This is a genomic window from Balneolaceae bacterium, assembly GCA_034521495.1.
Taxonomy (GTDB): domain Bacteria; phylum Bacteroidota; class Rhodothermia; order Balneolales; family Balneolaceae; genus Rhodohalobacter.
Genome location: JAXHMK010000010.1, coordinates 115,343 through 173,013 on the forward strand (window position 1 = coordinate 115,343; position 57,671 = coordinate 173,013).

Annotated in this window: 48 protein-coding genes (2 of these 48 running past the window's edge); 15 read left to right on the forward strand and 33 right to left on the reverse strand. The window is 40.6% G+C overall.

Going from position 1 to position 57,671, the window contains the following annotated elements:
* The 4 genes from typA to U5K72_09355 form a co-directional block, all read left to right on the forward strand.
* Positions 1 to 1,061, forward strand: the 3' portion of a protein-coding gene (gene typA / locus U5K72_09340; GenBank protein ID MDZ7719005.1) for a translational GTPase TypA. The gene continues 772 nt to the left of window position 1, outside the view; 1,061 of the gene's 1,833 nt are visible here — the last part of the coding sequence; the start codon falls outside the window, past its left edge; it ends in the stop codon at positions 1,059 to 1,061.
* Between the two features lie 140 nt (positions 1,062 to 1,201).
* Entirely contained in the window at positions 1,202 to 2,680 is a 1,479-nt protein-coding gene (locus tag U5K72_09345; protein ID MDZ7719006.1) for a hypothetical protein, read from the forward strand.
* 85 nt (positions 2,681 to 2,765) lie between these two features.
* Positions 2,766 to 3,395, forward strand: a complete 630-nt coding sequence (locus U5K72_09350) for a SatD family protein (protein MDZ7719007.1) — start codon at positions 2,766 to 2,768, stop codon at positions 3,393 to 3,395.
* Positions 3,396 to 4,097 (forward strand): DUF3307 domain-containing protein, encoded by a 702-nt coding sequence (locus tag U5K72_09355; GenBank protein ID MDZ7719008.1) that lies wholly within the window; start codon positions 3,396 to 3,398, stop codon positions 4,095 to 4,097. It abuts the gene before it with no gap.
* A gap of 3 nt (positions 4,098 to 4,100) precedes the next feature.
* Here U5K72_09355 and U5K72_09360 read toward each other — a convergent pair whose 3' ends face one another.
* The 13 genes from U5K72_09360 to U5K72_09420 all read right to left on the reverse strand — a co-directional run bounded on the left by U5K72_09360 (position 4,101) and on the right by U5K72_09420 (position 22,166).
* Positions 4,101 to 4,892: a purine-nucleoside phosphorylase gene (locus U5K72_09360; protein ID MDZ7719009.1), complete on the reverse strand. Its 792-nt coding sequence runs from the start codon at positions 4,890 to 4,892 to the stop codon at positions 4,101 to 4,103.
* Complete coding sequence (locus U5K72_09365; GenBank protein ID MDZ7719010.1) at positions 4,889 to 5,686, reverse strand: MBL fold metallo-hydrolase; 798 nt, start codon at positions 5,684 to 5,686, stop codon at positions 4,889 to 4,891. Before U5K72_09365 ends, U5K72_09360 begins: the two co-directional genes overlap by 4 nt.
* Before the next feature lie 23 nt (positions 5,687 to 5,709).
* Complete coding sequence (locus U5K72_09370) at positions 5,710 to 6,558, reverse strand: PhoH family protein (GenBank protein ID MDZ7719011.1); 849 nt, start codon at positions 6,556 to 6,558, stop codon at positions 5,710 to 5,712.
* Between the two features lie 204 nt (positions 6,559 to 6,762).
* A complete protein-coding gene (gene rpe, locus U5K72_09375) occupies positions 6,763 to 7,452 on the reverse strand; it encodes a ribulose-phosphate 3-epimerase (protein MDZ7719012.1) in 690 nt (229 codons plus the stop codon).
* 11 nt (positions 7,453 to 7,463) lie between these two features.
* Positions 7,464 to 8,294, reverse strand: coding sequence for a PASTA domain-containing protein (locus tag U5K72_09380; GenBank protein MDZ7719013.1), 831 nt, complete (start codon positions 8,292 to 8,294; stop codon positions 7,464 to 7,466).
* A gap of 9 nt (positions 8,295 to 8,303) precedes the next feature.
* A complete protein-coding gene (locus U5K72_09385; GenBank protein ID MDZ7719014.1) occupies positions 8,304 to 9,278 on the reverse strand; it encodes a DUF5683 domain-containing protein in 975 nt (324 codons plus the stop codon).
* Positions 9,275 to 12,622 carry a hypothetical protein gene (locus U5K72_09390; protein ID MDZ7719015.1) on the reverse strand — a complete coding sequence of 1,116 codons (3,348 nt, stop codon included), beginning with the start codon at positions 12,620 to 12,622 and terminating at the stop codon, positions 9,275 to 9,277. Before U5K72_09390 ends, U5K72_09385 begins: the two co-directional genes overlap by 4 nt.
* A gap of 9 nt (positions 12,623 to 12,631) precedes the next feature.
* Positions 12,632 to 15,808 (reverse strand): T9SS type A sorting domain-containing protein, encoded by a 3,177-nt coding sequence (locus U5K72_09395; protein MDZ7719016.1) that lies wholly within the window; start codon positions 15,806 to 15,808, stop codon positions 12,632 to 12,634.
* 15 nt (positions 15,809 to 15,823) lie between these two features.
* Complete coding sequence (gene porV / locus U5K72_09400; GenBank protein MDZ7719017.1) at positions 15,824 to 16,951, reverse strand: type IX secretion system outer membrane channel protein PorV; 1,128 nt, start codon at positions 16,949 to 16,951, stop codon at positions 15,824 to 15,826.
* Between the two features lie 340 nt (positions 16,952 to 17,291).
* Positions 17,292 to 18,470: an acetyl-CoA C-acyltransferase gene (locus tag U5K72_09405; GenBank protein MDZ7719018.1), complete on the reverse strand. Its 1,179-nt coding sequence runs from the start codon at positions 18,468 to 18,470 to the stop codon at positions 17,292 to 17,294.
* A gap of 13 nt (positions 18,471 to 18,483) precedes the next feature.
* A complete protein-coding gene (locus tag U5K72_09410; GenBank protein MDZ7719019.1) occupies positions 18,484 to 19,626 on the reverse strand; it encodes a cystathionine gamma-synthase in 1,143 nt (380 codons plus the stop codon).
* Positions 19,627 to 19,634: 8 nt separating this feature from the next.
* The gene (locus tag U5K72_09415; GenBank protein ID MDZ7719020.1) at positions 19,635 to 20,834 is read right to left on the reverse strand and encodes a tetratricopeptide repeat protein; all 1,200 of its coding nucleotides are present in this window, start codon (positions 20,832 to 20,834) and stop codon (positions 19,635 to 19,637) included.
* Positions 20,835 to 20,840: 6 nt separating this feature from the next.
* Positions 20,841 to 22,166 carry a tetratricopeptide repeat protein gene (locus tag U5K72_09420; protein MDZ7719021.1) on the reverse strand — a complete coding sequence of 442 codons (1,326 nt, stop codon included), beginning with the start codon at positions 22,164 to 22,166 and terminating at the stop codon, positions 20,841 to 20,843.
* A gap of 177 nt (positions 22,167 to 22,343) precedes the next feature.
* Between U5K72_09420 and U5K72_09425 the strand changes: the two genes are divergently transcribed.
* Positions 22,344 to 22,724, forward strand: coding sequence for a RidA family protein (locus U5K72_09425; protein MDZ7719022.1), 381 nt, complete (start codon positions 22,344 to 22,346; stop codon positions 22,722 to 22,724).
* Here the strand turns inward: U5K72_09425 and U5K72_09430 are convergent.
* The 4 genes from U5K72_09430 to rplU all read right to left on the reverse strand — a co-directional run bounded on the left by U5K72_09430 (position 22,721) and on the right by rplU (position 25,885).
* Positions 22,721 to 24,508, reverse strand: coding sequence for a M23 family metallopeptidase (locus tag U5K72_09430; protein ID MDZ7719023.1), 1,788 nt, complete (start codon positions 24,506 to 24,508; stop codon positions 22,721 to 22,723). The genes U5K72_09425 and U5K72_09430 overlap by 4 nt on opposite strands.
* 76 nt (positions 24,509 to 24,584) lie before the next feature.
* The gene (locus U5K72_09435; GenBank protein MDZ7719024.1) at positions 24,585 to 25,247 is read right to left on the reverse strand and encodes a fumarylacetoacetate hydrolase family protein; all 663 of its coding nucleotides are present in this window, start codon (positions 25,245 to 25,247) and stop codon (positions 24,585 to 24,587) included.
* Positions 25,248 to 25,308: 61 nt separating this feature from the next.
* Entirely contained in the window at positions 25,309 to 25,563 is a 255-nt protein-coding gene (gene rpmA / locus U5K72_09440) for a 50S ribosomal protein L27 (protein MDZ7719025.1), read from the reverse strand.
* Between the two features lie 13 nt (positions 25,564 to 25,576).
* A complete protein-coding gene (rplU, locus tag U5K72_09445) occupies positions 25,577 to 25,885 on the reverse strand; it encodes a 50S ribosomal protein L21 (protein MDZ7719026.1) in 309 nt (102 codons plus the stop codon).
* A gap of 192 nt (positions 25,886 to 26,077) precedes the next feature.
* Between rplU and U5K72_09450 the strand changes: the two genes are divergently transcribed.
* Complete coding sequence (locus tag U5K72_09450; protein MDZ7719027.1) at positions 26,078 to 26,245, forward strand: hypothetical protein; 168 nt, start codon at positions 26,078 to 26,080, stop codon at positions 26,243 to 26,245.
* A gap of 105 nt (positions 26,246 to 26,350) precedes the next feature.
* Here the strand turns inward: U5K72_09450 and lexA are convergent, their stop codons facing one another.
* The 13 genes from lexA to U5K72_09515 form a co-directional block, all read right to left on the reverse strand.
* Positions 26,351 to 27,010 carry a transcriptional repressor LexA gene (gene lexA / locus U5K72_09455; GenBank protein MDZ7719028.1) on the reverse strand — a complete coding sequence of 220 codons (660 nt, stop codon included), beginning with the start codon at positions 27,008 to 27,010 and terminating at the stop codon, positions 26,351 to 26,353.
* Positions 27,011 to 27,299: 289 nt separating this feature from the next.
* On the reverse strand, positions 27,300 to 28,508 hold the full coding sequence (locus tag U5K72_09460; protein ID MDZ7719029.1) for an acyl-CoA dehydrogenase: 1,209 nt from the start codon (positions 28,506 to 28,508) through the stop codon (positions 27,300 to 27,302).
* A 52-nt stretch (positions 28,509 to 28,560) separates the two neighbouring features.
* Positions 28,561 to 31,839, reverse strand: coding sequence for an amidohydrolase family protein (locus U5K72_09465; protein ID MDZ7719030.1), 3,279 nt, complete (start codon positions 31,837 to 31,839; stop codon positions 28,561 to 28,563).
* A gap of 430 nt (positions 31,840 to 32,269) precedes the next feature.
* Positions 32,270 to 32,809, reverse strand: coding sequence for a hypothetical protein (locus U5K72_09470; protein ID MDZ7719031.1), 540 nt, complete (start codon positions 32,807 to 32,809; stop codon positions 32,270 to 32,272).
* Between the two features lie 266 nt (positions 32,810 to 33,075).
* Positions 33,076 to 33,396, reverse strand: a complete 321-nt coding sequence (locus U5K72_09475) for a hypothetical protein (protein ID MDZ7719032.1) — start codon at positions 33,394 to 33,396, stop codon at positions 33,076 to 33,078.
* Between the two features lie 270 nt (positions 33,397 to 33,666).
* Positions 33,667 to 36,036, reverse strand: a complete 2,370-nt coding sequence (locus U5K72_09480) for a lamin tail domain-containing protein (GenBank protein ID MDZ7719033.1) — start codon at positions 36,034 to 36,036, stop codon at positions 33,667 to 33,669.
* A 292-nt stretch (positions 36,037 to 36,328) separates the two neighbouring features.
* On the reverse strand, positions 36,329 to 36,637 hold the full coding sequence (locus tag U5K72_09485) for a hypothetical protein (protein MDZ7719034.1): 309 nt from the start codon (positions 36,635 to 36,637) through the stop codon (positions 36,329 to 36,331).
* Between the two features lie 191 nt (positions 36,638 to 36,828).
* Positions 36,829 to 38,016, reverse strand: a complete 1,188-nt coding sequence (locus U5K72_09490) for an acyl-CoA dehydrogenase family protein (protein ID MDZ7719035.1) — start codon at positions 38,014 to 38,016, stop codon at positions 36,829 to 36,831.
* 221 nt (positions 38,017 to 38,237) lie between these two features.
* Complete coding sequence (locus U5K72_09495; protein ID MDZ7719036.1) at positions 38,238 to 38,540, reverse strand: 4Fe-4S binding protein; 303 nt, start codon at positions 38,538 to 38,540, stop codon at positions 38,238 to 38,240.
* A gap of 71 nt (positions 38,541 to 38,611) precedes the next feature.
* Complete coding sequence (locus U5K72_09500; GenBank protein ID MDZ7719037.1) at positions 38,612 to 38,956, reverse strand: four helix bundle protein; 345 nt, start codon at positions 38,954 to 38,956, stop codon at positions 38,612 to 38,614.
* Positions 38,957 to 39,047: 91 nt separating this feature from the next.
* Complete coding sequence (locus tag U5K72_09505; protein ID MDZ7719038.1) at positions 39,048 to 40,370, reverse strand: FAD-dependent oxidoreductase; 1,323 nt, start codon at positions 40,368 to 40,370, stop codon at positions 39,048 to 39,050.
* A gap of 160 nt (positions 40,371 to 40,530) precedes the next feature.
* Positions 40,531 to 41,511, reverse strand: a complete 981-nt coding sequence (locus U5K72_09510; GenBank protein ID MDZ7719039.1) for an electron transfer flavoprotein subunit alpha/FixB family protein — start codon at positions 41,509 to 41,511, stop codon at positions 40,531 to 40,533.
* A 30-nt stretch (positions 41,512 to 41,541) separates the two neighbouring features.
* Positions 41,542 to 42,315: an electron transfer flavoprotein subunit beta/FixA family protein gene (locus U5K72_09515; GenBank protein MDZ7719040.1), complete on the reverse strand. Its 774-nt coding sequence runs from the start codon at positions 42,313 to 42,315 to the stop codon at positions 41,542 to 41,544.
* Positions 42,316 to 42,602: 287 nt separating this feature from the next.
* Between U5K72_09515 and U5K72_09520 the strand changes: the two genes are divergently transcribed.
* From U5K72_09520 to U5K72_09555, 8 genes are all read left to right on the forward strand, one after another.
* Positions 42,603 to 43,835 (forward strand): hypothetical protein, encoded by a 1,233-nt coding sequence (locus U5K72_09520; GenBank protein ID MDZ7719041.1) that lies wholly within the window; start codon positions 42,603 to 42,605, stop codon positions 43,833 to 43,835.
* A 3-nt stretch (positions 43,836 to 43,838) separates the two neighbouring features.
* Complete coding sequence (locus U5K72_09525) at positions 43,839 to 44,465, forward strand: ABC transporter ATP-binding protein (protein ID MDZ7719042.1); 627 nt, start codon at positions 43,839 to 43,841, stop codon at positions 44,463 to 44,465.
* Between the two features lie 71 nt (positions 44,466 to 44,536).
* Positions 44,537 to 45,223 carry a response regulator transcription factor gene (locus tag U5K72_09530; protein ID MDZ7719043.1) on the forward strand — a complete coding sequence of 229 codons (687 nt, stop codon included), beginning with the start codon at positions 44,537 to 44,539 and terminating at the stop codon, positions 45,221 to 45,223.
* Positions 45,210 to 46,535 carry a HAMP domain-containing sensor histidine kinase gene (locus U5K72_09535; protein MDZ7719044.1) on the forward strand — a complete coding sequence of 442 codons (1,326 nt, stop codon included), beginning with the start codon at positions 45,210 to 45,212 and terminating at the stop codon, positions 46,533 to 46,535. The genes U5K72_09530 and U5K72_09535 overlap by 14 nt, the downstream gene beginning before the upstream one ends.
* 71 nt (positions 46,536 to 46,606) lie before the next feature.
* On the forward strand, positions 46,607 to 47,848 hold the full coding sequence (locus tag U5K72_09540) for a TolC family protein (protein MDZ7719045.1): 1,242 nt from the start codon (positions 46,607 to 46,609) through the stop codon (positions 47,846 to 47,848).
* Between the two features lie 80 nt (positions 47,849 to 47,928).
* Positions 47,929 to 49,098 carry an efflux RND transporter periplasmic adaptor subunit gene (locus tag U5K72_09545; GenBank protein ID MDZ7719046.1) on the forward strand — a complete coding sequence of 390 codons (1,170 nt, stop codon included), beginning with the start codon at positions 47,929 to 47,931 and terminating at the stop codon, positions 49,096 to 49,098.
* An 18-nt stretch (positions 49,099 to 49,116) separates the two neighbouring features.
* Positions 49,117 to 52,206 carry a CusA/CzcA family heavy metal efflux RND transporter gene (locus U5K72_09550; protein MDZ7719047.1) on the forward strand — a complete coding sequence of 1,030 codons (3,090 nt, stop codon included), beginning with the start codon at positions 49,117 to 49,119 and terminating at the stop codon, positions 52,204 to 52,206.
* Between the two features lie 13 nt (positions 52,207 to 52,219).
* On the forward strand, positions 52,220 to 52,696 hold the full coding sequence (locus U5K72_09555; GenBank protein ID MDZ7719048.1) for a hypothetical protein: 477 nt from the start codon (positions 52,220 to 52,222) through the stop codon (positions 52,694 to 52,696).
* Here U5K72_09555 and U5K72_09560 read toward each other — a convergent pair.
* The 3 genes from U5K72_09560 to U5K72_09570 are packed head-to-tail and all read right to left on the reverse strand — an operon-like array spanning position 52,693 to position 55,315.
* Positions 52,693 to 53,601 carry a YihY/virulence factor BrkB family protein gene (locus tag U5K72_09560; protein ID MDZ7719049.1) on the reverse strand — a complete coding sequence of 303 codons (909 nt, stop codon included), beginning with the start codon at positions 53,599 to 53,601 and terminating at the stop codon, positions 52,693 to 52,695. The genes U5K72_09555 and U5K72_09560 overlap by 4 nt on opposite strands.
* Before the next feature lies 1 nt (position 53,602).
* The gene (locus U5K72_09565; protein ID MDZ7719050.1) at positions 53,603 to 54,739 is read right to left on the reverse strand and encodes an aminotransferase class V-fold PLP-dependent enzyme; all 1,137 of its coding nucleotides are present in this window, start codon (positions 54,737 to 54,739) and stop codon (positions 53,603 to 53,605) included.
* Positions 54,740 to 54,748: 9 nt separating this feature from the next.
* A complete protein-coding gene (locus U5K72_09570; protein MDZ7719051.1) occupies positions 54,749 to 55,315 on the reverse strand; it encodes a DUF502 domain-containing protein in 567 nt (188 codons plus the stop codon).
* A 392-nt stretch (positions 55,316 to 55,707) separates the two neighbouring features.
* Here U5K72_09570 and alaS point away from each other — a divergent pair, with 392 nt between their 5' ends.
* Positions 55,708 to 57,671 carry the 5' portion of an alanine--tRNA ligase gene (alaS, locus tag U5K72_09575; GenBank protein ID MDZ7719052.1) on the forward strand. The gene runs 697 nt beyond the window's last position, so only the first 1,964 of its 2,661 coding nucleotides appear in the window; it begins with the start codon at positions 55,708 to 55,710; the stop codon falls past the right edge of the window.

The window sequence follows — 57,671 nt, forward strand, 5'->3', positions numbered from 1 at the left end:
TTAACGGACTGAATCGTGAGCCTGTTGAAGAAGCCCATGCCGGTGATATTATTGCAATGGCGGGTTATGAGGCTGTTGAAATCGGTGACACTTTAACTCATATTTCTGATCCCACTCCTATTGATTATTACGATATCGATCAGCCCACTATGGCCATGTATTTCCGGGTTAATAATTCTCCGTTTGCAGGTAAAGAGGGAGATTATGTGACATCAAACATGATCAAAGATCGGCTGCAAAAAGAGATCCGAACCAACGTGTCTATAAAAGTTAAACAAACTGAGAATCCGGATATTTTTAAAGTATCGGGACGTGGAGAATTACAGCTTTCCATTCTTATTGAAACGATGCGGCGCGAAGGATTTGAATTTGCCGTTTCGCGACCGGAAGTGCTGTACAAAGAAGTGGACGGAAAACTACTTGAACCTTTTGAGGAAGTTGTGATTGATGTACACGCAGATTACAGCAATAAAGTGATCGACAATATCCAAAAAAGACGCGGTATTATGACCTCTATGGTTCAGGAGGGAGATAATCATCGGGTGGAATTTAGCGTACCATCCCGCGGATTAATAGGTTTCCGGGGTGAAATGCTTACAGAAACTCGCGGAACCGGAATTATGCACCAGCAGTTTTCGGAATATAAAGAATACGCCGGGGACATTCCGGGCCGAACACGAGGTGCTTTGATCTCGCTCGAACAAGGCGATGTAACGCCCTATGCGTTAGAGGGGTTGCAGGATCGCGGACAATTTTTAGTTCAGCCGGGTGATCCGGTTTATGAGGGGCAGGTTGTTGGAATCAATAACCGAGTGGATGATTTGGTAGTAAATGTTGTAAAAAAGAAGAATCTGACGAACCATCGTGCTACACAAACAGCAGATTCAGTTAAGATTTCCCAGGCCAAAAGAATGACGCTTGAGCAGTGTATTGAATTTATTGACAATGATGAGCTGCTTGAAGTAACTCCCAAAAGTTTGCGAATTCGAAAGCTATATCTCGATCACAATGAGCGTAAAAGAGCCGAGAAAAAGAACGAAGCTGCCACCCAATTATCATAAATAACAGAAGATAAATGGTTTTACAGGAGGTTCAGTCGAAAACGGCTGGACCTTTTTTTTGGAAATATTTTCTTTCGTTAAAAGGAATTGATGATTCACCTGCATTGTTGTTTGGTAGAATCTGAGAAAGAATCCATTTTATGAAGAATATCAATAGCCACAGAGTTTTTAAAAGAAATGAAGCTGATCTCAATCCAAGTGGCAAATATGTTGTCTACTGGATGCAAAGTACCCGGCGGTTCCACTATAATTTTGGATTAGAATATGCCGTAAGCTGGGCAAACAAGCTCAACATACCACTTCTTATTTTTGAAGCATTTTCCTGTAGCTACCGATGGGCAACAGATCGCTCTCATACATTTATGATGGAGGGAATGAGGGAACATCTCGATTTTGCGGAGGAGAATGAATTGAATTACATCACATTTTGTGAAGAAGAACCGGGCCAGATTGAGGAGATGTTTATGAAGATCAGCGAAGATGCCTCCCTGGTAATATCAGATGAGTTTCCAATCTTTATTATCAACAAGAGCAATCAGAAGTTCTCGAAAAAAGTCAAGATTCCATACATCACTGTTGACTCCAATGGACTCATCCCTTTAGGAATCACGGACAAAGATCCCTACAGCGCCTATTTCTTCAGGAAAACCATGCAGAAAAATTTTGTAGAGGCGTATACCCATCCCCCAAAAAAGAATCCATTAGACGATCTTGAAAACAATGATCCAATTGAGTTGATTTCTGAGATTGTGGATCAGTTTCCCGATGGGAAAAAAGCTTTAAAAGATATTCCTGCATTTATTAAAGGGCTTGATATCAATCATTCTGTAAAACCGATTGACTGGAAAGGCACACGACAGGCCGGTTTGGGAATGATGGGGCAGTTCATCCAACATGGGCTTTTTGAATATGGGGATAAACGAAATGATCCGGATGAGCAAAAAACGAGTCAATTAAGTCCTTGGCTTCATTTTGGTAAAATTTCCACGTTTGAAATTGTTCGGGCCATTTTAGACCATCAGCCCGAAGATTGGAGCCTGGATAAGATTACCTATAATAAAGGATCTACAGGAGGATTTTTTCATGGTAATTCGAATATTGCAGATTTTTTAGACGAATTGATTACCTGGAGAGAAGTAGGATTTCATTTTGCGCATCATCGTAGTGATTACGATCAGTTTGAGAGTCTGCCGGATTGGGCACTCAAAACAATGAATGAACATCGCGACGATCCCAGGGAATGGAATTATTCTTATGAAGAGCTGGCAGAGTCTAAAACGCACGATGAGATTTGGAATGCGGCTCAAACACAGCTTCGGGAGGAGGGAATTATTCATAATTATCTGCGAATGCTTTGGGGGAAAAAAGTGATTGAGTGGACTCCGAACCCGGAAACGGCTCTGGAATATTTGATCGATCTGAATAATACATATGCCATCGACGGCCGCGATCCTAACAGTTATTCAGGTATTTTTTGGTGTTTCGGGCGATTTGACCGGGCATGGCAAGAACGCCCCATTTTCGGAAAGCTGCGCTATATGACCAGCAAAAGTACAAGGAGAAAGGTTAAAATCGATCAATACCTGAGGAAATATGGACCGCAGAGAAATCTGTTATAATATCGCTTTAAATAACGATAAAAGGTATATATCGTTTAAATAAGCGATAATTTGAAATTATCGTAAAAAAAGACGATAATAAGGTATGGGAACTACGATAACAGGAGATATTGTCAATTCACAATCTGTAGAGAAGGCCGAAATATGGCTTGATCCTCTAAAAGAGCTGTTTTCCAGTATAGGAGAATCGCCAACTGTCTGGGAGATATACAGAGGAGACAGTTTTCAAATTGCCGTTTCACCAAAAAATTCATTGCGAACTGCTCTCATCATCAAATCCGTAATCAAAAAAATTCCTTCCAAGAAGTTAGATGTGCGGTTAGCGATAGGTATTAGTGAAGAAGATGTAGTTGCAAACCGGGTAAGTGAGGCATCCAGCGAGGCTTTTGTGTATTCAGGGCAAATGTTAGATACTTTGAAAGAGAAAAAAGTTCATCTTGGAATTAAATCACCCTGGGATGATTTTGATAAAGAATTTAATATGATTTTCAAGTTAGCACTCATCATCATGAATTCCTGGACAAATAATTCTGCCGAGGTTGCCGAACTGCTGTTTAGTGTTTCAGGAATTACTCAGGTAGAAATTGCGGAGAGGTTAGGAATTGCCCAGTCCACCGTTAATGATAGAATTAAGAGAGGAGCTATTTATGAAATTATGGAGATGGAGCAGTATTTTCGTGAAAGAATTGAAACCCAAATGCCCCGGAGTTACTAAATGATTCTTGTAAAACTAATTTTGGCACATATCATAGGTGATTTCTTTCTTCAGAGAGGAAAATGGATTGAAAGTAAGGAGAAAAAAAAATGGGCCTCGCCGTACTTGTACCTGCATGTATTTATTCACTTTGCACTGATGTTTCTCATACTGTGGGATCTGAGTGCTTTACCTGTCATTTTGTTGATTACTATTTCACACTATGTAATTGACGGATGCAAACTGACCTTTCATACCGAAGAGACAAGAGAACTTTGGTTTGCTGTTGATCAGGTAGCCCATTTTGGAGTTTTAGTTGCTGCCTGGTTCTTTTATTGGGGTGGTGGAGATGTCAGCGGCCTGAGTGATCAGTTCTGGATTCTATTGACCGGCTTATTGTTTCTTACGTATCCGGCCTCATACTTTATGCAGCATCTGATGGCTCCCTGGAGTGACCAGATAGATTCAGGCGAAAAGGAGTCTTTACAAGGGGCGGGAAAATATATCGGAATGCTTGAACGGGTATTTGTTTACCTTGCTTTGATTACAGCAAATGCACAAGTTATTGGGTTTTTACTTGCGGCCAAGTCAGTTTTTCGTTTTGGAGATTTAACAAGATCAAAGGACAGGAAACTAACTGAATACATTTTGATTGGAACATTATTCAGCTTTTTGATGGCAATTATTGTAGGGCTTCTAAGTACAAGATTGAATTATACCTGATGATTATAACTTTTTGATAAGTTCTATCACCAATTTTGCAAAATCTTCTTTCCGACTTTCAGCAGCAATTTTTACTTCTGAGTGATCTAATTTTGAAGAGCTTAATCCCGCTGCCATATTTGTAACGAGAGAGATGGCTGCGGCAGGAATTTTTAATTTTGCCGCTTCCATTAATTCAGGAGCGGTGCTCATTCCAACAACATCAACGCCTAAACGCTGAAATGCTCTGATCTCGGATTTTGTCTCGTAATTAGGACCTTTTACATACAGGTAAGTTCCACTTTGAACATTGAGTCCGATACCAGCAGCAATTTCTTTTGTTTTTTCTGCGTATGGGTACAAATTATATGAAAATTTATCGGATGGTGAAGCAGAGATTTTCTGAAAAAGTCTGAACAGATCATTTATGACCATTAAATCACCAACTGCAAAATTGGTGTTAACGGCACCGGCAGCATTAGAGATTAGAATTTTATCAACAGAAAATAGTTTGGAGAGATGAATCGGTAAAACGGTTGTTTTTAGTTCATGCCCCTCGTAGTGATGAAAGCGTCCAGAAAATACCATCACATTATTATTTTCAATGGATCCGGAAATTAATGACCCGTGATGCCCTTCTACGGTTGTTAATGGAAAACCGGGAATATCTGAGTAAGGTATTTCAACAGCATCTTGTATAAATGATGTAAATCCACTCAGTCCTGAACCCAATATAATGGAGGCTTCCATAGTTTCAGAGAAGCCATTTTTTATCAGATAATTTTTTGCAATTTCCAGTTTATCAGAACTCATCATCCTGTAATATTTTTAATTTTGTAACCTTTTGACTCATTATATGAAACCAACTTGAACAAAGGGGAGTTGGTTTCGTGATAAGTCATGATTGTGTATTCCTCTTCAAAGGCCAATTTCTGAAGCTCTTTTCGTTTTTTCATACTCTGCTCCGGTTCCTCATCATACTTTGCTTTATAATCTCTGTTAATAGCCCTTTTGGACCCTAATACATCTCCGGCCATCAGGTATTTATGGTTACCATTTTCATAAAAAAGTGCATGATGAAATTTGGTATGTCCGCCGATCTGTTCAACCCGAACATTTGGCAGAGGATTCTCACTTTTTGAGAGAAAATTCAAATTTGCTTTTGCATCCAGGAAGTGAAAAAAATCAATTTCATCCTCGCTGTACTTATCAATATTTTCCCGGAGTCGATTCCACCCATCTTTGGAAACCCAAACAGAGGCCTCGGGAAACGTTATCTCCCAAAATCCATTTTCACGATTTGCAAGTCCCGCAATATGATCAAAATGCAAGTGACTGATAAAAATATCGGTTATTTCATGATCATAAAGGGAGTGCTTCTGCAAATTATCAAGTATTGTGTTAATTGATGAATCTTCACACAACAGATCTCCAATACCGGTATCAAACAGGATATTATGATTTTCCTCCTGAATTAGAAATGGATTAATAGAGAGTTTAAGAGATCTTTTTTTAGGAGGTTCGTCTTTATCTATTTTGTGAAATACTTTATCAGTACCCACAGAAAAAGTACCCTCATACAGAGCTGATACTCTTGGTGTATTCTTCATAGATCAAAATATTCTGGGGGAGCTTACTCGTTTTCTTTATTTTCAAATTTTTCATAGGCATCAATGATATCCCGAACCAGTTTATGGCGGACCACGTCGTTTTGGTCGAGATACACAAAAGAGATTCCGTCGATATCCTGTAATATTTTTTGAATGGATACCAAGCCTGATTGATGCCTTCTGGGAAGGTCAGTTTGAGTAACATCACCTGTGATGATAGCACGGCTGTTGAAACCGATTCGAGTCAAAAACATCTTCATTTGTGTGTTGGTTGCATTTTGTGCCTCATCCAAAATCACAAATGCATTATTTAATGTGCGGCCTCTCATGTAAGCGAGTGGTGCAATTTCAATAATATTTTTTGCAAGCTGAAATTCGAGTTTATCAAACTCAATCATCTCTTCGAGAGCATCATAAAGCGGTCGCAAATATGGATCGATTTTTTCCTTCAAATCACCCGGCAGAAAACCAAGATTTTCTCCAGCCTCTACAGCGGGCCTGGCCAGAATGATCTTTTTTACCTTTCGCTCTTTCAGTGCTCGTACAGCCAACGCAACAGATGTGTATGTTTTGCCTGTACCGGCTGGACCAATAGCGAAAAGAATATCATTTTTTTCTGATGCTTTTACAATCGCGCGCTGACCGGGTGTTTTGGCCGAAATCGCTTCTCCTGTAAATGTATGGAGAATGGCATCACCGATATCGGGGTCATCGGGTGGCGACCATATTGGTGTATCTTCACCTTCCGATTTGTTTGCAAGTGCAAGAAGGGTTGAGAGATCGCTTTTCTGAATTCGCCCATTTCTCTTAGCAAGGCCAATCATCTCTTCCATAATCTCTTTTACAGTATCAACCTCAGATTCCGGACCCAAAATCTTTACTCTGTTTCCACGTGCAGTTATTTTGGTCGCAGGAAAAGCCCGGTCAAGTTGATTGAGATGTTCATCAGAAAAGCCAAGTAATACAACTGGCTCTATATCTTCAATGAAGAGTATTTCTTCCGAAATTTGCTGTGATGTATCGATAAATGCGGATGTTAAGTTAGACTATAAAGATAAGAAAGATTCAAGAAATGCTTAAACGACTCTGTCTGATCCTGAACGGGCATTTTGCAGTAATGTTGCTATACTTTTCGGGATATCTTCTGCTTTAAATACACTACTTCCCGCCACTAATACATCAACACCACTGGAAACCAGTTTTTGTGCATTTTTTGTTTTTACGCCGCCATCAACTTCTATCAAAAAGGACAATCCGATCTCTTCTCTCATCTGATATAATTTCCTGATTTTTTGATAACTGCTGTTAATAAATGATTGTCCACCAAATCCCGGGTTTACACTCATAATAAGAACAAGGTCTACATCAGCGAGAATTGGTTCCAGTAAATTAACTGATGTAGCCGGATTTATCACAACACCGGCCATGCATCCGTTATTTTTTATATTTTCAATACTTCTATGCAGATGCGGGCAGGTTTCATAGTGAACCGAAATCAAGTCGGCTCCGGCATCAGCAAAATCGTCAATGTATTGATCGGGTTTTTCAATCATTAGGTGAACATCGAGAAACAGATCAGGTGCAATGTCTCTGACAGTTTCCACAACTCCGGGCCCAAAACTTATATTTGGAACAAAGTGCCCATCCATAATATCGCAATGGATCCACTGTATTCCTTCATCTGTACAGGATTGAATCTGTTCTTCCAACCGGGAAAAATCGGCTGCAAGTATAGAGGGAGCTAATACCGGTAGGCCAACGTTCATTGTTTCAGATTTTAGGGGTTTTGGTTCTGTTGATTTACAGATGTAGAATCATCAATTATCGCGCCCGATTCAACTTCTTCGCGGGCGTCAAAACGTTCTGCAACAATTAATTGAAGCGATTCTCCTTCTGTCAGGTTCTCCTCGTCAGGACTAAATGAGATAACAGTGTTAGGAGTGTATTCACGGCTTGGTTGAAACCGAACTTCACCCACCCGAAGGCCCGCTTTGGTGATGGTTTGCTGAGCTTCAGAAAGCCTTAAACCAACTACGTCAGGCACTTCAACAATTCGAGAACCCAAACCATCACTTACTGCAAGATTAACTACAGTGCCTCGGGATACAGTATCTCCGGCAGCCACTGACTGACGTAATATAGTATTTCTAAAGCGGGAAGATTCATAACTTTTTGTTCCGACGGTTAACCCGTGATTTTCCAGTTGAATTTCTGCATTTCTGAGAGACATATTTACTACATCAGGAACAACAGTTTGAGGAGTGGTAGCAGTATTTACCGTTAGATATACTTTTCTGTTAGGCTTTACGATTTGCTGGGCAGACGGCGATTGATCTATGATAAAATCTGCCGGATAAGCTGAGTTGGCTCTGCGGTCGAGTACTTCATGACGTAAACCGTAGTCGTTAAGGAGAGTGGTGGCCTCTTCGAGTGATATTTTTGTTACATCGGGGACGGTGATGCCTTCCTTGTAATTGGTATAAGAGGGCATGATTATAAAATCGAGTAGTAATGCAAAGATAATCCCAAAAATAATGACACCTGCCAATGAGATATATAATCTACGGTCTGTTAAAGTAGATTTTAAAAAATGTTTAATGCGACTCATACCGTCTATTTAGAAACTGTATGTAAGTTGGATCTGTTTTCCAGGCATAATGCTTGAAGTAGCTTCCAATCTATTTTGTTTCATTTTGAATGTAAAATAAGCATCGAACGCAGAAAGAACATGATTAGCAATTAAAATAGATAAGAAGGTGTTACTTGTTCTGTAATCAGAATTAAACTGTTTGGCCATCTGTGCCGCCTCATAGAAAAAAGGACTGGCATAAGAACCACCTCTGTCTATCACAAATCTCTCATTGTAAAATGTTCCTGTATGTCCAATATTGTCGTGAAAATTATTATAATCTTTCCAGCCGGCCTGGTATTGGTAGTATTTTGAAATGAGCTCATAATACTGCTGACTTCCATATTCGGGCAACGTGTGCGAAAAATTATTCGTCCTGTTTTGATCGGACGTGACATATGGCGTATCCCGTTCAACCTGTCGCAGAAGATCAATGTTCACTTCATTCCAATCTTTATTCACATTAAATGAAGCTTCAGTATTTCCAAGCATCTGTCTGAGGTCATCAATGTGAGGATTATCCAATCCATTTTGTTCATGATACTGAACAAGCCAGTTGGAATACTGAACCACACTCCAGTTCCTGTTGGCATATTTTTCGTAATCTCTTTCGCCTATTCTCGCATCGTTTCTATTATCAACAAACAGGTAAACGGAGGTGGCTTCGATAGCAAAAAATAGTCCTGCTTTCCACCAGCTCCTGTTTTTAATCTGGCCTGAACCCGGAATGATTAACGAACTGAAAAATGATTGGAATATATTTCCATTACGAATAGCATATTCCTCCTGGTAATTAAGAGTTGAAGATTCACGCATAAGGACAGGAGTTATCAAATGATAGTTTTCTTGTCCACTCTGAAAATTCTTAATAACCGGTGATGATACATTGGCCGAAATTTCTTCTTGACCGTGAACAGAAAGTGGTATTAAAAAGAAAAGTGTGCCTATAAATAAAAATTTCACAACGAATTGAAATCAAAAGTTAAACCAAAGTAAAAGAGCAACTCTTTGCCGTAGGTAATGGAATTCTGCGATGATGAAGTTATAAATTGCTCTGGTAATGTAACGTTAAATCGATTGAAACCATACGTAGTAGTCGCAAAAAATTTTAACGGGAAAATATAATAACTATTTAAGGCAAACCTTAATTCTGCACCTATTCCTGTTTTCAGATTGTCTCCAATATTTAAAGGACCACCCCAGCCATTACCTGCTTCAAGAAATATATTAGCATACATTTTGTCGAGCGTGTAGGCGCCAATTTGTTGATTGATATTCCTTTTAAGAGGTGTGAGAATGGAAAATCGTCCCCAAATTGTACGTTGCCCTCCAATGGCAAAATATGGATAAGATTTCATTCCGGTTAAACCTCCTGTATAATCCAGGTAAAAATAATCTTCGGGATTGCTGAAATAACTAAATATTCTGGAAGTAAGTAATCCATTGACGTTACCCGTAATTTCACCTCCAAGCTGGCTTTTTAATTCCAGTGAATAGTTGGTTGTTTGATCATAAATGGGAGATAATGTGCCCTCTTCAATTTCAAATTCTTGTAGTAAGCGCCCGTTATCTAATTGGAATGTTGCACTGGCACGGGCTCCTTCAGGGGCGATGTCTGAATGCCGTGTGGGCATAATGGTATTGACAATATATGAGACTGAATATGATGTCCCTTTGAAATATTCTGTGGTCGATCCCGGGATAAACTCATTGATTTCATCGGAGAAGAAACCGTCTGTTGCAACACTGTAAGGAGAATAGGAAGCTCCCAGTTCCAGCAGACTCCACCGGTTTAATTTACTTCTCAGATACAAGTTTGCTTCCCAAACGTTATACCGAATATCAATTGATTTTTGAGATGGCAGACATGAGGTACATGGGAATTCTTCAATTGATGCGCCATTGCTAACATTTCGTTTTAGATTATAGAGTTCTACACTAACTGTTGGGGACCAACTTCTTTTTATGAAAGGAATGCCCTGGTGATCAATGATGAAAAACAGGTCGCGGTCCAGGTTGTTAAGCCGGTTTGGAGAGAAGAAATCAGCAAAACTATCGGTTCCAGTAGATCCCAATCCGAAGAGAGCACCCGCAAAAATACTGAGTCGTTCAGTAACATCACGAGATGTAAAATAAGCTCCCGTTTTTATGTCTCGAATAAGATTTTTGCCAAGATTACCAAATTTTCCATTCGCAATAAGCCTTGAGTTACTGCCTTTAAGCTTGGAATAGTTGTCAAAACGGATAACAGGTATGACACTTAAACCTGTGGTTGTTTGGCTGTATGGCCTCCATAGAAAAGATTCTTCATCATTCTCCACGGTCAATGTAATCTCTTCTTCCACATTGCCAAGAGTTCTCAAAGAATCGTGCATCGTTGTGAAATGTTGAGCATTATAAAAACGCTCTTTCTCATCAAGCTGGTTTTTGGAGAGCATTTTTTGTGGATACTGAGCATTCCCGTACAATTCGTTCGCATCTTCAGGATGCTTGAATTCAGGAAGTTTCATCGCAGAAATTTTGTAACCATCTGCTTTGTATTCGGAGAAGAAAAGGGAATCTCCTGTTGCAAAGGGCATAAACGCACCACCTTTCAGATCGGTAATTTTTTGAACAAACTGCCCATCTAATTCAGATCGATAAATATTAAAAATGCCATCTTGGTCAGATGAGAAGTATAGAAACTCGTTGTTTTGATCTACCCAAGGGTCTCTGAAATCAATCATTTTTTCTTCAAATACCGCATAAACCTGTTTTGATTCGATATTAAAGCGATAGATGTTGCGTTTGTCGATATCTGCCGATGCAAAGAAAATATTCTGGCCATCAGTAGACCAAACAGGGGTGTAGATTGTTTCACCATTTGAATAATTGGTGAGTCTTGTTTTTTCTTTTGATTGCGTATCAATCAGAACCAGGTTTTGAGTTCCGTTTTGAAGTTCAACTGCGGCTATTACTTCTTTTGATGGGTGCCAGGCCGGATCTTGAGTTCGGGCATCTGTTGTGATTTTTTTCTCTTCAAACGTTTCAATATCAAAGATGAAGATATCATTGTACTCCTCTCCATATCGATTCCGATCGGCTTTGCTGTAAGTTACTTTTTTTCCATCGGGAGAAAATGAGAAGCGATTTCCAATGTAATCAATCGTTATGTCCGAGAAGGAGGAGTGCTGATAAGAATCCGATTTACCTGTTTTAGATTCGGGAGTCTTGAGTTCGTTAACAACGAATGTAGAATCAGGCGTTTCCAGGATTAGAAAGGTTGTGGCATAGTCCCGGTCACGGTTTGTCAGGTAGCCAAAGGTTTTACCCTGTTTGTCGTACTGTGGATAGAAGTTAAAAAATCCTTTATCTATTACTGAATTGATTTCATTTTCGGCTAAGCCCTGAACCTGACGAGTATATTTTTGTTTTCTATCTTCAATCCAGGAATCATATAAATCCTCTCCATTTTTGCCGGTTACTGACTCCAAGACCCTGCTGAAGTTGCTTGATCCATTAGCAGATTCTTCAGATAAATCTGCAATCACATCTTCTCCAAAATGTTCTGTCAGGTATCGGGTAAAATCGAATCCCTGGTTATACACCATTTCGCGTTCAAGACTATTTTTTGAACTGAAATCACCCATCTCCTCAAAACTCAGGGCTTTCTCATTAAGAATGTTCATGCGAAGTATCATGTCCCGATGGGTGTCCCAATAATCAAAATAGATATTATTTCTCATAAACTGAGCCGTACCCTCCGAAAACCAAGCCGGAATACTTACCGTGGAAAATGGATGTGTAATGATTCCTTTAGGCGATCCATATAGAACATCCGGCCTGCGCACATCCTCGTATGATAACCATTGAAAATAGATAGATTGAATCGTTGGTGAACGTTTCATGGATGCTCCCATCTGCACGATATGGGTGAACTCATGCGTGATTACATTTCGTAACCATTGATGAGTTCCGCGAAGAGGAGTATCGAGTGGAGGGATCCAGATCTCAATTTTGTCATCAAAAAAGTAAGCTGCACCGTTGGCATAATCTTCCCTGTCTCGAAGTATAATGCTTACTTTTCGATCCGGTTCATAATCATATAGCTCAGTAATAGGGCGATAAATTTCATTGGCGATTATAGAAGCTTCGCCGGCTGTTTTCTCACTGCCTTCCTGGTAGTGGATAAGAAAATACTCTCCCTCAAGAGTGTACCAGGGAAGGTGATTATGGGGAAAATTTACCGTTGAAGGAGAAACCTGCGCCATAGAAACAGTGGGACAGAGCATCATCAGCAGGATGCCAAAAAAACAATATTTGTTCATCTGCTTCATTTATCGGGCAATGGCAATTTTAACAAGTTTATGTTCCTTTTTACCGCCGGCCTTTGCCTCAACAAGAGCATAGTAACCACCACTGGCCCAGCTTGATGTATCCAATAAGATCTCTTCCGATACATTGCCTTTGCTTTGAAGTGTTTGATCGGAAATGATGCGTCCACTCATTGTTAATACTTTGATTCGTACTTCGGCGGGCTCCCTGGTTTGGAAACGGATTTGGGTTTCATCACGCGCTGGGTTCGGCCAGTTGTAAGTTTCTTCACCATTAAGTAAAGATAGAGCAGGATTGGACGGTTCTTCTATTTTTAAAAATCCTGAGACTTTATTTGTGGTTTGATTTCCATACTTCGATCTCCATTGGATGTTCTGAATTTGTAAAAATTCCCATACTTTGAGTTCTCCAAAATGACTTACTGCAAATAATTTATCACCGAAAATGAGAGGATGAATGGGGTGGCTGTAACTTTGTTTTATACCGCCAACTAATAAGGGAAATCCTTCGGTTGGATTGCCTTCTTCGTCGAAAGCATACAGGTTCATAGAAGACTGATCGTATCCCGTAATAATTAGTTCATTATTATCATCGCCATTAATGTCTGCAACGAGTGGTGTTCCGGTAAATCTAACGTTTTGAGGGGCAGACAGCGGAAATGAAGAGAGAAAAGCACCATTCACATTTTTTGCAATCAGTTGATTGGCTGAATAATCAATAAACAGGAAATCGGGACTTCCATCCCGGTTAAAATCGGCAATTGCGGGCCATTCTATTTTTTCAGAGTCGTGGATAAAGGTTCGGGACTTGTAATCGTCATCTGGCTTAAAAAGCGATAGTTTGTCATCCTCAAATAGATAGAATAGAATTCTATTTTGAGAAGATTGTACAATCCCGGTGTATTTGCGCGAGTATTCGTCACCTTGATTTAATACATAAGTTTCAGACCCGCCCGGATATTCAATGATAAGAGAACCACTTTCAATCCTGGATTGGTAACTTCCTATTCGGTCGGAATATTGGATTGACTGATTATCCTGTAAAATCTCTTCATTCGTCAGATCGATTCGAAATGGAGTATCATCTATATCTAAAATGTTATTCTGGAATGAACTGATAAAGTCTCCGTTTGGCTGAACCTCATACGTTAAATTTTTGGTGATCTCCTGGTTCTCAAAACTGTATGTTTGAACGGTGAGTGAATTGTTTGAAAAAAATGGATTTTCAGCAATTGCAAGCCGGGTTTCATTCAAAAAAGGTTGCTGGAGAGATGAACGTTCAATGTTTGTATCGATCAATTCTCTATCACCTGGACTGTAAAACCGGATTCCATTGTATCCAGGAATCATGATCCATCCATTTTTCATGGGTTGGACAGCTAATGGGTATCGTTGCCAATATGGATCATCGGGGATGGAAGCTGTCTCTATCTGTAAATTTGATTGAGTGTCCCACAATTCATAAAGATCAGAAAACGGATTTACCGGACGGATACTGAAGTGTGCTACAGGCAGATTCTCAGAAAAATTAAAGAGTTCAAAATTTGTCGGGGAACCTGAATTACTGTTGTTAGCGGGTTTTGTGTTAGGTCCAAATCGATTTTCATAAAATTGGATGGTATCGCTCTGTGTGACAACACGGGCATTATTTCCCAACCACCAAAAATCAAAGGGGGAGCCGTTAACCTCATTTTGGGATAAACCAATCGAAGTCGGAAGGCCGATATCCTGGGCGCCGTCGGCTTCTTCAAGATCCACGCCCTTACGATCAGGGTTATTGTTGATTCCACCTTCTTCAATTTTACTATCAATAATTCCTTCATCAATGTGCCAAACTAAAATTCCTCCATTCAGCTCTCTTTCAGATCCGTCATTCTCTGTTATAATTCCGCCGGGAAGCGAAAAATCGTAGTTACTCACATCAACTACCACTCCCGGTTCCAGTAGGTTATCGAATCCAGATTCCTGGTTTATAATTGCCCCATCCTGATTTGTAAATGTTTGATTGACATAGGTACCATCCGGGCGTTTAATTGTAAAAGTTACACCATTGTTATCCGGTTCACGATGACGATTTTCAACTAAATAATATTCTTTTGCAGATATGGGGATTTTTGCAATGCTTTTATTATTGTGATTAGAAACCGCCGGAAGTGAAATCGTCGATTCTATATCTGATTCTACTAAAAATGGTGTTTCCCATCCAAGAAATGATTTTTCCCATGCTGAGATCTCAGGAGGGAAAAGGCCATTATAGGAAAAGATTCCTGCTCCGTCCATCAATCCAAAACGACCGATTCCAGATCGGCCGGTTTCTGTATTAAAAAGATCCGGCAGTCCCAGGTGGCTGCCAATTTGAGCGGTTAGCAATCCATTTATTGACAACGGCAGTATAAACTGGTTTCCAACAGCATCCGTGCCGGCCCTTGTTAAAGTTCGCGGAACAATCAACGAGTTGTCGACTAACAGATCTCCATTTTTTATTGGGAAACCACTGAAGGAGGGATCATCTAAAAAATCAGATAATGTTTGTTTACTTAGGTAGAAGGAGGGAAGATCCTGTGGAGTTTTGTCGAGGTTCGTTCCTGTTAACTCTACATCTCTGCCAATTCCAGCGTGAAAAATGACAAAGGCGATGTTATCTCCGGAATCAAATTCAGTTGATATCGTATGATTCTGTCCAACAAGTGCCCAAACATCAGAGATAAGATTTTTCATCTCAGATAGGTCTGGGTTTTCTCCAATCGGGGAATATTCAGCCATTTTTTTATTCAATATGTAGATGTCGGGTAATACTTGATAATCGACAGAAATCTGGCTGTCAGATACTTTTTCAAAGTAATTTTTAACAAACTCCAGGTGCGCTTCAAAATAGTTTTGATCATGTGGCAAAGCGTCAATATTGGTACCCGGATTTTCAAGATAGGGAATGCTGCCGGGGCTAAATGTTCCATTGCCAGATGTAAATCGATTTGTATCCGGCTGAAATTCAACCATCACACCAAGAATTTTCAGCTCACTCGGAGGTGTTTTTTTATCCGTTGATGGAAAGGAGGGGGAAAGAGAATTGAGTTTTGGTTTTACCGGATGCTGGGCCGATGATACATCAAAACAAACAAGAAATAAAAAAAGCAGTGATAAAATTAATATACCACTGCTTCTTGAAGTTAAATATGTCATTAAGAAAAGTAGATCTTACCTGAAGTTCATCAGAACGCTTAGCCGAATTGTATTGGCAAGTGGGTGATCGTCTTCGAGCGTATAGATATAACTAAAGTCAACGCCAAAAATATTGTATCTGAGGCCGGCACCCAATGTAATAAATTCACGGTTTCCATTTTCGGGATGCTCGTAATAATAGCCAGAACGCAAGGCAAAGAGTTCATCGTACCAGTATTCAAGACCAAAACCGTACATGAGTTGTTGGCCAAGAGTTACATCAACGGTTTCTGAACCATTAAATCTCTCATAAGATCCCCAGGAGTTGAATAGAGCTTCCATCACACCCATTGTTTCATATTCAGGGCTATCGGGATCGCTTCCTACGTTTTCATTACGAGCCATGATTTTTGAAATATCGTTTGAGAGAGTAAGAGTGTTGATACCGTTTGCATCAATATCCATTGTATATGCCCATCCCAAACGCATGATTGTGGGCAGAGGATCTTTTTGTGCATTATCGGTATACTGAATTCCAGGCCCGATATTCGAGAGGTTAAAACCGGCATTAAAAGATGCCTGACGGTTTCCAACCTGAAAAGGATCAGTTTTATAAAGTGCAGCTAAATCGATACCAACGCTTGATCCGGGACTTATGTCCTGACCACTTACGCTGCCGTCAGCTAATGAGCTGTAGATATAACGAAGACCTGTACCAACTGAAAAATTATCTGAAATTCTGAATCCGTAGGAAAGACCCGCCGAGATTTCGAAACTGTTAAATCTGCCAAGTTCTAAACCTGTTTCATCTGTTCGAATCTGTTCGCCAAGATTCAGGAATGTGATGTGACCGCCAATAGTGCCGATTCCTTCTACATAATAGGTTCCCACAAGGTAATCGTAAAATAGATCGGCATTAAATGCAGGTAACCAGTTTGCATGTGTTACGCTAATTTGGTTTTGATTTTGGAATGCAAGTCCTGCCGGGTTCCAAAATATTGCCGATGCGTTATCTGCCACAGCTACTCCGGTGTTGCCCATTCCGGTTGCCCTTGAATCGGGTTCTATTTGAAGAAAAGGAACAGCTGTAATGCCTACTTGTGCCTGTACCGCAACTATTGGCAATAATATAATTGCTGCGAGAGATAAGAAGAACTTTTTCATAACGTGGAAAACTAAATGTTAAATGAATCTAAAACTCTACCAAAGTATAAGAATAACTCAGGTAAAAATTGTCTGTTGTTTCTCTTAATAATCAACTGAAAGATTGAAAACTATTGGATTAAACGTAATTAGAATTTTCTTATGATATACGATATATATCGGCTTAATCCGGCACAGATTATAATCTGTTATTAAATAGTGAAACTGTAACGTTTTTCAATAAGATATAGTAGAGTTTATTTAGTTTTAATAATATGAGTAGCAAGAATCGATCAGAATTCAGACACCAAATAATACATTCACCCCTCAAAAAAGTCAAGCAGAGTTATAACTGATTTCTTCAGATCATTTCCACTACAAGGGCAGAAGCGCCACCGCCTCCATTACAAATACCTGCGCATCCCAAAGTTCCATTTGTTCGTTTTAAAGCATGCAGAAGAGTAACAACAATTCGGGCTCCCGAGCAGCCAATAGGGTGACCAATGCTTACGGCACCTCCGTGGATGTTAACTTTTTCAGGGTCAATTTCAAGGATCTGGTTGTTAGCCAGCGAAACAACTGAAAATGCTTCATTGATTTCAAACAAGTCTACATCTTCTTTTTCAATACCGGCTCTTTTTAAGGCGATGGGAATGGCATCTGCCGGGGCAGTTGTGAACCATTCAGGAGCTTTAGCAGCACTGGCAGAACTTCTAATCCTGGCAATTGGCTCAAGGCCTAATTCTTTTGCTTTATCTTCACTCATCAAAAGAACAGCCGCTGCACCATCATTTATACTGCTTGCATTAGCTGCTGTAATAGTGCCTTCTTTATCAAATACTGGATTGAGTTGAGCTATCTTATCAAAATTAACACGCTCTAACTCTTCGTCCATTTCTACTTTTGTGATATCTCCTTTACGGCCGGTTACCTTTATCTCTATAATTTCGTCTTTAAAATATCCCTTTTCGTGTGCATTCAGAGCTCTTTTGTATGATTCAATAGCAAATTCGTCTTGTTGTTCTCGTGAGATATTACACTCTTTCGCACAAATTTCACCGGCGTTACCCATATGAAAATCATTGTAAAAATCCCATAAGCCATCCACAAGAATGCCATCTTCTGTTTTTGAATGCCCCAGTTTCGATCCAAAACGATGTTTTTTAAGGTAATATGGTACATTGCTCATGCTTTCCATTCCGCCTGCAATCATTACTTGGTTTTGCCCTAAAGAAATTTGATCGGCGGCAATCATAATGGCTTTTGTGCCGGATGCACATACTTTGTTAACAGTTGTTGAAGGGGTTTTTTCGGAGAGCCCGGCTTTAATGGCAGCCTGCCTTGCCGGGGCCTGACCGATTCCAGCTGTGAGTACATTGCCCATAACAACTTCCTGAACATCATTAGATTGCATTCCGGCCGATTTAATCAGTTCATAAATTACAGAAGCCCCCAGTTCGGGAGCAGTGAGCGATGATAAACTCCCGCCAAAAGATCCGACCGGAGTCCGTTTTGCTTCAACAATAACTACATCAGACATAAAATTCCTGTGTTTATGATTCAATTGCCTGTTTCAAATCATCAACCAAATCTTCAGCATCTTCAACACCCAGGGATAATCGAATCAGGGAATCTGTTAAACCTGCTTTGAGCCGAACTTCTCTGGGGATGGAACCATGTGTCATCGATGCAGGATGACTGATTAATGACTCTACACCTCCTAAACTCTCAGCTAACGTAAATATTTCAGTGTTAGACATGACTTCAGTTGCGCGTTGAATAGTATCATCTTTAAGTGTAAAAGAGACCATCGCACCGAAATCATTCATCTGTTTGGAGGCAACACTGTGTTGGGCATGTGATTTTAGCCCCGGGTAGAAAACATTCTCAACGTTTGGGTGTGATTCTAAGAGGTCCACGATCTCTTTTGCATTTTCGACCGATCGCTGCACCCGCAAATGAAGTGTTTTTATTCCTCTCAATACAAGGTAACAATCCATAGGACCGGGTACGGCTCCGGACGCTTTTATCTGGAAACGGATTTTTTCCATAAACTCTTTATTTGAAGATGCTACGGCACCTCCGATAATATCGGAATGACCACCAAGATATTTTGTGGTTGAGTGCATGGTTACATCTGCTCCGAGAAGGAGAGGTTGCTGCAAATAGGGGGAGGCAAATGTGTTGTCAACTACAGAAAGTGCACCTGCATCAGAAGCAATTTCAGAAACTTTTTCGATATCAATTACGCGAAGCATCGGATTTGTAGGTGTTTCAATCCAAACCAGTTGTGTTGAATCTTTTATGGAAGATTTTACTTCTTCGATATTCGTCATATCAACAAACGAAAACTCAATTCCATAGGGTTCAAAAACCTGCCGGAAAAGTCTGTAAGTACCTCCGTAAAGATCATTGGTAGAGAGTACATGGTCACCCGGTCTCAGGGATTTAATAATGGCGTCGATAGCTGCTACACCACTTGCAAAACATGCACATGCATCAGCCTCTTCAAGACCGGCAATCATTTTTTCAAGTGCTGTACGTGTTGGGTTCCCTACCCGTGCATAATCATATCCCTGGTGATCATTTGGTGCTTTTTGAGCGTATGTTGAGGTTTGAAAAATTGGAGGCATAACAGCACCCGAAGTTTTCTCAGGTTCCTGCCCTGCGTGAATTGCTTTTGTATTAAACTTCATAAATAGATTTAAAAATTATATGATCGTTCGATCGATTCGGCCTCTTCATGCATTTCTAAATCCGTATAAACCTGGTAGAGATTACTGATATACCCAAGATTATCGGAATTAATTTCAACAAGTCTTTCCCAAAGAGGTAAAGAGTACTCCATAAAATTCTGTTCCAACTCTGCAAGATCACCTTCGATGTTCGGAAGTTGACTGAGCCTTGTGGAGGCTTTTTTGTAAAATGAAGCCATCCTGAACAGGTTCTCTTCTGATGTTGGAAGGGACTCCTGTATCGTTTCAAATATTGAATGCACTGAAGCGAGAAGATTTGTTAACTCTTCCTGTTCTTCCTTTGTTAACTCACTGTCTGTATCTGAATTTGCTAAAGAATCGGTTCTGTTTTTAAACAGATAGTAAAGCTCTGTTGCAAGTGATTCCTGGTATGCATACCGGGTTGGATATTCTCCTGAAAGTTGTTCCAGAAGATCAATGGCTTCTTGGTGTTTATCGCTTAGAATAAGCACATTAATCAAACCATGTTTGAAAAGAAGCTTGTCGGGGTTGAGCTCAACGAGGCCTTCATATATCCTTTCTGCTTCTGCTAAATCACCAGATTCCAGGTACAAATAGGCCAGTTTCTCGCTGATTGAAGGGGTGTCTTCATCTTGCTGCTCTTCTGCCTGTTCTAAGGTTTCAATGGCCTGGTTTAAATTTCCATGCTGGTAGTGAGTGGTTGCCAGTAAACTATATGTTTGCAAGCTATCCGGGATAAGAGTTATAGCATTTTGGAAATGAGCTACACTCTTTGAATAATTCTCCGTTTGATCTGATTCATTTTTTTGGATCAGACGCATTCCACTCTGTTGCTCGGAATGCCAGGCTTGAGACAGAACTTCATCCAATTGTTCTGAGGTACTTGCATCTGCAGAGTAGCTATCGGCAATATCTCTGATATTCATATAAACCGGGTTTCTATTACCGGGATCAGAAATGTTCTGAGAATATTGATATAAAAGATGTGCCTTTTCAGTCTGCAAATCAGTATTTCCAGGTTCTTCTGAAATTTGTTGGTTTAAATTACTGATCTGTTCCTGAAGTGATGTCTCTTCGTTATTAGAGGATTTCGAAGTTCCCGTATCACGGACGGTGCTGCACGAGAGGGTAAAAAAAATCCCGAATGCAAGCACAAGGCTCAGCATTCGGGGAGTTTGATATATCATATAAAATTAGTTGGAGTTATTAATACCGGCTTTTTCCATTGCTGCTTCAGCTTCCTCTTCCATACCAAGGGCTGTATAGACCTGGAAAAGAGACTGCCAATTTTCTGGGTTATCCGGGTTAATTTCAGCAGCTCGTTCGTAATATTGTCTTGCTTTTTCCAGATTTTCTTTAGCTCGCTGGTCGTATTCAGCTGCTAATTCGTTGTCCATCGTGTTATTCCGTCGCTCAAAGAGATTGGCTGCACGGTTTTGATAGATGATACCAAGAATGAAATTCGCAGATTCATCATCAGGAACAAGTTCAACTACTTTAGACATCTCACGAATGGAGATTTTCGAAAGTTCATCTATTTCTTGTTCTTTAGCATCAATTTCTGATTGGAGCTCTTCAATTTCGGACTGAGTTTGTTCTAACTCTTGTCCCCGCTGATCTCTTGCTGCTTGTCTTAGTTCAAACAGCTCTTCATAAAGATCTGAAACTTCGTTTGATATCCGTTCAACACTCTGATATATCTGAGTACCCAGTACGCGTCTGTATTGCGGATTTTCAGGGTCCTTTTCTATTAGCTGTTCTACAAGAGATATAGCTCTGTCCCGTTCACCGGCTTGGATATATGCATCAGCAAGAAATTGAACGAACATTGATTCATCAGGATATAAATCGCGACCTTCTTGAGCAAACTCAATAGCTTTCTCATACTGGTTATCGAACAAATAAAGACTAATCAGGTATTCGTAATCTTCCGGTGCGGGTTGATCAAGCAGCTCCATAGCTTTCTCATAACTTTGGATTGCATCATCAACTTGATTTAACTGATAATATGTTGAAGACAACACCTGGTAGGTCATTGCACTATCAGGATTGATAACAACAGCATTTTGCAAGTGTTCGAGTGATGTTTCATATGGATTTTCAGTAGCATTAAAAAGGCTGTCATCATTCTGAATGTTTACACCCATATTGTATTCATCCGCCCAAAAAGAAACTACAGAATTATTTAACTGTTCAAGTTCTTCGGGAGTTTCGGGTTGTTCCTGCATCAGTGATTTTGCAGTATCGAATGAGGATCTTGCATTTTCATAGACAGGCTGTCGGGTGCTTGGTGGTTCCATTTCATATGCCTGAGAAGCTAAAACAATCCCTTTATAATAGTGCGCTACATAGTTTGATGAATCTTCTTTAAGGGCTGAATTAACTGTTTCGAGTGCAGCATCAAAATTACCTGTAACCAGGTTTACCTGCACGTCATTAACCAAGGGATCAGTGGTCTCGCAAGCCCAAAAAAGCAGTAGGGGAGCAAGAATTAGAAAGAGTAGTTTGAATCTTTTCATTTTAATATGAGTGATGTTTTTCAGAATTAGTTTAATACTTAGAAAGTAACCATATATAGAGGATTCCGCAATATTAGGTTCCTCTTTTAAACAGTTACTGTGGGTTGATTTACTTAAATAATTGGATTTTCTTTCAATTGAATCGGGTTTCAAATCTTATAAGAATAAATAATTGATATGGTGAAAAAAATTGTAAAGACAGATAAAGCTCCGGCAGCTATTGGCCCTTACAGTCAGGCTGTTGTTCATCAGAATACACTCTATTGTTCCGGTCAAATTGCACTCGATCCGAAATCTATGGAATTGGTTAGCAACAATGTTGGCGAACAAACCGAACAGGTAATGAAAAATATTGAACAAGTGCTGCGGGAAGCGGGGAGCAGTTTTGATAAAGTTTTAAAATGTTCAATTTTTTTGGCAGATATGGATGATTTTTCGGAAGTCAATGAAATTTATGGTAGTTATTTTTCAGATAATCCCCCGGCGAGAGAAACTGTAGAAGTCAGCCGGCTGCCAAAAAATGTAAAAATTGAGATTAGCTGTACTGCGTATGTTTAATTTGTGAAAGAAAAAGAGGCTGTTTTTGATGTGTGATTGCCCATTCCGTCAAAAACTTCAACCTCAATGTAGTTTTGATTTGCAGGAACATACCCCGGAACGTAATAAAAGAGAGATTTTCTGTCGGGATCGTATTCTGTAATTCCCGGTTTGCCATTTACAGTAATAGTAGATGATTGATAATCAATACCGGTATCGCGATCAACTGCTGGCACTCTTATGATATAATTACCCGCCAGGTTTTTTTCAAGCTGAGGATTACCAACCCAGGGTGGTGTACTGTCTTCCATAATTACCAGGCTGCTGATTTCTCTCAATGAAGATCTAATTATTCCGCCTTCATTAACCGCTCCCATGAAGTAGAATCGATTTCTGAATTTATCAACCGAAAACAATCCCAGGCGCTCATTGTCTTTTAGATCTTCGGGAAGAATGTAGTTAAAATAGATCTGCTCCTCAATGGGTAAACGATCAGGGGAGAAATTGAATTGAATTTCATCACCAATCCTGGATATGTCCAGGTGTAAATGTAAGGAGTCATACAGGGCCTTTTTGGGGAATTCAATCCACATTCGTTGGTCAGGTGTACTAAATACCTGTTTATTATCAGGAATCAGTTTTTTTTCGATCGATGAATTTGAACTGAACCGAATGGATTCCTGGTTGTTTGATACTTGAAACGCAACTGATTCCGAACTTGCAAGCAGGGGAGTGTTATTATTAAATATAACCTGTCTTCTGTTTACAGTAAATGGTTTTCTGGTTTTAGGCGGAGCAGGATAAGTTGGTACATCTGTGATTTTATCTATTCTGTTGGAGCTTGTTACATTAAGTGTTACTGAAGCTTCGGCCGTATTTCCAAAGATATCAGAAGCGATGATGCGCAGGGGGTATCTCCCTTCATCAAAAGCAAGTATTCCTCTGTTCTTCAAAATTTTATAAATGGGGAGTTGATTCCCATTAACCTTATAAAGCCGTTGAAATCCTCGCCGGGTCTCTGCAAGAATCTGGTATGATCTATCCAGGAACATGTGACTACTTTCTGCAAACGAAAATTGGTCAGAGCTGGAATGGTATAGAGTATCTGATTGATGGACTAATGTTAAGGTATGAACGGCATATACATTGGGTGTATAATTTGCTTTGTCGTGCACATTTATTGCTAAACCCACAGGTTGATTGACAGTAATATCCCCAAAATCATATCGTTTGCCATCTTTTTTGGCATTTTTTATTTGAAACCCTTCATGTTTTAAAGAGGCAGGATTTAAAAATTCGATAGCTAACTGACGGAAAACCGGCTCTAAATTATCTCTGATGCTGATATTAGTAAGAAGCGGGTTGAAGGGTTTATTTTCTGGATTTCTGAGCTCAAAATGAAGATGAGGTGGACCTACTCCTGACGAACCGGTAAATGCTATTACTTCCCCTTTTTCATAATAGAGAGAATCCTCTTCAATAATTCTATTAAGAACAAATGAGTAATCCTGCATCCTGATAGAGTCCGTATAAGATTGTAAATCTGGCTCAAATCTGTTCAGATGGGCATATACAGAATAGGAACCGTCGTTATGTTTCATGTAAATTACATTCCCATATCCATTGGGGCCGGTTCCAATTCTATGAATAATTCCATTGCGGGTGGCGAAAACTTTGTAGCCTTCCTGGCCCCAGGTGCGAATATCTAAACCGGCATGAAGATGGGCAGACCGTGTCTCTCCAAAAGTTGAGGAGATCTGGTTTGTTGCATCGGTAGGCCACGCATACTCAACAGAATCTGCCATGAAAGGTAGTGGTTGGGAAGAAAGACAACCCTGAGGTAAAACAAATCCACAAATCCCGAAAAACAGGATTATATATTTAAATACTGGACTGAACATATACTTTTAAGGTTGAAAGTTGATTTCCAATGGATGCTTCCACAACATCCCCATCAACAATGGGGCTTACACCATCAGGAGTTCCTGTAAAAATTAGATCCCCCGGATTAAGGGTAAAATGATGTGACAGATAAGATATAATATCAGACGGAGAAAAAAGCATATTTAAGGTATTTCCATCCTGGCGAACTTCACCATTTACATGTATCCGAATATTTAGATTTTGCAGATCTATTGATGAGTTGAATTCAACAAAATTTCCAACAGGAGCAAATGTGTTAAGACCTTTTGAGAGAGTCCAGGGCAAGCCGTTACTCTTTGCAGCAGATTGAATATCCCGGGCAGTTACATCAATGCCAACCGCTATCGCCCGGATAAACTTGAGTGCATCGGCAACAGTACAATTTTTAACCTCCTGACCAATAAGCAATACCAGCTCTACTTCATGGTGAACAGTTGATGAACGACGGGGTAATTGAATGGTTTCTTCATTAAAAAGAAGGCTGCTTCTCGGTTTTAGAAAAACAACTGGTTCCTCCGTTTGCCTGCTTTTCATCTCTTTGATATGTCTGGCATAATTTCGGCCAATACAATATACAGAGCCGAATTGAAGTTGGGGATATTCTTTTATTGTATAATCCATAACCCCAAAATAAAAAAAGCCCTGACAACATTGTTATCAGGGCTGTAAAAAAAATAAAATTTTATGCTTCCTCTACAGAGATGTATTTGCGTCCATTACCTCTGGTTCGGAAAGTAACCTGGCCGTCAACAAGGGCGAAGAGAGTGTCATCGCCGCCGCGGCCTACATTTTCACCGGGATGGAATTTAGTGCCTCGCTGCCGTACGATAATATTTCCGGCACGCACAACTTCACCACCATATTTCTTTACTCCCAGTCGTTTCGATTCTGAATCTCGTCCGTTTCTTGTCGATCCTTGACCTTTCTTATGCGCCATAATTTACCTCGTATTAAGAAATTTTTTCGATTTGAAGTTGAGTTATAGGCTGTCTGTGCCCGTTCTTAACTCGATATCCTTTTCTTCGTTTCTTTTTGAAAACCATTACTTTATCGGCTTTCAGGTGTTCTACGATTTTTGCTTCTACTTTAGCACCTTTTACAGTGGGTTTGCCGATTTTAACTTTTCCTTTCTCATCTTTCACCAGAAGAACTTCATCCAGTGTGATATTTTCATCGTCAGAGGAAAGTCTGTTAACAAAAATTGTTTGGTCTTCAGCAACCTTATATTGATGCCCGCCAATTTTTACGATAGCGTACATATGAGTTAATTTCTTATTGTTTGTTCAAATTTTGAATAGACTCCAAAGATAGTAGTTTTAAAAGTGAATTGAAACTACTATTAGTTATGTTTTTCAACCTGCACGGATTGTTGAAATTTTTTTTGAGTGTGAGGAATGAAGAGTGTAATTTCATTTTAAACTATCATTTACTGATCTACGCAAATTAATACTATGGGTAAATTACCAGATCTGCATAAACAAGCATTTAAATACAAGAACACTAAGAAACTTCAACATGATGGCGGTCGCGCCTGGATTAAAGATTCACAACTTTTTGAGTCCAGAAAAGATGCTAATGGGCGGCTCATCACAAAGAAAGATCAAAAAGAGAAAAGCTGACATTCTCTCATTACTCAAGACTGTTCTGATGATGGCGCAAGTGTCTCGCTTGTGCCTGATGTAAGGAGCACGAGCGAGACGATCGCGCTATTCTCATGATTAACATTAGCTCGCTTTCTTGGTCGGAATTCCTTTGTGAATCCCCGTTCGGTTCACGTGACCAATGTATTTACCGATAATTCGCACCTCCTCAAATACATCCGGTTCTATCACAATATCATCAAACTCTTCATTAGCGGGTTCTAATCTCAAACCGTCATTATCAGAGTAGATGCGTTTCAAACTGGTCTCACCATTGTATAAAACAGCGCCAATATCTCCATCTTTCACATCTTTATCCATCAGAAGGACGAAATCTCCATCATAAATGCCAGCATCTTTCATACTCATGCCGGAAACCCGCAATGCAAACATATCATCCATGTTGGGAAAAAGAGTTTCAAGGGTTATTGTACCAAGATCGGCCTCTACAGCCTCCTGCAGATATCCGGCTGCAATCAGTCCGCGAACCGGAATGCCGGTGCTTTTCTTAATTCCAAGATTACCCTCGTAATCCGGATGAATATCATATTCATCGTCATCTGTTTTAATCAGGTATCCTTTTTTGAGAAGAGCCTGTATATTTTGGGTTACGCTATTAGGGGATTTATAGTTAAATGCTTCGGCTATTTCCCTGTAGGTTGGCCAAACATCGTGCTCTTTTTTATAGTCGATGATGAAATCAAAAAACTCCTTCTGTTTTCGGGTAAGTTGGGCATTATCCATAGTGACAATTTAGATTATGTGCAATACATGTGTAATAAACAAAGAACTTTTATTAAATACAATGGCATGATTTTTAATTTTTCCTGAAAGGTATCTTTAGGTTAATGTTTTGAAATGGCAGATCAGATACAGATTGGGATAAGGCTTTGGAGGCTCATATTGAATGAAGATAGATCTGAGAAATTCCAAATTATCATCTGTATTCATTGGTAGAAAAGTAGGCAGTTGACAGTTGGCAATATAACTTTGCCTACTGCCTACTGCCTACTGCCTATTTCATTTTTGAATTTCACTCATTTCCCTTCGGCGTAAACGCTTGGATACCGGTAATCTCTCTTCCCAAAATCAGACCGTGAATATCATACGTTCCCTCGTAGGTGTTGACCGATTCAAGGTTCATCATGTGGTGAATGACGCGGTATTCTCCGGATATTCCATTACCGCCATGCATATCTCTTGAGGTCCGTGCTATGTCCAATGCCTTGCTTACATTATTTCTTTTGGCGAGAGATACCATGCTTGGATGCAGTCGCCCTGAATCCTTTAATTGACCTAAACGCCAGGCGAGCATCTGCATGGACGTAATATCGGTCAACATATTTGCCAGTTTGGTTTGCGGTAATTGATTGGCGGCGATCGGTTTCCCGAATTGAGTTCGGTCTGAGACATACTGACGAGCTTTGTGATAACAAAATTCAGCCGCTCCCACAGCTCCCCAGGCAATTCCATAACGGGCACTGTTAAGACACATAAATGGTCCCTTTAATCCTCTAATATCAGGAAAAACATTTTTATCAGGCACGAATACATCTTCAAAAACCAGTTCTCCTGTGGATGAAGCTCTCAAACTCATCTTGTGTTTGGTGGGCGGAGCTGAAAATCCCTCCATTCCTTTTTCAACCAAAAATCCACGAATGACTGGTTCATCGTTTTTATTCTCTTTTGCCTTTGCCCAGACCACGGCAACATCGGCAATCGGCGAGTTGGTGATCCACATTTTAGCACCGTTCAATGTCCAGCCACCCTCGGTTTTTAATGCTGTTGTGCTCATGGAAGCTGGATCAGAACCGTGATCGGGCTCCGTCAACCCGAAGCATCCGATAATCTCGCCGGTTGCCAACCTTGGAAGAAAACGTTCTTTCTGCTCTTCAGTGCCAAAAATGGAGATCGGGTACATCACCAAAGATGATTGAACGGACATAAACGACCGATATCCCGAGTCCACCCGTTCCACTTCACGGGCGATTAAACCATAAGCCGTTTCGCTCACACCGGCTCCCCCATATTTAGGATCGATGGTTGAGCCGAGAAGCCCAATTTCACCCATCTCTTTAGCGATGGACAGATCAAATACCTCATCCTGATTTCCCTCTAAAGCACGTGGTTCCAGTTTTGATTGTGCATACTCGCGGGCAGTCTCCATCACCATTCGATTATCTTCCGTGAGTTCAGATTCGAAGAGGTAGGCGTCATCGATGTTGAAGTTATTCTTAGACATAAAGTTTTTTGATTTTTTGCGTTATGGAAGCTGAAGTCTGACAGCTAAAAATCTAATGCTTCGTTTGGCAACTGCACTGAATCACGTTATCCGATTCGATGATGGCATGCCAGTCGAATTGCTCATCATAATCGAGCTGTTCCCACCAAAAGGGGAGACGCTCATCAGGATGATTTCCAATCTCATTCATGGTTGATGCATCATACAACCGGCCGTTGACCATCGTATAAACAACGTTTTCGGTATCACGTAAATTTTCAAGCGGATTTCCGTCAATCACAATCAGGTCGGCAAGTTTACCTTCTTCAAGTGAACCGAGATGTTCTCCTACTCCAATATAATTTGCACCATTAATTGTTGCTACCTTCAGTGCTTCGTGATTGCTCATTCCACCTTGCTCAAACATCCAGGTTTCCCAATGGGCACCGAGTCCCTGTAGCTGACCATGAGCACCAATATTGACTGTGACTCCAAGATCATGCAGGTCATTAGCCGAGGCGGCGCTGAACATATGCCCCATTTCATATTCCTCTTCGGGAACCATGGTTCTGTGTCTGGATCGCGAATCAATAATAGCACGAGGGGTGAAGTTCAGCAGCCGTTCTTTCTCCCAAACATTGGAGTGTTGATACCAATAATATTCACCGCTCATGCTTCCATAATTCACAACAAGTGTTGGTGTATATCCAACTTCTGTATTCGACCATAGCGTCAAAACATCATTATAAAGCGGATAGATCGGTACATTATGTTCAATTCCGGTGTGCCCGTCAATAATCATGCTCATATTATGGGTAAAAGTTGATCCGCCTTCCGGCATCACATTAATGCCGATTTCACGAGCGGCCTGAAGGACCTGCTGACGCTGATCACGTCGCGGCTGATTGTAACTTTTTACGGAGGTAGCTCCAAACGCTTTTGTTCGCCGAACAGCCGAGCGAGCATCCTCAAGATTGTTGACAACAGCTTTATATTCTGCATCGGCTCCGTACAGAATTCGTCCGGTAGAGAAGATACGCGGCCCCACCATATTTCCGGCTTTCACCATCTCGGATTGAGAGAAAATCATCTCGGTATCTGAGGACGGGTCATGTGCAGTTGTAACCCCATACGCCAGGTTTGCAAAATATTCCCACTGCTGATTCGGACTCAACCCTTGTCGAAAATTTCCGATGTGAGCATGTGCATCTACAAATCCCGGCATGATGGTTTTTCCTTCTGCATCAATCACATGCGCTTCCGCAGGGATTTCTACCTCATCCACAGTTCCGACAGATTCAATTCGGTTTCGATTGATAATGATTGTTCCGTTTTCAATCACCTCATCACCATTCATTGTGATGATATGGACATTTGTGAAAGCGACCGTTCCTGAGGGAATATCCATCTCCAGTTCAAGACCAATATCGATTCCTTCATTGGTTCCAAGCGGAAGTTCTTCATCCGTTTCACCATTCAGAAAGTCAAACGCTTCCTGAAGTTCAACCGAATAATAATTCTCCCCGAGTGTCCAGTGAAGTTGGTTCCCGTCATTCGACCAATTCAGGCTGATTCCGGCATCTTTCGCTACATGGGTTACCGGAATGGCTTTTGTATCGGCATTCAGCTCAATTCCACTGCCAACTTCGGGCATTGGGGCGATGTACACTTTGAATAGCTCGTTAAACGCAACCCACTCATTATTTGGGCTTGGTACAAAATTATTCGCATATTTGGATGAGAAATGAGTCTTATGATCTTCTCCATTCAGATTCATCGATCTGAATTCATTTTCCAGGTAGGAGCCACCGAGGTAGAAAATCCGTGATCCGTCTGCGTTAAACATCGGGTTTTCACCATCATCATGAATCAACGTTTGTTCGCCGCCTGTTACCGGCATTGTATAAATTCCGGGATTGACGGTATAAGCATGTCCCTGGTGATTATTGCCGTCTTCTCTTCTGAAGAGGATGGTTTCGCCGTCCGGAGAAAATGAGGGTTCCCGATAGATTCCTTTTCGATCTGTGATGGTTTCCGGTATGGCATTCTCCTGCGTCATATCCAACACTTTAATTTTTCCCATCTCCACATCATGCCAGGTTACATACACAAGTTTGCTTCCGTCAGCAGAAAATGAGGGTTCAAATTCCAGGTTTGATTCGTTCGTCAGCCGTTCAGGAGTTCCGTTTGGCAGATCCTTTTTCCAGAGATATCCGGCTGCGTTGAACACCACTGTTTCACCATCGGGAGAGGTAACGGCATGGCGAATTGCTTTCGCTGTAAATTTTTCGGGAGCGGGATCAAATTCGTATTGTACGGCATCGGCTACTTCATAATTGATTTTAGCTTCAAACGGAATTTCTTCAACCGCTAATGTCTCCACATTCAATTTGTTGATTTTTCCCTGCGCCCAGAACACAAGATGGTTGCCATCCGGCGTCCAGTCGATATTGGTATAGGGTCCAAAAATTGCCCACGCCTGCTGTTGATCGGGACTCATATTATCATAAACCGGCCGTTCAATTCCGGTTTCCAAATCCCGGATATACAGAACAGATTTGGTACGTACTCGTTTGATAAAAGCCAATTTTGTACCATCCGGTGAGATGGTAGGAGAGATCGCTCCACCCGGTCCGCCGGTCACTCGCTCAATGTCGCCTTCCTCTCGGTCATACCGGTTGATCGCATAAATCTGGCTGTTTGGGTCTTTGTTGTATTGAAAATAACCGCCCGGGTACACATCCTGGCTGTAGTACACATATCGTCCGTCGGGAGATACGACCGGTTGTCCCACATCCTGCTGATCATTCGGCCGTTCCGTTAATTGAATTCCCGAGCCCCCGGTCATATGAAACATCCAGATCTCTCCGGCACCCAAAGATCTTGTGGAAGTGAAATGTTTACGCGCGACCAAGTAATTTCCATCGGGTGTCCAATCCGCATTATTCAGTAATCTGAAATCTTCTTCCGACACTTGCCGGGCATTTGATCCGTCCCGGTTCATCACCCAAATATTATCGCCACCGCCGGCATCGCTTGTGAATGAAATTTTAGATCCGTCCGGACTAAATCGCGGCTGAACTTCATAGGCGATACTTTCTCTGATTACTTCCGCTTCACCGCCCTCAATCGGCATCACATAAATATTTCCAAGAAGATCAAAAACAACCTCTTCGCCATCAGGACTCACATCAAGATTCATCCATGTGCCTTCAGTTGTTTCAAAACTAACTTGTTCAGTCTCAGCTCGATGTTCGGTGACATCCCAATCTTCTTCTCCATTTTCATCCTGTGCGGATAGGAGAGAGGAGTAACAAAAGATCAGGGTAAATAATAGGAGGAGGCGTTTCATAATAACAGACTTTTCTTTTTGATTGAATTTGCTTGGATGTTAATAAAAGTTCAGGAGAAACGTAGAAAAGACATTGTATTTTTTAAGAGTGGCAAAACATTCAATATTGGCAATTGAATTGGATCTGTCTACAAGTTTTATGAGGGTAAGAAAAATACAATGTCTGGACTGGTTAACGTTGACTGAAACAAAGAAGAAACATGGTATTTTTCGATTCAACTCAAATATTTGAAAGATTTCCAACACTTCGAGTATTTCAAACAAATGGGATGGCAAGAAAAAATACCATGTTTAACAAGTAAAAAGACGACCAGTTCAGGGTCGCCACTTTAAGATGTGCATATGGAATAAAACCGTCTGAATTTGAAAATACCGGTTGAGCCTAAAGTAACCGTCAGACCGCTCAAAGCGGTCAGACGGATGGGTAAAATCATAACTTCCGTATCTCAACTCCCAAAAATTGCTCCAGTTCATCCGGAGATTGGATGTTTTTCAAAGCATCTGTTTTCATTTTTGAAGCGAAATTTGCCGGGATATGCACGGCCCGAATTAACATATCCTGGTAGCCGTCTGAGGCTGTAAGGGGATAATTTGCATCAAGGAAAACTCGAACATCAACCATTGTGAAATCGAAATCAAGAAGGATAGTACCTTTTGAATTGAATTCCGTAATGGGGATTTGTCGCCAGACGTCCAGATCGTCTTCTTCGATATAATCTTCAAACACAAAAGCGATGACTACATCCGAATCAATAATATCAATATCACCAGGTATCTCATTGAAAAATTCAAAGTTATTTTCCGGTGATAACGTTGCGTTGAATTCAAAGGATGTGGGTAAAATTTCAGCTCCGTCCTGCCCGGGTGGTCCTGGAGGTCCTTCGGGTCCAACGGGTCCGCGTTCGCCGCAAGAGATCAGGACAACCGTCATAAACAAGAGAGCCGCGATAGTCTTAATTATTTTTTTCATAGTCGTGATGATTTATGTTCAGGTTATATGATATCTAACGGATTACAATGATTTAGTTGCACATAAAATATTGATTTTTAAAGAAGACTTATATATATTGATAATTAATAACTTAACGACCCTATAGTATTATCACATATTCATGTGAGAGATGAGATTATTCTGAGAGTGAAAGGTGAGTTGGATAAAAAATCACTCTCGTATATCTATGATTGAATCGTCGGCTGTTTTTACGTGATCTGGAGATTTGTGATATTTAATGAGTACTATAATCGTTTATACAAATCGTCCAGAATAGATCTTTTTCTGTAAACGCTGTAGATGGCAGCGATCCAAATGGCACCATGAATAAGAGGAGCAATCCAGTTTATATTGATGTCTAAAAACCCGATGGCAATACCAAAATTAAACATGAATACCCAATGCGCTAAGTAGAACAAAAAATAGAGTGGACCAAGCGTCCCGAAAAAGATAATCGCTGCTTCAGCATACTTATTGTAATTTTCTCCAAAATGTCTGTTTAACGCTCGTTTCCTCTCTTCCGCCTGAAGCTTCTCCCGAAGTTCTCGTTCTGTATTCTTATCCATTTTGTGCAATGTACGGTAATGTAAAAATCATCAGATTTGTCAGGTATTAAAAATTTTCTCAATAACAATCAGAAAATAGATCAAGCACTTCATCTTTCATAGCATGAGTTAAGCATTAAACTTATTTTTTTGAACGTTTTTACCATTATGAACTCCAACGATTCGTGACAGGCTTTGATTCAGGATCACCGTTTTGATTCGAGCTTGGAGATTCTGAGTCAAGCTCAGAATGACCTTATTGACGTTTGCTTCTGCCGCATAAAATTCACGTTACTTTATCAACGTCATCTGACGATTGAATACCACACCACCAGCTCTGAGCCTGTAATAATAAATGCCACTCGCCATCTCTTGTGCATCCCAGGCGATTTCGTATGTGCCGGGAGCTTTGACCTCATTCACAAGCGTGGCAACTCGTTGGCCCATTACGTTGTAAATGTTTAACGTAACATCGCTGGTCTCTGCGATTTCAAACTTGATGTTGGTGGTTGGATTGAATGGATTTGGATAGTTTTGTTCAAGAGTGAATTGGTCCGGGATATTATCGTCAATCAGTCCATCTGGTACATTCGGATTGATGGTAATCAGGAACCGGGCATCACTGACAGCTTTCTCTTTTTGAAATGGTTTGGGATTGAATGGACTAAAAGGTTCTTTGTTGGCAATTTTCGCCCGACTTCCTTCCGCTTCAAACACATAATTGTTTGTGTTTTTTAGGTCAACTGTTCTGTTCAGTTTTGTATCGGTCAGCGTAATTTCCCAATCAGAAGGAATATTATTCATTTCCGGCCAGGAGAGTGTAACCTCGCCGCCCATCAGTGACCAACCAGATTCAACGGCCTCAAACGCCTGTACGTGCAGTGGAATCTCAACTGGATTATACAATTCAACCGGCAAATTGTTGATATCCATCTGGGTGCCTTCAACTTCGGTGGAGAGGGAGATGTAATTGCCGTGATCGAGGGGTGTTAGTTCGTAACCATCTGCAGAGTCTTTTCCAATCAATCCATCAATATTGAAAGAAATATATGCTTCATTGAACATATACTTGTTTTCAGCTCGTAACTGTATTTTTGGAATGTCATTTTTATTTTTTTTATAAAAAGAACCACCTTTAACGGATGCGTTTCTACTCATTTTTAGATCTGGAGAAGGAGTGCTACTACTGTTTATGACCCAAAAAGCCTGAAGCGGAGCTATTAAACCATCACTAAGTGAACCTGTTTGTGGTGAACTGCTCCATGCCCTGTAACTGCCGCTTACTCCTGAGGCCTCTTCATCAGGTGAACCACTGATAGTTCCATAAGAATGATCGTAAACATAAGCTGTACCAGTTAGGTCAGTTTTTGTCAGATCGTCCCAGTCAATAGGCACCAGAAAAGGATTGCCAACCAATGTAGCCGCATCGGAACCTGCATTTAGAGGAGGATCTATGATTCCATTATTTTCTGTTCCAAACATTTCAAGAGTTTTTGGGAATCCATCTGCTGAGCCATCAAAATCATCATCAGAATAGACATATACGATAAAACCTTGTCCGGGAGTCATCTCTCCGATTGTGCCAGTACCATCTAAATCACTGACCCCTTCAAATTGATCAGTACTAACATTATAGAATTGCACATTCGGTTCATCTGTAGAGCTACAACTGGATCCATTATAATCGGCACCACCAGAGCACTGTGTCCAGATATTATTCAACAGATCATGGTATTTATTATCTGATGTAGGAGTAGATAGCATGCGCCAGCCTTCATTTCCTGTAATTTCAACTCTGGGGTGGAAAGCAAATCCGTCGATTCTTGTACCGGGTGAAAACTCAGAAGCATCCTCAGTATCAGCCGTGGTGTGATCTTCGAAAGTTCCAGTTAGATCTGGGCTCCTGGTTTCGGATTCTTGGGTTGCTCCGGCATATATCTCTTCAATGAGTAAATTCCCGGCACCATCCGTTACAGTAATTTTTTCACCACCATTATTTAAACTCAGATTTCCAGCTGTTTGGATAATTGATCCTCCAAAATCACCCGTTGGAGTTCCACCATCAAAAATGACAATTGCCTGATTAGGTTTTAAAATTGTTCCGGCTGGAAACGTGTGTCTATCGGCTGTTTCATCAGATAGTACCCAATTAGAAATATCAATATCTGAACTCCCAATATTTACAAACTCCAAAAATTCATCATCGAATGTATCTACAGTCCCGTCGCCATTTGCATCGCCATCCGGATCGGATAGTATTTCATTCAATACTAAATCTGGTTTTTCAAGAGTCGAAACATTTGCTGAAGGAATTGTACCATCTGTTTTGTAATCTATATTTGATCCCAAATTGGTGTAGGGATAGATTTCAAAATAATACTGTGTATTCGAATCCAATCCCGAAATTGTAGCAGATTCAACTCCTTGTGCTATATTTAAAACCCCACTTCCGTCTGAAAGATCGGTGTCATCTGATTGTTCTGTTCCATCTGAGGGAGCTGTGAATGAACCTGATTCATTAATCAAAATGAGATAATTTTCAGGAGGTGTGGAACCGGAAGCATCGGTCCAGCTTAAATCAATTTCAGATATGCTGGATGAACTTGCACTGAAATTTGTAACATGGTTTGATGGTTCAGGTGTTATATTAGATTCTATCACACTCAGATTGTCAAACCTAAAAATTTCAGATCCTGCATTATTGTCTAATTGTTATACTGACTATATGCATTTGATCCTGAACCTGTAATTCGGTAGTAAAATTTTGGAGTTGAACTTGCTAATCATCGTGTGATTCCATAAAACATCTGGATATCAACTAACACTTGTCATCGACTGTTCCATCATGAAAATGCTTCAGATCTTCCATCGTCATTAATTGCATTATCAACTTCAACATGATAATCAGATGAAGCTTCAAAATCATCTGTCAGCTGCACTGACGTCAATTGCATCAAATGTCAATATTGGTATATCCACTGATACTAAATGATTCGCTTTCCCAAATCACATCTCCACCTACATCTTGAGCTTCAAAAATTTTGTTTTTAACGGCAAAAAAATCATCATTATCAGAAAACTCACCATTTGAAACATCTACATTCCAATCAACTCCAGTTAAATCTAAAGTTGAACCGATTTGTCCTTTACCATTTTCTCCCGAATCAAAATCATCGTTAATAAGTGTAGTCTGCCCGCTCGCACTCCCCAAAAAAGTAAATACCAATAGAAATGAAAATAGAATCGTAGCGATCTGTTTCATAAAGCACCCAGTTAATAGTTAGTCGATGTCCCCTTGATGAGTGGGGATTTCATGCGTGATTTTGTACCCCTACAAATACATGAAATGAAGTCAATCTTAAAAAAATTACAGAAGCACAATAAATTTCATCTCTTAATAAATCAACTCAAATGCTACGATATGCTTAAAAATTAAGAGATTTTAACGGAGTCTTAGCTGTATCCCATCTCTTTTTTGATCTCTCTCGCCAAAATAAGCCGCTGGATTTCGGATGTACCCTCGCCAATCGTCATCAGTTTCACATCCCGAAGAAATCGCTCTACATGATATTCTTTTGTGTAGCCGTATCCCCCGTGGATTTGTATCGCTTCAAGAGCAGCCCGTTCAGCCATTTCGGATGCAAACAGTTTGGCCATCGAAGCTTCTTTGGTAAATGGTTTCTCAAGATCTTTGCTTTTTGCTGCACGGTGAACTAATAATCTTGCTGCGTCAATCTCGGTGGCCATATTTACAATTTTATGCTCAATGGCCTGGAAATCTCCAATGGGTTTGCCAAACTGCTTTCTCTCTTTGGCATATTTCATCGATTCTTCCAGGGCGCCACGGGCTATTCCCACAGAGATCGCACCGATTCCAATTCGTCCGCCGTCCAGCACTTTCATTGTGTCAATAAAGCCTTGGTTCAACTCACCCAAAAGATTCTCTTCCGGCACTTTCACATTATCAAATACAATTTCAGCCGTATCAGAGGTGTTCATTCCCAATTTGTGGATCGGTTCCCCGGGCTGCACGCCGTCCCACTCACGCTCAACAATAAATGCACTGATTCCTTTTGTACCTTTCTCGGGATCGGTTTTGGCAAGTACTATATAGATTTTCCCCACAGATCCCTGTGTAATAAATGTTTTTGTCCCATTCAGAATCCAGTGATTGCCCTCTTTGGTGGCTGTAGTTGATAGATTAGAAGAATCACTACCACTACCGGGCTCGGTCAGACACCATCCACCCAGTTTTTCGCCTTTGGCAAGAGGAGTGAGGTACTTCTTTTTTTGTTGATGGTTTCCAGCCAGGGCGATATGTCCGCTGGCAAGGGACGTGTGAGATGCTACGGTCAAGGCAATGGACGCATCCCACCGGGCAATTTCTTCCAGCGCCAGGCAAAAGCTAACCGTATCAAACCCCGCGCCTCCATATTCCTCGCTGTGATAAATTCCCAGAAGTCCCTGGTCGGCCAGCATTTTGATGATATCGTGGGGAAACTCTTTTTTTTGATCTCTTTCGATTACATCCGGGGCAATATGACGCTCAGTAAAATCACGGACAGAATCGCGAATCATTTGATGATCTTGAGACAGCTCGAATGATAAATCGTTCTTCTTTTCTAATAAATTCAGATTCATGAATAGAGTTATTTTATAGTTTTGGAAACGCTTCCAAAAGATAACGATTTCCAAGTGGAATTCATTTATAAATCCTTAAGGAAATTTCGTTTTGTGAAGGAAAAAATGTGATGGTTCGTTGAAGCTGAAATCAAACTAAGTCATCCGATGAGTGGCTGATCGAAGAATGGGAAACCTGCCGGGTACACTCATCAGATGACTCTTACCATCAGCCTGATTGACTATCCAAAATTCCAGTTGACTCCACGGCCAATCTCCGGATCGGGATATTCCCAACTCACGGCTCCCTGATCACAGGCATACATGCACGTGCCGCACTCAATGCAATCTTCTACCTGGAAATGCACGATACCTTCATCGTCCACAGTATAGCAATTAGCGGGACAGGTATAGGTCGTCGCCTTATGCGGACACGTTGAGTTACAGATATCCGTATCTACCTTAATGTGTGCTTTGATATCCGATTTTGCCTGATTTCGGTAGTTGACGAGGCCGAGCCGTTCGGGGAGATTTAGTAATTTCATAGTTTGCGAATGTGTTTCTATTCAATTAAAGAATGAGTGAAAAGGCAAAACGCAAAGGGCAAAAGTAGTTCCTAAACCATCTTCGAAAGCATTGCAAATACTTCATTAGCTCTACTTTCAAGCTTTTTGATTTCATGAACAGATAAATATTCAAGATTAATAGAAATTTCAACCTGTGAATCTAATTCCACCAAAGACGATCTTGCGATCTGATAAAATCGTTTTCGGTCATTTTCTGATTTTCTTGAAGCTCCTTCAGCAATATTTGATGGAATAGAAACTGCCGATCTTCTAAGTTGAGAGATCAAGCCAAATCGTTCATCATTCGGAAATTTTTCGGTTAAGCGGTAGATCTCTGAAACGAGTTCAATACTTTTCTTATAAACATTTAACTTTTTGTGATTCAGAACTAACATAATTTTAATTTTTTGATTAATGGTTATCTGTATGAACCGATTAATCAATTTTCCTTACAGAACTTTTCACTTTTGCCTTTTGCGTTCTGCCTCATAAAGCTTTCCCACCTTTTATTCCCACTTTCACCAAATCCCACCACGATGCGTGCTTCTTCACTGATTTATTCAATATCGTTCGGGCTTTTTTTGTGGGTTGATTTTTGATGGTGAAGAAATTTCGTCCGAAATCGCAGATCAGATTTGGCATTTTTTGAGTCATAATGGGATCGTGTAGCAGATGAACCGCATCCTGGAAGTTGTTGATGTCTTTCATCACGTAACTGTCATTCAGCGCCTTTTCATATTGTTGCATCGATTGCTCACTGAAATCATTCTTTTCTTTGGATTCTACAATCGTTTCGGCCGCCAGAATTCCGGATCGCATCGCGTAGTCCATTCCTTGAATCGCTTTACCGGCATTCATCAAGAGGTTGGCTGCTTCACCACAAATCAGGAGACCATCTTTGTACAGCTTTTTCGGCATCACTCGCTTATCGCCGGAGGAAACAACATGTGCGGAATACTCCACAACTTCGCCGTCTTTGATAATGTCTGAGATCACCGGGTGTGTTTTAAACTTATTGAGAATGTCGTGCGGTTTTTTCTCCTTTTCTCTCAGATCTTTCACTCCGAGAACCAATCCGAGCGAGATGGTTTCTTTGTTTGTATACAAGAATCCGCCTCCTTCAACTCCATCGGTTGCAAAACCGACAAACTCGTTGCTCATCCCACTTTTGCCGTTCAATTGGAACCGATCTTCAAGCTTTTGTTGATCAAACCGAATAATCTCTTTGATGCCTGTCAGCATGTGATCGGCGGGAACGTAATCATCCTGAAGTCCAACCTGGCGTGTTAACAAATTATTGACTCCCTCTGCGATAATCACTGAATCGGCATAAAACTTCTCATCACCGGTTCGGATTCCGACGGCTTTATCATCCTCCATCAAAATCTCTTCAACCAGAATATTTGTGGCGATGAACGACTCCATTGCAAAATCACTCTCATCAATCGCTTCCTGGACTTTGTCAGCCAACCACCGGTCAAATTTTGATCGCAAAACCACAACGCCGCTGTAGGGAGGCTCGTTGAAATGGGAGGATTTAAAATCAACGGTGAAGCAAGATTTTTCATCCATAAAACTCAATCGCCGGTGATTGATGTACCGCTCCCATCCTCCATCTTCCTTCCAGTATTCGGGAACCAATTTGGCGAGATCATTTCCCCACAACACACCACCGGATACATTTTTGGCACCGGCAAACTCCCCGCGTTCAATCAGCAGGAATTTCATGTTGTTTCGGGCCAGCGTCATCGCAGCCGCCAAGCCGGCAACTCCTGCGCCAACGATGATACAATCAAATTTTTCGTCCATAGGTTTTTAGTTTTTGAGTCTATGAGTTTGTGAGTTGGTGAGTTCCGAATTTTATGATAGCGCGAGCGTCTCGCTCGTGTCTTGAGTAATATTGTCACAAGCGAGACGCTTGCGCCATCTCGATTCCATGTTTTTGAAAACTCACCAACTCACAAACTCCTCAACTATTCCCCTTTATTTTTTTCAACTCTTCAATAAACGGCGGTAAAACTTTATACAAATCACCAACAATTCCGTAATCGGCAATATCAAAAATGGGGGCATCGGGGTCTTTATTAATGGCCACAATTACCTTGCTGTTTGCCATTCCGGCCACGTGCTGAATCGCCCCGGAAATTCCAACGGCAATATACAGTTGAGGGGAAACCACTTTTCCGGTCTGGCCAATTTGCAAACTTGGATCATAAATCCCAGCTTCAGTTAGAGCTCTGGACGCACCAATCGCTCCATTCAGGAGGGATGCCAACTCTTCGACCAATTTCTGACCTTCTTCATCTTTTGCACCTCGGCCCGCAGCTACAACAGTTTCCGCTTCAGAGAGATCAATCTTATCTCCGGTCGCACCGATAATCTCTTTCAGTGTGATTTTCAGATCGCCTTCATCAAACGAAAATGGAATCTCCTTGATTTCTGAATCGCCGGATTTTTCAACTACATCATACGAACCGGATCGGACTGTTAAAATGGTGGGATATCCTGCTGATTCAACGGAAGAGATAATTTTTGCAGCCATCACAGGCCGCTTGGCTTTTACACCATCATTGGTAAGATCAAACTCAGAAACGTCCGCCAATGCCGCCGCATTTTGATTTGCAGCCAATGCTCCCAAAATATCTTTCGAACTTTCGGTGGAGGCAAAGGCCAGAACATCTGGATTAACCTGATCAACAGCCGTAGCCAGCGCCTTCAAAAGAGGAGTATTCAGATGATTTTTAAAGATGGGATCCTCAATCGTGTAGATCGTAGAGGGTCCGTAGGCTTTTACTTTTTCAGCAACTTCGCTTGCGTTAGGATCAATTATCAGAGCGTCTGATTGGTGTCCGTGCTCTTCAGCAAGCTCATTACACCGGGACAAAACTTCCAGTGAGGATCGTTTCAGTTTTCCGTCGTTAACAGAGATATATGTTAGAAGTGTACTCATTCTTAATTCTTTTAAATTCGTTGAATCTGTTTAGATGACGTTCGCTTCCGTATCAAGGAGTTGTGCAACTTTTCGGGCGATCTCATCTGGTTCTCCCTCAAATTTTTCACCAGCTTTTCGTTCCGGTTTCTCTTCGTAGGATGTGATCTTTGTTTTAATTGATTCATCCGAGAGATCAATATCCATATCCGAAACAGAGACTGTGTCAACCGGTTTTCGTTTCGATTGCATAATTCCTTTCAGGCTGGGAATCCGCGGATCGTTCATATCATTGGAGCATGTTACAAGACCGGGGGAGGGAACTTCAATCACTTCCTGTCCGGCATCTCCCTGGCGTTTCACAGTTAATGTGCCGTCAGCCATCTCGAGTCCAACAGCATTCGTGGAGTAGGGGAGGCTTAGAAATTCAGCCAGCATCGAGCCGGTTAACCCGGAGTCTGTATCCTGGGACTGTTTTCCGCAAAAAATGTAATCGTATTCGTTCTCTTTAAAATATGCAGCCAGTAGTTGAGCATATGCGAATGAATCATATGAAATGCCATCTTCGGTGATGATATGAGTGCCCTTATCGGCACCCATCGCCAGCGCTTTTCGAATCGTCTCTTTTGCTTTCTCGGGACCAATCAAAACAACTTCAATTTCATCGATTTCGTGCTCCTCTTGCAGAACCAGAGCAGCCTCCACCGCAGAAGCATCATAGGCGTTTAAAATGTTGCGATCTGAATCCTGAATCAGCCGTCCTTCTTTGATTTGAATGGGTGCATTAACATCGGGTACCTGCTTAATACAAACCGAAATTTTCATACTTGATGTTTCTTTTTAAAAATTGCCGTGGAAACGCTTTTTTGACGTATCAAGAAATATACAAAACAGGATTCAAAATATTTTAGTTTGGATGGAGATTCTATGTAACCATTAGACATGGTATGTCTGAGAAACATATAGAGTTTCATTTACAAGATTAAGTTTGATTTAGTTGATTTATCATTTTAGGCTTATGAGAAAAGACATACCATGTCTCTTTTCAAATATTTAATCCAGACACTCTTATATTACCGCTCAATTTTTAATTGATTATTTAACCATCGCCAGTGAATAACATTTCCATCCAGCAGGGACTCTCCAAATACTGGCTAATTTTTATCCTGGTACTAACGGTTTGCCTTGCACTTTTTTGGACCGGAACCAGTGGATTGGATGAGCGGGTTGTCACGAATCGTTTTTTTCTGTTCTCACTAACCGCTTTGATAGCTTTTTTAACACCATACATTCTTTTTCCGGATCATAATCTTGCGGTCATCCAATTGGGAAATTTTTCTTCCCTCTCATTACGAAATTATTTCTTTAAGAAAATTCTAAGGCTGGTTTGGCCGGTCTATTTATTGATATTTTTGATTTTCTTTGGTGATCTTCATACTCCATTCTCTTTTCTGTTCGAGAAATTTATTCTTTTTGCAGGAAGCCTGTTTCTTTTAAATGGCGTGATTATGGTTTCAATCGTCAGATATTCAAAGAGCGGTAAATCATCTCAATATTGGAAGGAATCGGCCAAAGGAGAGAGACAACAACTATTTTCTGAGTATCTGAAGTATCAGCAAGTTGATCCCAGCTCATTACCAAGTCTGATTAATACAATCATCGTTTTTTCTTTGGGGGCTCTATCGATCGTGATCGGGGCAGTAATACAGCAAAACTTCAGCCTCTATTTCGAGCTGATGTTTTTCCTCATCATATTTATGTACGGAATCTATTTTTTGAAGAAACACTCCTATTCACTTGATCAAAATTTTTATGCATCAGACGCCTTTTTCCGTGAGTTTTTTGGAGATACCGCCGGAGATGATATGGTAATCAGTAAACGTGAAGTTGATCAACTTTGGTGGGTACCTGCCCGGTTAAAAATGCATGTGTGGCAATTTCTTCTGCAGATCGATCGAAAAATTCCGGCGGGAAGAGCGGTTGCCGCAGGTCATGCCGCGGTTTGGTTTATTGCCTATCAAAGACCAGATCCACAATTTTTAACCATCATCTGGATTCTCTTCGCCCTTGCACATCAATTGTTCACCATAATGAGTATTCAACAAGATATGGCCCCTCATTGGATATTACGTTGGATTGATAAGCAATCAATCTGGACACTGAGCCGATTCTGGATGCAACTCCGCTGGCTTGTTCCGCTTTTGTTGAGTATGAACGTCCAATATTTTCTCTTTGGAGTTCCGGGGTTTGCTGAGCAATCTGTTGTCCTGCTGGTTTATCTCCTTAGCGCACTGTTGGTATCTTTTGCAGGAACTGTAAAATTAAAGCAAGATCTCAAAACCTAACGAATGCTTGAACTCAAGAATCTAACGAAGCAATATAAACCCGGCCAGCCGATATTTTCTGATATCTCCCGTACGTTTTCAAAGAGCAAAATTGTAGGCTTGATTGGTCCCAACGGATCAGGAAAAACGACCTTTCTGAGAATTTTATCGGTTAACTCTTTTCCAACATCTGGAGAGGTTCTGTTTGGCAGGCTGAATATTCACGACTCCCCCCATCAATATTTGCAGCATGTTGGGTTAGTTCACGATGAAGAATCTCTGCCGAAACATCTGAGTGCGAGGGAGTTGTTGGAATGGGTGATGAGAAGCCGATCCATTTGGGATGATGATTCCGAAGATAAGATCAACCAAATCTTCGATAAACTTGCTCTTGTTGAACGAAATGAGCCGATTGGAACCTTTTCAACCGGTATGAAAAAGAAAACTCAGATAGCGGCTGCATTTATTGTAGAGCCAAAACTGATGATTTTAGATGAACCACTCCGCGGATTGGACGCCTCTACCCGTGAGATAGTGTTTGATCTCCTGGGCGATGCAAAACAGAATGATAAACTCGTACTTATGTCCTCTCATTCCATGGGTTCTGATCCTGATTTCTTTGATGAGATTATTGAATTTCCATTGAAATAAATAATTTCTTAAAAGAAACAATTATTCATGTTCACGGAATGTTCAAATGCATTTAATCGCTTTAGAAAAATATGAGAGCACTTATTGTTGAGGATGAATCTTTGATGGCCGATGAGTTGGAGGAACAGCTCCTGGATGAACAATTTATAGTTGATCGTGCTGAAACCTTCAAAAAGGGAAAAGAATGCCTGATAGCGGAAGAATATGATTTATTTCTTTTGGACTTAAGCCTGCCGGATGGAGATGGTCTCGATCTATTGAGATTCGTGAAAAAACTATCAGAAGATACGGCTGTAATCATTTTAACCGCCAGGGGAGAGATCGAAGATAAAGTTGCCGGTTTAGAACTTGGCAGTGACGATTATCTTGCAAAACCATTTTCAATGGCTGAATTGAGAGCCAGAATTCATGCGGTATTACGAAGAAAGTTTAAAATCAACGAAAATGAAATATCAGCTGGAAACCTTCTTCTAAATCTGGATCAAATAGGTGTTTCGTATGAGGGAAAGGCACTGGATATTACCGAAACAGAGTATAAGATACTTCGGTATCTGATGCTAAATAAAAATAAGATTATAACCCGTATTTCGCTTGCCGAACACATTTGGGGAAGTAAGGTGGATGATCGATTCTCACTGGATTTTATTAATTCTCACATGAAAAATATCCGCCAAAAATTGTCGAAAGTAAACGCTGATTACCTCATTGAAACGGTTTACGGGGTTGGATATAAACTGGTTGAAAATGAAGCTCAATAATAAAATACTTCTCAGCAATATTCTGTTGTCTGTTATTGTGTTTTTGATAACAAGTATTGGCATGTATTTCCTGATTAAGCAGACAGTTTATGATGAATTGGATAATCATCTTCTTCAACACAAATATGACATCAATACTCAAATCGATGAAAATCCGGCAAGTATGGAGATGCTTGAGCAACTGGGGAATATTATTTCTAATGAATGGATTGAAATAGAACACTACAATGGGACAATTGAACCCAATAAAAATGTATTTAGCACCATAGATACGTTGAGAACAGATCTGGAAAATGCTTCAAGAGAAGAATACCGAAGACTTGTGACTACTGTATCTATGGGAGAAGATATTTACCGTCTAACGCTATATGAAGAGGTTGCTGCCTGGAACCGAATTAGTTCAACGATTCTGTTCACCATTCTTGCTGCACTACTCATCTGGATATTACTTCTCTATTTGATGAACCAAGCTGTTATTAATAGAATATTGTTTCCTTTTTATGAAACAGTTGACACTTTGGAAACCATAAAAAATCCAACACAATTTAACGAGACATTTCCACATTCAGATACCTACGAAATTGATGTACTTAACAATGCATTGAATAGCATGATGATGCAGGTAAAACGATCGTTTGAAGATCAAAAGATGTTCATTCAAAATGCATCCCATGAACTGTTAACCCCCCTTTCTATCATTCGCCAAAAAGCCGAAAAAATATTAACCAACTCAGAAAAAATTGACGAAGAAATTACATCTTCAGCCAGTGAGATTCAACAGACTGCCGTTCGCCTGAGCCGCTTAAGCAATGCATTACTAATGATCAGCCGAATTGAAAATAGGCAGTTCCATTTAAATGATCAGGTGAATATTCGGGGAATTGTTGATGATGTATTAAGAGAACTTGATGATTTTATACTTTTAAAGAACATCAGCATTAACAAAAATATTCAAGGCAATATAATTGTATCAGGAAATCGGGAATTAATTCACTCTGCTATATTTAATGTTGTGCAAAATGCTATCAAATTTTCACCAGACTCGGCTGAGGTATCTATATCTTTTATGAAAGTTGACAACCAACGACCGCATGTAACTATTCGGGACAATGGACCCGGAATTCCCGATTCGTTACTCAGTACCGTGTTTGATCGATTCAAAAAGGGAAAACCGGTTAAAAATAATAACATCGTAGAAAAAGGGAATGGCCTTGGCATGTCGATTGTAAAGAGTATCTGCGATCTGCATGGGTTTGATTGTAGGGCAGAAAACAGTAAAAATAATGGTGCGATAATTACTATTTACTTCTAAATCCATTTTCTCTACAGATTTGCTTTTTAACTTTGATTAATAACTGCTAATGATCAAAGCGAATAAGCAATATGACTCTTTTAGTATTTTTATCTCTTCTCATCTCTCTTCAAATGCAGAGTGCAGATTCGGTAGATGTAAATGATCTTGGTGTTCAAGGTGCACTTGAGATTGCCTATCAGCAGAATCCAAAAATTAACCAGCTGACCTATCAAATCAGAGCCCAGGAACAAAATGAAACTTTAACCATTGGGCTGGATAAACCTGAAATTTCTTACTTCAGAGAGGGTATAGGTGAGGGAATGTTTACTGAACAGAGATGGTCTGTATCTCAGCAAATTCAGTTTCCGTTAACGAGTATTTATCAACACAGGGTAGAACGTTCAACGACGTCATCACTCCGCGAACAGTTAAATGCACTCCAAATATCTGTAAAAGCTGATGTAAAGTCTGCTTATACCAAACTTGCATATGCTATCCGAATTCTGTCTTTAGCTCAGGAGAGGGTCGATCTCTTTGAAGACCTGAGAAGAGCTGCAAGGGCCAGGTCAGATATTGGTGAATCATCCCAAATCGATGCTATTCAAGCGGATCTGCAATTGAGGGAATCTCAAAACAATTTAGAACTGGCAAGTCTGCAATTTATGGATGCCAGGTATAACCTATTTCAAACCATTGGCCTTGGCGAAGATGAACAAACGTACGACATCTCATTTCCTGATACGCTCCAATATACCGAGGTGAATATAGACCAGGAGCTGGTAATGCAGCGACTAAACGAGCATCCAAGAATTAAGATGGTTGAATTGGAACGGGAAGCAACAGAGTATCAAAAAAAGGCAGCAAAAAGTAGTTACCTGCCCGATTTGAACTTAAGCTATTATAGACAGGATTTCGGAAACCAATATGATTTTTACGGATTTGAAGTAGGTGTACAAATTCCTTTGTGGTTTGGAATCGATCAGTCGAAACAGGTTAAGAGAGCGAATGCCAATATTCGGAAAGCCGAATGGAAGTTAAGAGACATCTCTCTTTTGCTGAAAAAACAAGCTGAACAATCTTGGCATGGTTATCAATCGAGCCGAGAGAATATACTGCGTTTTCGTGAGACAATTCAATCACAGTCGGTAGACCTCATCAATATGACACAAACCGGTTACCGAATGGGCGAGTTGGGCTTACTTACCCTTTTAGAAGCTCAGCGAACCTATCTGAGAACACAGGAAGCTTACTACCAAACGCTACGCGATTACTACCTGAGAATTATCGAATTAGAAAGATACTTGCAGGAAGATATCATTTTTAAACAATGAACCTATTATTGCACATCATCATGTTTTCTACGTCCAAATATCATTTACAAAAAACCAAGTTTTCTAATTTATTCTTCATCATGATCCCATTATTACTACTATCAGCTTGTGGGGAAAATACCGGTGGAGATACAGCATCTGTAGATCCGGGAGCCCCTCCGTCACTGACCGGTGGAGAGGGAAAAATTATTGTAGAGCTTACAGATCAACAGGCCGAAATGCTTGATATCAATCATTATACGGTCTCACTTGAAAATTTTTCTTTTGAAATAGGAGCACCGGGCCAGGTTTATGGTGCACCGGAAAGAATATCTGTAGTGAGTGCTCCAATAAATGGAAGAATAGCAAGGATCTATGTTCATGAAGGTGAGCGTGTTGAAAAAGGAGAGCCGCTTCTTGAGTTAGAAAGTCTTGAGTTTGCAAATCTGGTAGCTGATTACCTGGAGGCTAAAGCCGAAATTGCTTACCAGGAACAACAGGTCGAACGTCTGCAATTTTTAACAGAAGAGAAAATAAGTCCTCAAAGAACCTTAGAACGGGCACAGGCAGATCTTTTTAGAGCTCAAACAACACTCAGTGCTTCCATTGCCAGGTTAAGAGCGGTTGGGTTAACTGATAATGTGATGGAGAAGTGGAATCCCCGAACTTCAGCTCCAAATTCCAGGCTCACTGTTTATGCGCCGATCTCCGGTGTACTAAACAGACATCTCATTGAACTGGGTGAATCGGTAAATGCATATGAAGAACTTCTTGATATCATTGATAATACAGAGGTGTTGGTGAGAGGTTTTGTATCACCGGCGGACGCCCCATTTATCAGAGAAGGAAGTAGATTGATGATTGCTGAACGATCGGAAGGGGAGGGTTATGGTGCACAACGGATTGAAGCGGAGGTTACGACAGTAAATCCTGCATTAGATGAGACCAATAAATCCATCGTATTAAATACAATTGTAGAAACACAGAATGGCTGGCCAATTGTTGGACAAAATGTACGCTTGAGATACACTGCCGAGCTTAAAGGAAATATGATAAGCATACCACTGAGTGCCGTTCAATACGAAGGTTCAGATGCAACGGTGTTTGTTCAAACTTCTCCACTTATTTACGAAAAACGAACCATACTTATCACTCGCTTAACAGATGATAAAGCGATCATCGAATCAGGTTTGAAAGAGGGAGAACGAATAGCTACAACTCAGGTTTTTAGCCTGAAGGCACTTGAACGCTTTGAAAAATATGCAGACTAACGTCAGGGAGTAGAAATTATGTTAAACAGTATTATAGATTTTAGTTTAAGGCAGAAATTTGTTGCGATCTCACTGGTGATATTGATGGCCGCCGGTGGCATATTTTCACTATCGGATATTCCTATTAATTCCCAGCCGGATGTCACACCGGTTCAGGTACTGGTTATAACGAAAGCCGGACGATATTCACCATATGATGTTGAACGATTGGTAAGTTATCCCATAGAAACGGCTATGAATGGGTTGCCGGATATCAAAGAAGTACGGTCGATATCACAATTTGGTTTGTCTGCAGTAACGATTGAATTTGAAGAGGGGACCGATATCTATTTTGCACGGCAACTGGTTAGCCAGCGTGTTCAAAGCATTGCAGGAGATCTGCCGGGAGGAGTATCTACTCCTCAATTGGGACCCATTTCAACAGCTTTGGGAGAGATTGTTCAGTATGTGGTACGGGGCAATAATCACACACTAACAGAGCTGCGTACAATCCAGGACTGGCTGATTGCACCTCAGTTAAAAACCATTCAGGGTGTAACAGAAATTAACTCATTTGGCGGATTTGTAAAGCAATATGAAGTATCTGTTGACCCGGCCAAACTTCGAAATTTTGGCATTGGGTTAAGAGATCTTACCGATGCGATTGAAAATAATAACAGTGTATCTGGGGGTAACTACCTGGAGCATAACAGGGAACAGTATATAATCAGGGGGTTTGGCCAGATCGGAAGTGTTAAAAACATTGAAGATATTATTGTACAAGAATTAGACAGCCGCCCTATCTATGTTCGCGATGTAGCGACCGTTCAGCTTGGAAGACAACTTCGCCAGGGAGCTGTTACAAAAGATGGCAATGGCGAAATAGTGACCGGAATTGTAATGATGCTTCGCGGTGGGAATGGAAGAGAAGTGATTGCAAACATTGATGAAAAAATTAATGAGGTAAATTCCAGTCTTCCCGAGGGAGTGAGAATCGAAAAATTTTATGATCAATCAGATCTTGTAGATCGAACCACAGATACAATAATTACTAACCTTGTAGAGGGTGGATTCTTTGTAATTGCAGTTTTACTTTTGCTGCTTGGTGAAATTACGGGTGCTTTAATTGTTGCTTCTGTAATTCCACTATCTATGCTCTTTGCCTTTATAGGGATGGACCAATTGGGACTGGCAGCTAACTTGATGAGTCTTGGCGCTATTGACTTTGGAATGGTTGTTGATGGCTCCGTAGTAATGGTTGAAAATATAGTAGACAAACTCAATCATGACAGATCTGATAAATCCAGGTTGCTTGTGATACGTGAGGCAGCACATGAAGTAGCTCGTCCTATCTTTTTTGGTGTGTTAATTATTTTGATGGTTTATGTACCCATTATGACATTTTCAGGCATGGAAGGAATACTATATCGCCCCATGGCTATAACTGTATCAACAGCAGTATTTGGTTCTCTGATTTTAGCACTGGTTTACATTCCGGCCATGACAGCAATTGTATTTAGTAAAGGTATAAAAGTTCGGAAAAATTATGTTATCAACTGGCTCAAACCGGTCTACGAGAAATTTCTTAAAAAAAGTCTGAACAAAAAAGCGATAACCGTCAGCTCGGCCATCGTGGTATTTATTGCATCAATGATAGTGATGCCTTTCCTTGGAACTGAATTCTTACCTGAACTGGATGAAGGCTCTATTTTAATTGAACAAGTTCGTATGCCTTCAGTCACCTTAGACGAATCCGTAGAAAATGCCAATTGGCTTGCAGGAAATCTGACTGATAAAATTCCTGAAATTAAATCAGTTGTTCCAAAAACGGGTCGATCAGACTTAGCAAATGATTGGATGGGTGTGCATCAAACAGATGTATGGGTCATTTTAAACCCCCGGGAAGAATGGCGGGATGGCATAACAAAAGAGGATATTATAGACGAGATTAGGCCCTATCTCGAGACAGAACCGGGACTTTCATATAACTTTACCCAGCCGATTGCAATGCGGGTAGATGAACTTACAAGCGGAGTAAAATCGGATATAGCAGTGAAAATATTCGGTGAAAACCTGGACACTCTCAACTCTATTGGTGCAGAAATATCAGGGGTTTTGAACTCAGTTGAGGGCACGGATAATTTTTATTTGGAGCAGAGCAGTGGGCAGCCATATTTCAATATAGAAATTGACAGGGAAGCCGTAGCATCATACGGTTTGAACGTCAATAATATCCAGCACACTATTGAAACCGGAATCGGAGGAAGTTCAGCCGGACAGATTTTTGAAGGACAAAGGAGGTTTGATATTATTGTTCGGCTTCCTGAAAATCTTCGTAATCGATTTCAGGATATTATGGACGTGCCCATTCAATTGCGGGATGGTGGATATATACCGTTAAAGCAAGTTGCAAATATTTATGCTGAAGAAGGACCAAGAGAAATTGCACGTGAAAATGGTTGGAGACGTACTATTCTTGGAATCAATATAATTGATATTGACACAGGTACTTATGTGGCTAACCTAAGGGAAACAATCAATAAAAATGTTCATATCCCCGCCGGGTATTTTATACAATATGGAGGTGCGTTTGAAGATCAGCAGCGCGCAATGAATCACCTGTTAATTGTAGTTCCAATTTCACTGTTAATCATTCTGGGATTACTCTATATGATGTTTGGTAAATTCAGGTTCACCATGCTCATTTTCTTAAATCTGCCGATTGCACTTTCTGGAGGCGTTTTTATACTTTGGATTCGCGGATTGTATCTATCTGTATCAGCAAGTATAGGTTTTGTTGCACTCTTTGGCGTTGCAGTTTTAAATGGCATTGTGCTTATCTCACACTTAAATGATTTACGTAAAGAGGGAGTTGGTTTGAAACAAGCCGTAATTAAAGGATCAAGTGACAGGTTACGCCCGGTTCTGATGACAGCACTTGTAGCAGGCCTGGGTTTTATCCCTATGGCCTTTAATGTCGGACCCGGATCTGAAGTACAAAGGCCCCTGGCTTCTGTAGTTATTGGAGGCTTAATTACATCTACATTATTAACACTTCTGGTTCTGCCAACAATCTATCACTGGATGGAAAAGGGGAAAGAGCTTGTACATGAAAAGGAACTGTTCTAAATCAGCCTGAAAAATGAATGGAGCTCATTTACATCTTGTCTTAAATCACTTTCCAATATTTAGTACACTATTTGGAATTGTAATTATTTCATGGGGTTTGCTTAAAAAATTACCACAAGTTCGAAAGGTAGGTCTTGTACTTTTAATACTTGGAGCAATGATGAGTTATGTTGCTATAGAAAGTGGGGAAGCAGCTGAAGAACAGATAGAGGAGAGTTCTATATCCATTTCTCATGAAAGTATTCATGATCATGAAGAAGCCGCAGAAATAGCCTTTTGGTTCTCCATTATTATGGGTGGATTGGGAATCATTATCCTTGTATCAACCAATGTAAATATTCGTTTAGAAAAAACATTGTATGGGGTCTTAATAATAACTGCTGTTCTTACGCTCCTCATTCTGATCTTTACAGCTTACAAAGGAGGGGAAATTCGCCATAACATAGAGTTAAGTAATATTGAATTATTTGACTCAAATATTGGCTTTTAATCCCGTTTGTGAATGTTAGGCACTTCCTCAAGGTAACTAAACCGGTAAGGCAGAATTTTTTCGCCATAACGCTCTGTATAAATTTGTGTAAATACAGCTCCGATCAGTACCACAAGAATATTATAATAAACCCAAATGATGAAAATGATAAGAGAGCCGGCCGCTTTATAGGCCGTGGCAATTCCTGCCGATGTGAAATAGTAAGAGATCAGGTATTTACCTATCAGAAAAAGAATGGTGGTTACCAGGCCACCAACTACAACATCTTTTAATTTTGCCTGAATGTCCGGAAGAATACTGAAAATCGCTGTGAATGCGATGGTAGCTATAACAATTGTTGAGATTTGAGAAATCACCTTATAGTAATCGAGTCCAAAGCTGGGTAAAAAATCAACTAACCAGGTACCAATTGTTCCAAGCGCCGCTTCTGCAATAAGAGAGAGGACTAAAAGAATACTAAAAAGTAAAATCATTCCGAATGAGAGGAGCCTGTTAAACAGAAAATTCCAGACCGAATTCATTTTTACCTCTTTTACATTCCAGATTCTGTTGAGGGCCATTTTTAGTTCCCCCACTACGGTCGTTGCACCAAAAATTATGGCAAGTATTGCAAGAATTGTTGTAAATAAACCGCCCTCTCCCAAATTTAGTTGCGAGAGATATTGATTCATGTTGTTAATAACCGATTTATCCAGAAAATCACCACCCAGGTATTGAATCTGTTCGATAATCATCTGTTCACTTAAGAAAATTCCACCGAGATAGAGAAGCAAAATCAAAATGGGAGCGAAAGAGAAGATGGTGTAAAAAGCGATTGCGGCACTAAAGGTGAAAATCTCATCCTCAACAGCTTTGTTTATTGTAGCGACAATCAGACGCCAGGTATCTCTCAATAATATTTTCATTTCAAAAAATAGAATTTAAAACTGTTTCAAGTTCTTCCTCTGTATTATAGTAGTGAGGTGAAATTCTTATAAAACCCTGACGGGCAGAAATTGTAATATTTTTTGTTTTGAGTTTTGCCACGATATCCTCCGCCGATTGGCGATTGCAAATTTTAAAAGTAAATATTCCCGCATGATTTTTAACTGATGTGGGTGTTAAAATTTCAACATCATTCCTGTGCGACACATTCGAGAATAAAAAATCCGTGTGTTGTAAAATCTCAACCTCAATCGTTTCAATTCCTGTTTCCAGGAGATTTTTGAGGGATGCATGTAACCCAACGATTCCTGCTGTATTATAGGTTCCGGTTTCTAAATGTCTGGATATTGGCTGCCATTGCTGGTCAAAATTGGAAAGTTCCCAGGGCACCTCTACTGATAACCAACCGGTTTTGGCCGGTCGGAGTTGTTTTGCGAGATTTTCAGAGAGATATAAAAATCCAATCCCCATCGGGCTCATCAGCCATTTGTGGCAGCCGCTTGCTAACGCATCGATATGGAAATCCTGAACATCAATCGGGCAGGCACCCAGTCCCTGGATTCCATCCACAACGAAGAAGAGATCATTAGCATTACAAATTTCTCCGATTGATTTTAGATCAGCCCTGAAACCATTCAGGTACTGAACAAAACTGATTGATACCATTCTTGTATTGGGTGTGATGGCATCCTCAATCATTTCCGGTGTAATTTGCCCGGCCTCATCTGGTTCGAGGTAGATTATTTTTACACCACGGTTTTCAAGAATTCGAAAAGGCTGAATATTGGATGGAAATTCCATTGTGTTGAGGATGATTTGATCACCATCACTCCATTCAATTCCTTCGGCAACAGCGGAGAGTGCATCTGAGGTGTTCCCCATAAAGGTGATGCGATCTGATGCGCATGAACTAATCAACTCAGAAATCAACTCCCTGGTTTCCTCGGTCAATTCCATCCATTGCTCAAAATTATCGATACCGCCGCTGTTTCTGTCTGCCAGGAATGACTCCAGTGCCAGTTTTACTTTGTCCGACATAGGAGAGATGGCGGCATGATTCAGGTAGATGTGACCTTTTTCAATATGAGGAAATAGCGTTCGAATCTCAGTTTTGTCCATTATTTACTTTTATTGTTCGATTTGAGTTACACCTGCACTGACGGCAAACTTCATCGCTTCGGCTGGATTCATATCAAGTGGAGTAACCTTGGCCGGATCAACAAAAAAAAGATTCCCGGAAAAGGTATAAGAATGAGGAAAATAGACGGCAACACGGTTTTCTAAATTAAAAAGATCGAGGTTTGATTCTGTGATGAAGCCGATTCGATCCACCCCATCCACCAGATTTACAACGACTGGTTTATTGAATTTTTTCTTATTCCCAACAAAGGCTTCCGTAAAATCCTTGAAAGCAGTGTAGATTATTTTTACGAAAGGAGTTTTGGAGATCAGCTTTTCGAAGTATGAAAAGATTGGACGTGAAATAGTCCAGGAAACCGCCAGGCCAAGTAATACAATCAATATGAAGGCACTGAGAATACCCAATCCCGGAATTTGGAAAGGCAGCCATGAAAATAAAAGTGAATTCAGAGTGGCATTCGCCCAGTTAACAATGACAATAATTACATAAAATGTGGCAAATGCCGGGAGGACAAAAAGCAGACCGCGAAAGAAGTAGTTTAATATCTGTTTCATACATTAAATTTTAATGAATAGATGAATATAAGATACAGAACGAATTCCAGTCATGAGAGCTGTAGTTCGGGAATATTGAATATCCAATATAAGAAAGGAATGTTGAAGAGGGCTTTGCATTACTGCCCGTCTGCACGCTGTATGTGCGGGCTGACGGGTTGGGGACACCCATCAGCCGGTAAAACCAACCGACAGATGGGTATTTCAAAGCCTCCTTGAAGTGAGAGTTGTTCAAGATTAGTGATCAATTATTCAGTGTTCGATATTTGTTTGAGTCACCCTTTTTAGGATTTTTAAAACCATATTTTCATGTAATTCGGATGAGGTTAAGCGCAAAATTTTCTATTTTATGAAGCTTTAGAAATAATCTGTACGACCTTTATAATATTTATATGTCCACAAAGTCATCCACAGAAATAAGAAACGAGTTTTTTGAATTTTTCAAAGAGAAAGAGCATCTGATTGTAAACAGTGCCCCGGTGGTGCCGAAAGACGATCCCTCGCTGCTTTTTACCAATGCGGGAATGAACCAATTTAAACCGATTTTCCTGGATGAAGAGGAGGGGATTGAAGAAAAAGGAAAACTCTGGAAACGAGCGGCCAATACCCAGCGCTGTATTCGTGTGAGCGGAAAGCACAACGATCTCGAAGAAGTTGGTCATGATACCTACCACCACACGCTTTTCGAGATGCTGGGCAACTGGTCCTTTGGAGATTATTTTAAAGAGGAAGCGATTGAATGGGCCTGGGAACTATTGGTTAACCGATGGGGAATGGAACCGGATCGATTATACGCTACCGTTTTTGGCGGAGATGAGAAAGATGGCCTGCCGGTGGATGAAGAATCAATAGAGCTTTGGAAATCCAAAACATCTATTTCGCCCGATCATATCCTGAAGTTTGGCAAAAAGGATAATTTCTGGGAGATGGGTGAGACCGGACCATGCGGCCCCTGCTCAGAAGTTCATATTGACTTGCGCCCGGATGAAGAGCGCAAAAAGAAACCTGGTTCAGAGATCGTAAATATGGACGACCCGAGGGTGATGGAGATCTGGAATCTCGTATTTATCCAGTATAATCGGCAGGAAGACAGCTCACTCGAAAAACTACCCGCCCGACATGTGGATACCGGAATGGGTTTTGAGCGATTATGTGCCGTTTTACAGGGAAAAAAATCTAATTACGATACCGATATTTTTACACCGATCCTGGACAAAATCTCTGTGCTTTCAGGGGAAAAATATGGTGATGACGAAGAGATAGATATCGCCATGCGGGTGATTGCCGATCACATTCGGGCAGTCAGTTTTTCCATTGCGGATGGGGCTTCGCCATCGAATGAAGGCAGAGGATATGTCGTCCGGCGAATTTTGAGACGTGCTGTTCGATACGGCTGGGACCGGTTGAATTTTGATGCACCATTTATGGGTAAACTTGTTCCCGTTTTAGCTGAGGAGTTTAAGAGTGTATTCCCTGAGCTCCATGCGCAGCAAGAATATGTGCAAAATGTAGTTGTGGCTGAAGAGAAAAGTTTCCTGAATACTCTCGGCCAGGGTATTGAATTGTTTAATGAGATGATTGAGGGGACCGACACACTTTCCGGAGAGGATGCTTTTAAACTACACGATACGTATGGATTTCCAATCGATCTGACTGAGTTGATGGCCCGGGAACAGGGAATTGATGTGGATGTTGAGGGGTTTGATCAGCTTATGAATGAGCAGAAAAAACGAGCTCGGGAAGCCGGTAAATTTTCTTCATCGGAATCAAGTGAAATTGAGTGGAAAGAAATAGCTGATGAAGAGTTTGAATTCGTTGGGTATGATAATCTTGAAGCCGACGTACAGATTACAGCTTGGGCTGAAGATGGAGATGATAAATTACTTCTTCTGAATAAGAGTCCTTTTTATGCTGAATCAGGTGGACAAATTTCTGATTCCGGTGTTCTTGAAAAGAATGGAGCATCAATTAAAGTTTTAGATGTTCAGAAAACATTAGATGGTCATGTTCATTATGTTGATCAACTTCCAAAAGATCTGGGTGGAACCTGGACCGCAAAAGTAGATACGGATCGGCGACAAGAAACGGAAAAACATCACACCGCAACCCACCTGATGCATGCCGCTCTTCGTGAAAACCTCGGCAAGCATGTGGTTCAGAAAGGATCTTTGGTTGAACCGGGCAGGCTCCGGTTTGACTTCTCTCACTTTGAAGCAGTTACAAAAGATGAGTTAAATGAGATTGAGGAGCGAATCAATCAAAAAATACAGGAAAATATTCCGCTTCGGGAGGAACGAGCCGTACCGATTGATGAGGCAAAAAAACGTGGTGCTATGATGCTCTTCGGTGAAAAATA

What these genes read in the sequence shown, in the direction of transcription:
- U5K72_09345 (MDZ7719006.1), top strand. Translation starts at nt 1,202, where the DNA reads ATGAAGAATATCAATAGCCACAGAGTTTTTAAAAGAAATGAAGCTGAT.
- U5K72_09350 (MDZ7719007.1), top strand. Translation starts at nt 2,766, where the DNA reads ATGGGAACTACGATAACAGGAGATATTGTCAATTCACAATCTGTAGAG.
- U5K72_09355 (MDZ7719008.1), top strand. Translation starts at nt 3,396, where the DNA reads ATGATTCTTGTAAAACTAATTTTGGCACATATCATAGGTGATTTCTTT.
- U5K72_09360 (MDZ7719009.1), bottom strand. Translation starts at nt 4,892, where the DNA reads ATGATGAGTTCTGATAAACTGGAAATTGCAAAAAATTATCTGATAAAA.
- U5K72_09365 (MDZ7719010.1), bottom strand. Translation starts at nt 5,686, where the DNA reads ATGAAGAATACACCAAGAGTATCAGCTCTGTATGAGGGTACTTTTTCT.
- rpe (MDZ7719012.1), bottom strand. Translation starts at nt 7,452, where the DNA reads ATGAACGTTGGCCTACCGGTATTAGCTCCCTCTATACTTGCAGCCGAT.
- U5K72_09380 (MDZ7719013.1), bottom strand. Translation starts at nt 8,294, where the DNA reads ATGAGTCGCATTAAACATTTTTTAAAATCTACTTTAACAGACCGTAGA.
- U5K72_09390 (MDZ7719015.1), bottom strand. Translation starts at nt 12,622, where the DNA reads ATGAACAAATATTGTTTTTTTGGCATCCTGCTGATGATGCTCTGTCCC.
- U5K72_09395 (MDZ7719016.1), bottom strand. Translation starts at nt 15,808, where the DNA reads ATGACATATTTAACTTCAAGAAGCAGTGGTATATTAATTTTATCACTG.
- porV (MDZ7719017.1), bottom strand. Translation starts at nt 16,951, where the DNA reads ATGAAAAAGTTCTTCTTATCTCTCGCAGCAATTATATTATTGCCAATA.
- U5K72_09405 (MDZ7719018.1), bottom strand. Translation starts at nt 18,470, where the DNA reads ATGTCTGATGTAGTTATTGTTGAAGCAAAACGGACTCCGGTCGGATCT.
- U5K72_09410 (MDZ7719019.1), bottom strand. Translation starts at nt 19,626, where the DNA reads ATGAAGTTTAATACAAAAGCAATTCACGCAGGGCAGGAACCTGAGAAA.
- U5K72_09415 (MDZ7719020.1), bottom strand. Translation starts at nt 20,834, where the DNA reads ATGATATATCAAACTCCCCGAATGCTGAGCCTTGTGCTTGCATTCGGG.
- U5K72_09420 (MDZ7719021.1), bottom strand. Translation starts at nt 22,166, where the DNA reads ATGAAAAGATTCAAACTACTCTTTCTAATTCTTGCTCCCCTACTGCTT.
- U5K72_09425 (MDZ7719022.1), top strand. Translation starts at nt 22,344, where the DNA reads ATGGTGAAAAAAATTGTAAAGACAGATAAAGCTCCGGCAGCTATTGGC.
- U5K72_09430 (MDZ7719023.1), bottom strand. Translation starts at nt 24,508, where the DNA reads ATGGCAGATTCTGTTGAGTATGCGTGGCCTACCGATGCAACAAACCAG.
- U5K72_09435 (MDZ7719024.1), bottom strand. Translation starts at nt 25,247, where the DNA reads ATGGATTATACAATAAAAGAATATCCCCAACTTCAATTCGGCTCTGTA.
- rpmA (MDZ7719025.1), bottom strand. Translation starts at nt 25,563, where the DNA reads ATGGCGCATAAGAAAGGTCAAGGATCGACAAGAAACGGACGAGATTCA.
- rplU (MDZ7719026.1), bottom strand. Translation starts at nt 25,885, where the DNA reads ATGTACGCTATCGTAAAAATTGGCGGGCATCAATATAAGGTTGCTGAA.
- U5K72_09450 (MDZ7719027.1), top strand. Translation starts at nt 26,078, where the DNA reads ATGGGTAAATTACCAGATCTGCATAAACAAGCATTTAAATACAAGAAC.
- lexA (MDZ7719028.1), bottom strand. Translation starts at nt 27,010, where the DNA reads ATGGATAATGCCCAACTTACCCGAAAACAGAAGGAGTTTTTTGATTTC.
- U5K72_09460 (MDZ7719029.1), bottom strand. Translation starts at nt 28,508, where the DNA reads ATGTCTAAGAATAACTTCAACATCGATGACGCCTACCTCTTCGAATCT.
- U5K72_09465 (MDZ7719030.1), bottom strand. Translation starts at nt 31,839, where the DNA reads ATGAAACGCCTCCTCCTATTATTTACCCTGATCTTTTGTTACTCCTCT.
- U5K72_09470 (MDZ7719031.1), bottom strand. Translation starts at nt 32,809, where the DNA reads ATGAAAAAAATAATTAAGACTATCGCGGCTCTCTTGTTTATGACGGTT.
- U5K72_09475 (MDZ7719032.1), bottom strand. Translation starts at nt 33,396, where the DNA reads ATGGATAAGAATACAGAACGAGAACTTCGGGAGAAGCTTCAGGCGGAA.
- U5K72_09485 (MDZ7719034.1), bottom strand. Translation starts at nt 36,637, where the DNA reads ATGAAACAGATCGCTACGATTCTATTTTCATTTCTATTGGTATTTACT.
- U5K72_09490 (MDZ7719035.1), bottom strand. Translation starts at nt 38,016, where the DNA reads ATGAATCTGAATTTATTAGAAAAGAAGAACGATTTATCATTCGAGCTG.
- U5K72_09495 (MDZ7719036.1), bottom strand. Translation starts at nt 38,540, where the DNA reads ATGAAATTACTAAATCTCCCCGAACGGCTCGGCCTCGTCAACTACCGA.
- U5K72_09500 (MDZ7719037.1), bottom strand. Translation starts at nt 38,956, where the DNA reads ATGTTAGTTCTGAATCACAAAAAGTTAAATGTTTATAAGAAAAGTATT.
- U5K72_09505 (MDZ7719038.1), bottom strand. Translation starts at nt 40,370, where the DNA reads ATGGACGAAAAATTTGATTGTATCATCGTTGGCGCAGGAGTTGCCGGC.
- U5K72_09510 (MDZ7719039.1), bottom strand. Translation starts at nt 41,511, where the DNA reads ATGAGTACACTTCTAACATATATCTCTGTTAACGACGGAAAACTGAAA.
- U5K72_09515 (MDZ7719040.1), bottom strand. Translation starts at nt 42,315, where the DNA reads ATGAAAATTTCGGTTTGTATTAAGCAGGTACCCGATGTTAATGCACCC.
- U5K72_09525 (MDZ7719042.1), top strand. Translation starts at nt 43,839, where the DNA reads ATGCTTGAACTCAAGAATCTAACGAAGCAATATAAACCCGGCCAGCCG.
- U5K72_09530 (MDZ7719043.1), top strand. Translation starts at nt 44,537, where the DNA reads ATGAGAGCACTTATTGTTGAGGATGAATCTTTGATGGCCGATGAGTTG.
- U5K72_09535 (MDZ7719044.1), top strand. Translation starts at nt 45,210, where the DNA reads ATGAAGCTCAATAATAAAATACTTCTCAGCAATATTCTGTTGTCTGTT.
- U5K72_09540 (MDZ7719045.1), top strand. Translation starts at nt 46,607, where the DNA reads ATGACTCTTTTAGTATTTTTATCTCTTCTCATCTCTCTTCAAATGCAG.
- U5K72_09545 (MDZ7719046.1), top strand. Translation starts at nt 47,929, where the DNA reads ATGATCCCATTATTACTACTATCAGCTTGTGGGGAAAATACCGGTGGA.
- U5K72_09550 (MDZ7719047.1), top strand. Translation starts at nt 49,117, where the DNA reads ATGTTAAACAGTATTATAGATTTTAGTTTAAGGCAGAAATTTGTTGCG.
- U5K72_09555 (MDZ7719048.1), top strand. Translation starts at nt 52,220, where the DNA reads ATGAATGGAGCTCATTTACATCTTGTCTTAAATCACTTTCCAATATTT.
- U5K72_09560 (MDZ7719049.1), bottom strand. Translation starts at nt 53,601, where the DNA reads ATGAAAATATTATTGAGAGATACCTGGCGTCTGATTGTCGCTACAATA.
- U5K72_09565 (MDZ7719050.1), bottom strand. Translation starts at nt 54,739, where the DNA reads ATGGACAAAACTGAGATTCGAACGCTATTTCCTCATATTGAAAAAGGT.
- U5K72_09570 (MDZ7719051.1), bottom strand. Translation starts at nt 55,315, where the DNA reads ATGAAACAGATATTAAACTACTTCTTTCGCGGTCTGCTTTTTGTCCTC.